This window comes from Vibrio sp. 1078-1 (assembly GCF_033340475.1).
Genome location: NZ_JAWOWM010000003.1, coordinates 230,686 through 288,356 on the forward strand (window position 1 = coordinate 230,686; position 57,671 = coordinate 288,356).

Consider the following 57,671-nt stretch of genomic DNA (forward strand, 5'->3'; position numbering starts at 1 on the left):
TGGCGGTTTGGCTGCGGCTTTTAATGCCCCACTCGCAGGCATTATGTTCGTTGTGGAGGAAATGCGACCTCAGTTTCGCTACTCTTTGATCTCAATTCGCGCAGTGATCATTTCTGCCATTATGGCGAACATAGTGTTTCGCGCCATCAACGGGCAAGACGCCGTTATCACTATGCCGCAATACCAGTCGCCAGAGCTTCAAACCCTATGGCTGTTTTTATTGCTTGGCGCATTGTTTGGCGTGTTTGGCGTGATCTTCAATAAACTGATTACCGTGGCACAAGACAGTTTTGTCGCCATTCACAAAAACGATCGTAAGCGCTACTTGATTGTGGGTTCGCTACTGGGAGGCGTGTTTGGTTTGCTTCTTTTGTACGTACCCCAACTAACTGGTGGTGGTATCGGCCTTATTCCTGACATTACTAACGGTAACTACTCGGTATCTATTTTAGTTTTGCTTTTCTTTGGTCGCGTAATTACAACCCTGCTCTGTTTTGGTTCTGGTGCGCCGGGAGGCATCTTTGCACCTATGCTTGCTCTGGGAACCTTATTTGGCTATGCGTTCGGAGCAAGTGCTGATGTCTTGCTCCCTGCGCTTGATATCGAGCCTGGTGTATTTGCGATTGCGGGCATGGGTGCCCTGTTTGCTGCAACGGTACGTGCACCGATTACTGGTATTCTGTTAGTGATTGAAATGACGAATAACTACTACTTAATCCTGCCATTGATCATTACTTGTTTGGGCGCTGTGATTATTGCTCAATTGTTGGGTGGACAACCTATTTACAGCCAGCTGCTGCATCGTACAATCAAAAACGAAAAGTTACGCCAGCAGGATCTACCGGAGAATCAATCAACATAACATTCTCTTTGTTATCACTTCGCTCCAGACTATCGAAGGGTTTGGAGCGATAAACTCTGCATTTTTACATCTTTTCCCAAATATTCGATACCAAACTCACAAAATTATCATTCTCTGATATTTGCTCACCACCTTTCATGAGAAACCCCTCTCCATACTTGTTAGTATTCGCTACTTAAATAGAGCATTTCATCCAAATCGTCATGTTTCGTTTCATTCAGGCAAAAATCAAATGGAGTAGATTTGAACTGGAGAAGACTTGTGCAGTTTTATAGTGTCCCGCCGTCTCAAGCCGCGTTGGCACTAGGTATGATAGGTTTAGGGCAAGCTTGGGCACTCTATGTTCCTGAGATTGGTGAACCGATACGCCCATTTTTGGCGTCACTCGGCGCACTTTTACTCGCCCCTGTACTCATAAAATATGCCGCTAATCCACGATTATTCATGGTCGACATTCGTCACCCGCTGAGTGGTAGTTTAATGGCACCAATGAGTATGGCGTTACTGATCCTTGCAGATTATCTTGCCGCTGTAGCGCCTATCATCGCTTATCCACTTTGGTTTATGGCGCTTTTGCTGCATTTTACTATGATGGTGCTGTTTTTTAGCTTTCAGCTAATGAACTTCAAAATGTCCAATATCGTACCGAGTTGGTTTCTTTATCCGGTGGGGCTGATCAGTAGTTCACTAGCCGGTTCTCAACTAGGTCACAACTTATTCTCCGAAACGCTAGCGATGATGTGCATCGGCATTTATTTCTTCATGCTGCCACTCGTGTTGTATCGTTTGGTGTTTTTCGGCTCTCTACCAAGGCGAGCAAGACCGACCCTCGCGATTATGGCCGCGCCGGTAAACTTATCATTAGCAGCATACTTGGTGAACTTTCCCTTACCTGATCCGATACTAACAGGCGCATTGGCCGGGATCGCCATCACTATGACTTTATTGATCTACTTATGTTACTTCCGCTTACTTCGCTTGAAGTTTCAACCTTCTATCGCGGCAGTAACCTTTCCTTCCGTGATCAGCGCTATCGCAATGCATCGCTTAACCTCTTTTTTTGCCGAATCGCACCCTCACTGGCACTGGCTACACGACTTTGGTTTTCTAGAGCTCAGTATCGCGACTGTATTGGTTGTTTGGGTATCGGCAGGTTACGTCAAAATGTATTGGCCAGAAATCATGAAGTCATTTTCTAAACAAGCATAAAAAAAGGATGGCGTTTGCCATCCTCTTAGAAACTTGCTTAGTTACCTAGCGTAAACCGTGCAGAAATTCGGCACGTGTTGCTGGATTGCTTTTGAAGATACCACCCAACGCTGTCGTCGTCGTTTCGCTGGTTGCATCCATCACACCGCGAGATTTCACACAGTAGTGTGTTGCGTCAATTGTCACTGCTACATCATCAGACTCAAGCAACGTTTGAAGTGCAACAAGAATCTGCTGAGTCATACGCTCTTGAACTTGTGGACGCTGGGCAAAGAAGCGAACAATACGGTTGATCTTTGATAGGCCAATGATCTTGCCACGTGGAATGTAAGCCACAGCAGCTTTGCCATCGATGGTCACAAGGTGGTGTTCACAAGTGCTGGTCACGGTGATGTCCTTCACGCGAACCATCTCGCTCACGTTCATCTTGTTCTCAATCACTGTGATTTTAGGAAAGTTGGAGTAATCCAGACCAGAGAAGATTTCGTCAACGTACATCTTAGCAATGCGGTGAGGGGTCTCTTCTAGGCTATCGTCGGTAAGGTCAAGTTGAAGTAGACCTAAGATCTCACGCATGTGGTGTTCGATCTTCTCTTTCTTCTCTTCACGACTTACGTTGTTTGGACGCATTGGCGTTTCCAAACCGCGTTGCTCTAGCGCTTCTTTTACTAACTTCGCTGACTCGCTAAGACCTGACATTCCACTTCCTCTTTTGTTACTTCCGCTTCAATACAAACCCAATCAAAATTGCATTCATATTTTTCGCTTTGAGCTGCTCAGTTTCGTGTCTTTACACCAAGTCACATCAAATATAGGTACTGAGCTGATTTTATTGAGCTCCGCGGGCTTTTTACCCCTTTCGGATGGCTGACAAGGATACTCGGATTTTTGAATAATTACACCCATATTTTATAGGTGGACATTCTTACTCGGTCCCCTTTTTATGGTAAAGTTGCCACAAAACAAAAGAACACAGGATTTTCTCAATGGGCTGCTGCGACGCACCTGGCTTGATGCCAATTGAAGAAGCGATGGACAAAATGCTATCGCGAATCAAACCTATCCAAACAACGCTTTCTCTTCCACTTGCTGAAGCACTCGGTTTTGTACTGGCAGAAGACATCCTGTCTCCTATTCACGTACCGCCATTCGATAACTCAGCAATGGATGGCTACGCTATTCGCATTCAAGATCTTGAGTCATCTTCTGTATTGCCTCTGGCAGGTAAATCATTTGCAGGACAACCTTTTGAAGGTGAATGGCCTCAAGGTACCTGTGTTCGCATCATGACTGGCGCAAAAATCCCACAGGGTTGTGATGCCGTTATCATGCAAGAAAACACAGAAGTAACGGATACTGGTATTCAGTTCAACCAAACTGACGTGAAGCCGCAAAACAACATCCGCCCAACAGGTGACGACATCAAACAAGGCGACATCGTACTGGCAAAAGGCGCACGTTTAACACCTCGCGATATTCCGATGATTGCGTCTCTTGGTGTGAGCCATGTGACAGTAGTACGTAAGCCAAAAGTTGCTTTCTTCTCTACTGGTGATGAACTTAAACCACTAGGCGAGCCCCTAGACGAAGGTCAAATCTACGACAGTAACCGTTACGGCATTAAACCGCTTATTGAGAACTTCGGTTGTGAAGCCGTAGATCTTGGCATCATTCCAGATTGCCCAGAGACTCTAAAAGCAACCTTTGAACAAGCGCAAACATTGGCAGATGTGGTTGTGACCTCAGGCGGTGTCAGTGTAGGCGAAGCGGATTACACCAAAGACATCCTTGAAGAACTTGGGGAAATCGGTTTCTGGAAGCTAGCAATCAAGCCGGGTAAACCTTTCGCATTTGGTAAGCTAAGTACAGCTTGGTTCTGTGGTCTGCCAGGTAACCCGGTTTCTGCAGTCCTTACTATGTACGTGCTTGTTCAACCAATGCTGGCAAAACTTGCAGGCCATACCGAATGGAAAGCACCCGAGTCTATTCCAGCAACAACCAAAACCGCCTTTAAGAAAGCGCCAGGTCGTACCGATTACCAACGTGGCATCTATACATTGGAAGATGGCAAGTTTGTGGTTGAAACAACCGGTAACCAAAGCTCTGGTGCATTCCGCTCAATGAGCCTAGCGAACTGTTTTGTTGTATTGGAACGTGAACGCGGCCGAGTTGAAGTGGGCGAAACGGTTCAGATTCAACTATTCAACTCAACCCTTTACTAGGAAGACGTTGTGGATATTCTTTCCGATCAGGAAATGTTGCGTTACAACCGCCAAATCATTCTTCGTCAGTTTGACTTTGAAGGACAAGAAGCACTCAAACAAGCATCGGTATTGATGCTTGGTGCTGGCGGTTTAGGCTGTGCATCGAGCCAATATTTGGCGACGGCTGGTGTCGGTAAAATCACGCTGATTGATGATGATATCGTCGAGCTGTCTAACCTTCAGCGCCAAGTGCTGCACCACGATGCGGATATTGGTCGTAAGAAGGTAGAGTCGGCGGCCGATGCGCTACGCGAGCTTAACCCGCACATTATCGTAGATACCATCGCAAAACGTCTTGATGATACCGCGTTAGAGAGCCTGATTACGGAGCACACTATTGTTGTCGATGCATCAGATAACGTTGATACGCGCAATCAACTTAACCGCCTATGTTTTGCGGCCAAAACACCGCTAGTTTCAGGCGCGGCCATTCGCATGGAAGGCCAAGTGAGTGTGTTTACTTATGATGACCCAGCGCAACCATGTTACCAGTGCTTAAGTGCCCTCTTCGGCAGCGGTGCGTTAAGTTGTGTCGAAGCCGGAGTCATGGCTCCTGTTGTGGGTATTGTTGGCGCAGTACAAGCGATGGAAGCGATTAAAGTGATTGCTGATTACGGCCAACCAAAGAAAGGCAAAATTCTGATTTTGGACGCGCTCAGCATGTCTTGGCGAGAAATGAATCTGATGAAAATGCCCACCTGTCCGGTTTGTAGTTAGTTCTAAACCTCTAATCATTCCCAAAAAGCCCAACTCAATGTTGGGCTTTTTCTCATTTTGACAATCAGATTTACAACCCTTCTTCTTACAAATATTAAATCAATAAAATTCAACAACTTAAAACTTGGCACATTCCTTTCATTGCATATATCACGAACCAATGAGAGGGCGAATTATGAAAAGGACATCACTACTACTTGGGTCTCTAATAGCGAGCGCTTACGCACAAGCGGCGCCATTTGATACGTGCCCAAGCCAAGCATACCTGTTCCAATCAACCCCGGTTCAAATCTATGGCGTCAATTTGGTTACAGGCTCTACGACTCTTTTAGAGGACGACACAGGTTTGGCTTCGGGCATCAACGGTGTAGGCTTTAACTTCACTGACCGTTATATCTACGGCTACGACACCACAAACAAAAAGATTGTTCGTCTTGGTAAAGACTTCCAAGCAGAGACGCTTGATGTTTCGGGCCTTCCTACCGACCACACGTTTTACGTAGGTGACGTTTACAACCACGTCTACTACTTGTACCGCAAAGGCAAAGGACTTTTCTCCATTGACCTTTCTCCGCTCGATTCTGATCCAAATGCGACATTGAGCATCGTGAAAATCAGCTCAACAGCGACAGTGAACCTAACCGACTTTGCATTCCATCCAGGTGATGGCTCCCTTTACGGCATCGACAACAACTCTGGTGTGCTATATCAGTTCAACCCATCAAATGGTAGCGCAACTGCGATAGGTGACACAGGTGAGAAAGGCACATTTGGTGCTGGCTACTTCGATGTAAACGGCAACTACTACGTGTCACGTAACCAAGATGGCAAAATCTATCGCGTTGACCTTTCGGAAGGTAACGCAGCCAATATCGCAGCAGGTATCGTTCCTGCGGTTGAGTTTGTATCCAACGGTCCAAGCTCAAGCCAAAATGACGGTGCACGTTGTGCAAATGCTCCCGTGATTGACGAAGACGAGCCAATTGATTTTGGTGATGCTCCAGACAGCTATCACACCACGCTTGCGTCAAACGGTCCTCGCCACGAAGTGGACGGTGTAACTTGGCTTGGTTCTGTTGCTCCAGATGGTGATGCAGACGGTCAGGCAAACGACAACTCTGTTGGCACCGCTGATGAAGATGGTGTTGGTTTTGTATCCGCACTTGACCCAAGCTTAAGTTCAATTGTGAATGTGACGGCTTCTACTTCTGGCTACCTATCAGCATGGTTTGACTGGAACCGCGATGGTGACTTTGATGATGAAGGCGAACAAGTCTTTACTGACCAATTACTGTCTGCGGGTAATAATCCCCTACCGTTTGTCGTTTCAACCGCTGCAACGGAAGGTTCAAGCTGGAGTCGATTCCGCTTTAGCCAACAAACCGGATTAAACTACGATGGTGGTTCGACATCTGGTGAGGTGGAAGATTACCCAATTACCATCACTGGTAATGGCTACTCAGTGGAATATTTCCCGAGTGCAGAAGATTACGCCACCGTGGCTTATGAAGATAATTGGCCATACACCGCAGACTACGACATGAACGATGTGGTCGTGAAATTCCGCATCACTGAAACCAGTCTTGCTGGTCATGTTGAGAATATCCAGATTACAGGTGACCTAGCGGCCTACGGCGCAAGTTACAAAAATGGCTTCGCAATCCGACTACCGGGTGTATTGAGAAGCTCGATTGAAAACGGATTAACAACGCTATCCTTCAATGGTGTAGAACAAGCATCTAATGGTTTGGAAAGTATTTCTGATGAAGCCATTTTCATCATCAGTGAAGACTTAAGCACACACGCGGCTAGCAGCTGTAGCTACTTCCGTACCGAGTCTGGCTGTGATGATAACGTTTCACTCACCTTTACCTTGAATGTGTACTTCACTGAAGGATCTGACCGTTCAGCCATTCAAGCCATGCCATACGACCCGTTCATCTTCGCAACGCCGGGGACTTACCATGGCGACGGGATTACCTTCCAACCAGGTCGTAAATGGGAAGTTCACTTAGCAGACCAAGCACCAACAGAACAGTTTGATGACCAAAACCTCTTCGGTGTCGGCGTCGATGCAAGTGACCCTGCGCAAGGTGTGTACTTCAAAACAGCAAACAACTTACCTTGGGCACTGTTGATAGTAGAAGATTGGGATTGGCCGCTAGAGCGTGTAGACATGGTCGATGCATACCCTCAATTCCAAACTTGGGCTGAGTCTGGTGGCGAACGAAGCACAGATTGGCACACCGCTCCAACACCTAACAAATGCTACATTCCATAGGGAGATAACATTATGAAAGCACTTATCACAATCATCATGGGATTAGCACTAACAGCTTGTGGCGGTGGCGGCGGAGGTGGTAACAGTACACCACCTTCACCAACCCAAACCACCGTTGCAGAGGAAGACACAACCCAGCAGGAAGAAATAACCGTAGAAGAGACTACCGTAACTGTAGAAAATGCAACCATGCAGGACCTAGTAGTACCGGATGGCTTTAGCTACAACCCAGTGACGGAGGGTACGCTCAATGTAGACATCAGTGGTTTCTCTTCACAACGTGCACACCTAAGCGTGTACAAAGAGTTTGTCGAGAACAGTTCAGGTAACTACGATGCAAAATATCCAAGCAAAGTCGCATCGGTTCCACTCAACAACGGTACAGCAAACGTCGACTTTAATGTTTCTGATAGCCAAGGTAGCCTACTTGTTGAAATTTGGTTCTATGACGGCAGTGACCCAATTCAGAAAGTGATTACTTCTGGAGACAACACTTGGACCATGTAACTAGATAGATTGAAGGCATAGCGAAAGCGACCTTTCATCATAAATCTTCAATCTCAAGCTTAAAAATCGCATCGTTCTTTTGAACATGCGATTTTTTTGTTGTAAAACAGTAAGATTATCCACCTAGCAAACTAAAGACAATGCAAGCACTGATTAGTACTGATGAACTCAATAGCCTTCTCGGCCAACCTAACGTCAAGCTCCTCGACGCTAGTATTGCGTTTCAAATCCCTTCTGAAGGCAAAAAGATTCAAGATAAGTGGATTCCAAATACTTTACGCTTTGATTACGACAATGACTTTTGCTTACCCGGTTCTTCTCTGCCGCATATGATGCCAACAGAAGAAGGCTTCAACCAAAATGCGAAACAACTCGGTTTGAACAACGAAGATTTGATTGTGGTTTACGACAACTCTGGCACTTTAGCCGCGCCAAGAGCTTGGTGGATGTTCAAAGCTATGGGACATGATAATGTTCGAGTCTTAAACGGCGGTCTTCCTGCTTGGATTGAAGCCGGATTTCCTGTCGAAAGTGCCCTATCGCAACCAAGCGAAGAAGGCAACTTTGCGGGCAAGCTCAACCAAAATGCCTTTTTGAGTGCACAAGATGTTCTTGCTCATTCAACCAATAAAAGTGCCAATATCATCGATGCCAGAGCCAAAGCTCGCTTCCTTGGTGAAGTGCCTGAGCCACGAGAAGGTCTACGTAGTGGGCACATTCCAAATTCGGTTTGCTTACCGTTTCAAGAACTCTTGACCAACGGTCACATTAAACCAAATTCAGAGTTGCAACAGATATTTAGCGCACTAACGATAGATAGTGACAATTCGATTATTTTTAGTTGCGGTTCCGGTGTAACCGCATGCATTTTATTACTCGCGGCGTATCAAATTGGTCTGGACAACCTGTCGGTGTACGACGGTTCTTGGACCGAATGGGGTGCAGACCACTCTCTACCTATCGAGTGTTAAGACAAGTGTCTGTTTAACAAAGTATCTTACGTTTATCTAAAGATGATGTGTTCCAATAAACTAAACGCAGCTTCTAAACCAAACTTGTCATTTCGAAATAGAAACTGGCTATGAGTGATTTGTCCCTCCTCATAGCCTGACTACATCAAAAGCCGACTATTTCCGTTAGCGTTCAGATGTCGCGTTACCGTGCATTTGCTCATCTAAGTTGAGCACGGTTAATGCGTTGCTAACGCTCGTGGCGATCACGTCTATCGCTCCAGTTCTTAATGCTCCGAGTAGAGCGAGTGGCTTGCTGTTCTCAGCTGCGATCGCAATAACTTCCGAGATCGGCCGAAACTCTTCAATACCAAGTCCAATTACTCGGTCACTCATTACCGTGTTCGCTACATTACCGTGAATATCAAAGAAGTCATAACCTGCAAAATCCCCTACCACACCTTGTTGAAGTCTCGACTGAACCACTTCATCAGGCGTAAACCAACCTAAGTCGACCATGTAACTGTTTTCGCTCATGTCACCAATACCAACCAAAGCAACATCGGCTTTACGTGCTAGGTCGAGCGTTTGTTTCACGGTTGCATTTTGCATGAAGGCCAACTTCTGTTCTCTATTTTCTGCGTATGCCGGCGCATAAAGGGTTTCAGAGGTCCCCCCATATTTCTTCGCCAACTGACGACAAATATGGTCGGCGTTATACATACCGCCACGCGGGTGAATACCACCAATACCACACACAAATTTACAGTCACGCGGCGTAATAACACCAATATGGTGAGCGACAGACGACACGTTGCGCCCTTGTCCGACCGTCACCACCATGCCGTTTTTGAGCGTGCTAGTGAGATAATTGGACACCAATCCCGATACCTGTAGTCGTTGCGCTTCTTCATTCGGTTGATCAAGAGCAACAAGCGCGCGCTTAACGCCGAATCGCTCGATCAAACGTTGTTCAATCTTGGCGCTGAACACCGGATGGTATTTAACGGTAATTTCAACAATGCCTTCATCACGCGCCTGCTTGAGCATTCGCCCGACCTTTGCGCGTGATATGGCAAATTTTCTCGATATCTCTTCCTGAGTCGCACCGTCTTGATAATACGCGACGGAAATCTCTGTCAACAAATCCGTGTTTTCAATGGAAATATCTTGATTAGAACTGCTCATGGTTTCTCTCGCCCTTTAAGAGGATCGATATTGTATGCAATAAGTGAACATATGCTCATTGACTTAGCATATGTTCTTTATCAATTTAAACGCTACATTTGCTCATCGCAATAACATTTTCTCACTACAATTTTTTACCCTCTTGGACAACGCTCAAGCTTTGAACAATAAGGGCAAACGTTTATTTGGGTTAACCACTAAACACACAGTAAAAAAACGTTGATGAAGTTCACTATAAGTCCATTTCAGCGATTGACTTTCAGCATAGATAGGATAAATATGGACACATCATTTACTCAGCTATCGATCAAATGTTCATAGCATTTGTTCGGTAACGAAATTTTCCGTAGTTGGCTGAGCAGATGTCTCATTAAATGCGATGAGACGGTTAGCTAACTCGCTTGCAAATGCACAAGCTGTGATAACAAAAATCACGCTTAAGCCCATTTAAATAGGATGATCGATTATGAGCAACAAGTTAGAGCAACTTCGTAAACTAACGACTGTAGTAGCAGACACTGGCGAGATTGATGCAATTAAAAAGTATCAGCCAGAAGACGCAACAACTAACCCTTCTCTTATCCTTAAAGCCGCTCAAATCGCAGAGTACGCACCTCTAATCGATGCTTCAATCGAATACGCTAAAGCACAGAGCAACGACAAAGCTCAACAAGTTCAAGATACTTGTGACATGCTTGCAGTAAACATCGGTAAAGAAATCCTAAAAACTATCCCAGGTCGTATCTCTACAGAAGTAGACGCTCGTCTATCTTACGATATGGAAGGCAGCGTAGCGAAAGCTCGTCAACTAGTGAAAATGTACAACGATGCTGGCATCACTAACGACCGTATCCTTATCAAACTGGCTTCAACTTGGGAAGGCATTCGCGCAGCTGAGATCCTAGAAAAAGAAGGCATCAACTGTAACCTAACGCTTCTATTCTCGTTCGCTCAAGCACGTGCTTGTGCAGAAGCGGGTGTATTCCTAATCTCGCCATTCGTTGGTCGTATCATGGACTGGTACAAAGCGAAAGAAGGCCGTGACTTCGAAGCTCAAGAAGATCCAGGCGTACTATCTGTAACTAAGATCTACAACTACTACAAAGAATACGGCTACAAAACTGTAGTTATGGGCGCAAGCTTCCGTAATATCGGTGAGATCTTAGAACTAGCTGGTTGTGACCGTCTAACTATCGCTCCTGCTCTACTTGCAGAACTAGAAGCAGCTGAAGGTGAAGTAGTTGAGAAACTAGTTGATTCTAAAGGCGCAGCTGAGCGTCCAGCACCAATGACTCACGCTGAATTCCTATGGGAACATAACCAAGACCCAATGGCTGTTGAGAAGCTGGCTGAAGGTATCCGCAACTTCGCCGTTGACCAAGGCAAACTAGAAGCGATGATCGAAGCTAAGCTTTAATTGCTTACCAAAAGCGAGTAGCCCGTCTACTCGCTTTTACCATCAGCACTATTTTCAAAAAATTCTATTTGAACTTGTTTCGGCGAGTTCCCTCTATTTAAATCAAATATCGAGAAGTAATCACTATGGATCGTAAACATCTAGCAAATGCAATCCGTGCGCTAAGCATGGATGGTGTTCAACAAGCTAACTCTGGTCACCCAGGTGCACCTATGGGTATGGCTGACATCGCTGAAGTTCTTTGGCGCTCTCATCTAAACCACAACCCATCAAACCCTGAGTGGGCAGACCGCGACCGTTTCGTACTGTCTAACGGCCACGGCTCAATGCTGATTTACTCTCTACTGCACCTTGCAGGTTACGAGTTGTCTATCGACGATCTGAAAAACTTCCGTCAGCTTCACTCTAAAACTCCTGGTCACCCAGAGTACGGTTACGCGCCAGGTATCGAGACCACAACGGGTCCGCTAGGTCAAGGCATCACTAACGCGGTTGGTATGGCTCTAGCTGAAAAAGCGCTAGCAGCGCAATTCAACAAAGAAGGCCACGACATCGTTGACCACTTCACTTACGTGTTCATGGGCGACGGCTGTCTGATGGAAGGTATTTCGCACGAGGCATGTTCTCTTGCAGGTACTCTAGGTCTAGGCAAGCTGATTGCATTCTGGGATGACAACGGCATCTCTATCGACGGTCACGTTGAAGGTTGGTTCTCTGACGACACACCTAAGCGTTTCGAAGCTTACGGTTGGCACGTAATCCCTGCAGTCGATGGTCACGATGCTGACGCAATCAACGCAGCAATTGAAGCGGCGAAAGCGGATCCACGTCCTACACTTATCTGTACTAAGACTATCATCGGTTTTGGTTCACCAAACAAATCTGGTTCACACGATTGTCACGGTGCGCCACTAGGCGCTGAAGAAATTGCAGCAACACGCAAAGAACTAGGTTGGGAGCACGGTCCTTTTGAAATTCCGCAAGAAGTCTACGCAGAATGGTCAGCGAAAGAAACAGGCGCAGCTAAGGAAGCAGCGTGGAACGAGAAATTTGCAGCTTATGAAGCAGCGTACCCTGAGCTGGCAGCTGAATTTAAACGCCGCGTAAACGGTGAGCTTCCTGCACAGTGGGAAGAGAAAGCAAGCCAAATCATTGCTGATCTTCAAGCTAACCCAGCAAACATTGCATCACGTAAAGCGTCTCAAAATGCTCTAGAAGCATTTGGTGCTCTACTACCAGAGTTCATGGGTGGCTCTGCTGACCTAGCACCTTCTAACCTAACAATGTGGTCTGGTTCTAAGTCTCTAGAAGCAAGCGACTTCTCTGGTAACTACATCCACTACGGCGTACGTGAATTCGGTATGACAGCGATCATGAACGGTATCGCGCTACACGGTGGTTTCGTTCCTTACGGCGCAACATTCCTAATGTTCATGGAGTACGCACGTAACGCAATGCGTATGGCTGCGCTGATGAAAATTCAGAACATCCAAGTGTACACGCATGACTCTATCGGTCTTGGCGAAGATGGTCCAACTCACCAACCAGTTGAGCAAATGGCATCGCTACGCCTAACACCAAACATGAGCACATGGCGTCCATGTGACCAAGTTGAGTCCGCTGTAGCTTGGAAACTAGCGATTGAACGTAAAGATGCACCGACAGCACTTATCTTCTCTCGTCAAAACCTTGCGCAACAAGAGCGCACAGCAGAACAAGTAGCAGACATCGCGAAAGGTGCTTACATTCTGAAAGATTGCGAAGGCAAGCCAGAGCTAATCCTTATCGCAACAGGTTCTGAAGTTGAACTAGCAGTAGAAGCAGCAGCACAGCTAACTGCTGAAGGTAAGAAAGTACGCGTTGTTTCAATGCCATCAACAGACGCATTCGACAAACAAGACGCCGCTTACCGTGAAGCTGTACTGCCATCAGACGTAACAGCACGTATCGCAATTGAAGCAGGTATTGCTGACTTCTGGTACAAGTACGTAGGCTTCGACGGTCGCATCATCGGTATGACTTCATTCGGTGAATCTGCACCAGCTGGCGAACTATTCAAAATGTTTGGTTTCACGACTGAAAACGTAGTGAACACAGCAAAAGAGCTACTCGCGTAATTGCAGTAAAAAGATAGTCAGTTTTCTCTATTGCGAATGTGAAAACTGAAAAGCCCCACCAGCAATGGCGGGGCTTTCTTTTATCTGGCTCCTATTCGCATAAACGCAGCCAGGACATAAACATCACAACTTTCGTTACGACTATTTGTCTTCAAATCGAAGTGCGAGCTGATAGAAATCTTGTACTTGGTCTTTCAACTGTCGGCTGTTTTGTTCAACTGAATGTGTTGCTGCCAAGTTTTGTTCTGCGGTCGAAGCGATAGAATGAATGTGCTGGTTTACATCACTAGATAGCTTTAACTGGTTATTCGCCGCTTCTGCTACATCAACCATCAGCCCACTCATGGTTTGCATCATCTGTTCAACTTCAGACAAACGCAACGCGCTTTGTTCTGCTACTTGAGAACAGGCATCGGTTTGCTCTTTGTTTGCCAGAATATCTTTCTGCCAACTTTGAATCGTTGCCAACATAGTGGAGATAGAAGCTTGGATTTGTTCAGTTGCATTGGATGTACGCCCAGAAAGCGCGCGGACCTCATCAGCTACAACAGCAAAACCACGACCTTGCTCCCCTGCTCTTGCCGCTTCAATCGCCGCGTTAAGTGCCAGTAAATTGGTTTGCTCTGCGATCCCACCAATCTCTTCCATCAAATGGTTCACCTTCTGCGCCTGATCACTCAGTTGATACGTCGTTTCCGTCGCTTTTTCAGCTTGAAGGCTTAATTGCGCTAGATTGGTGTGCGTTTGATCAATGGTCTCCTTCGCCATCAAGCATGACTTCAATGTATCATCAATCAACATATGGGCATCATTGGTACTCGAAGAAACCGAATTTGCCGACGACTCCACCTCTTGGGTAGCATCTCGCACACGATGAATATCGGTATTTTGCTGATTTAATGCAGCCGAGACTTCTGCCGTTGTTTGACTGAGCTCTTCGGCGCAATGCTGCAAAGGCAATGCGGAGTCAGTCATTCTTCCTAACACGGTTCGAATTCTTGCGGATAGCATTTTGATATGGAAATCGGCAATCGAAAATGCCGTGTTACCGGAATAGATCAAGCGACTTACGCTGTCATATTGCTTTTGTAACTTTTTAAGTTGCTGAGGTGTATCAATTAACTCTTGGCGGAATAACAGAGCCAGAACACTTGCAGGTAACGCACTTGCAAGCCAAGCCAACGGCCCTTCAACAGACAACGCATATGCGGTTGCAGGTGCGGTTAGTGCACCAAGTAGAATCGCATAGCGAATGGTTTCATTGATTTTCAACGACCAAGTTCGACCAGACTTCTCTGCAGCACGCATGCTTTTGTAGGCTTTTGTCGCAATATCAACCCACTCTCGCTTTGGTTTCACGCGCACTGATTGATACCCAACAACATGGTTGTCTTCGTAGATAGGGGTGACATAAGCATCAACCCAATAGTAACCGCCAGACTTAGTGGCATTCTTAACCATTCCACGCCAGGCTTTACCTTGTTTAAGGCGTGCCCACATGTCACCGAAAGCGGCTTTAGGCATATCATTATGACGAACTATATTGTGGTTCTGACCGACAAGTTCTTCGTGAGTGTATTCAGCAACGCGGCAAAAGGCTTCATTACAATATGTAATAACACCTTGTAAGTTCGTTGTTGAGACGAGTTCCTCAGACTCCCTCACGAGAGTTTCTTGAGCTTTATGAGAAATATTGGCTGACATAGACGAAACTTCTTTAGTTTTTATTGATTTTCGGCAAGATATATACAGGATTTTTATTTTTATTACAAAAAGTTAGATAAAAAGTCTTATCAAATCGACATTTTTATTGTGGGAATTCACATTATCGATAAAAACATAAAGAAGAGATTGTTGATTTGAGCTAATAAACAAACCCGACACGATCGGCCGGGTTATATATTAAGCCTTAATTAAGCGGTTTGTGATTCTGGCTTTTTATTCGTTTTTAACGCAAACATCGCGATAACGAGTAACACAAATGGAAGAACATACAAATTAAGATTCTGCCAACCTACGGTAGACTCAAGCCAACCAGATAGTAATGCGGTGATGGTGACACAACTGAACACGAAGAATTCATTAAACGCTTGAGCCTTGCTTCTGTTTTTCGCTTCATAGCTTTGACTAAACAGCCCGGTTGCTGCGATAAACATAAAGTTCCACCCTATTCCTAACAGGATTAAAGCAAGACTAAAATGCCAGATAGACACTCCATGTATATTAATTCCAATACAAGCAACAAATAGCAATCCACCCGCCAAAATCATATTCTTAGCGCCAAACCGTTCTATCAGACGGCCCGTGACAAACGCAGGTGCAAACATACCCAACACGTGCCATTCGATCACTCCCGCCGCTTTATCAAAATCAAAGCCACAACCAATCATCGCTAAAGGAGTTGCTGTCATTAAAATGTTCATCACCGCGTACGCAACCATTGCCGCGATAACTGCCAGCATGAAATTAGGTCGACGAATAATCAGTCTCAGCTTATCCGCCTTAGCGTGTAGCGCCTGCGTGTGTGCAGGTGGAAAACGAATGGTTTGTAGCACAACCAACGCGGTTATATAAAGCACGACAAGCACAGCAAATGCACTAATGTATAAGCCATCATCTGACCACTGCTGCGAGTACACGGCCAGATTAGGCCCAAGGATCGCCGCTAACACCCCACCCGCCATAGATATCGAAATCGCCCTATGCCTTGCCGACTCTTCACACACTTCAATGGCAGCAAACCTGTATAGAGTACCGAAACCTATACCAACACCAAGCAAAAACGTAGACATGCAGAACAGATAGAAGTTTTGTTGACTTAATGCATACGTCGCTAGACTAGCACCCAAAATGCCAATGACATTACCAAGGCTAAAACCAAGGCGACGCCCTAACTTGCCCATAATTAGCGACGCAGGAATTGTCGCGGCCATCAGTCCCAAAAACTGCAGTGCAACTGGTAATGTGATAAAACTTGATGACGGCGCAAGTGTTTTGCCAATAAGGGCAATAACAGATATGAGTAAAATATTCCCTGTCATTAATAAGGCTTGGCAGAGGGATAGAAGCCATACATTACGATTCAATTCCAAATTCCTTTTGGTTACGACGTATACAGATAACATATAGGAAAGCAGAAACAATAGAAAGATATGAGAGTAATTCTCAACAAAAAGAGCCAGAGGCATAGTACCTCTGGCTCTTCACTATTCGCTTTTAAAAAAGTTTTTCTGTTGAGCTTACTTGTTGCGGCGCGCTTTTACTGCATCAGAAAGCTGACGAAGTACCGTTTCCGTGTCTTCCCAACCAATACATGCATCAGTGATCGACTGACCATAAGTGGCTGCTTTGCCATCCACTAAGTCTTGGCGACCTTCAACTAAATGAGACTCGATCATCACACCAAAAATGGCTTCTTCGCCAGCAGAGATTTGCTCGGATACATCATCAGACACCAGCATTTGACGCTTGAACTGCTTCGAGCTGTTAGCATGGCTAAAATCAATCATCACTTTTTTCGGCAGACCTGCGGTGTCCAGCTCATCTTTAATTTGAGCTACATGTGCTGCACTGTAGTTTGGTTCTTTACCGCCACGTAGAATAATATGGCAGTCTGGATTACCAGCGGTTTCTACGATCGCGGAATGACCGTATTTTGTTACTGAAAGGAAGTGATGGGAAGCGCTTGCAGAACGAATCGCGTCGCTCGCTATTTTAATATTCCCGTCTGTACCGTTTTTGAAACCTACAGGACAAGAAAGACCAGAAGCTAGCTCGCGGTGAACCTGAGATTCTGTCGTACGAGCACCGATAGCGCCCCAACTGATCAAATCCGCCACGTACTGAGGTGTGATCATATCTAAGAATTCACTTGCCGTTGGCAAGCCCATATCGGTTAGATCAAGAAGGAGTTTACGTCCGATACGTAGACCATCATTTAGCTTATAGGTGTCATTTAAGTAAGGGTCATTGATAAGGCCTTTCCAACCAACGGTCGTACGCGGCTTTTCAAAATAAACTCGCATAACAACCTCAAGCTGCTCGCCCAGTTCATCACGTAGTACTTTTAGCTTTTTGCCGTACTCAACCGCGGCAGCCGGATCGTGAATAGAACACGGGCCAACGATCACGAGTAATCGATCGTCTTTTCCTTCAAGAATATTGTGAATGGCGTTACGGCAATCAAAAGTGGTCGAAGAAGCGGTTTCAGTCGCTGGGAACTTCTCTAATACTGCAACAGGTGGCAATAACTCTTTTACTCTATTTATTCTTACATCATCAGTTTGAAACATTACTTCTACTTCCTGGTTTTATTTCCGACCCCATTTTTACCAACTGAACTCATTGCAACATTGTTCACAAAGCGAGCAGCATCAAGGGCTGTGGTCATTTTCTGTCTAGCGTTTAAGTAACTTATCGGCTTAGGCGTAGACTTGCAATCAGTTTTTGCAAATAAATGCAAATAAAAACCACCTGTTAACCACCACGCACAATGTAAAGTAAAGTTTACGAAAAAAAGTTCAAAATAATCATCAATTTTCTTATGCACCAAAAAATCTTTACTACAATGTAAGAAATATCAGAAGTTTGTGAGGTATTTTTGGGTAGTAAATGTTGATCAAGTTCAAATATATTGTTGCTTGATATGAAATGATTAGAATATTAAACTAATTTCTTATAAACGCTGGTTTTTTCTAATTTTTTGATAAAACGAAGTAGAAGTTAATATGCAATCAATACAAGGAAACATTATGAACAAAGTAGCAATTGCAGTAGCAGCAGTGGTAGCTGGTAGTAGCGCGCTTTTAAACTCTGCTCAAGCTGAAATGTACATCGGGGGCAAAGTGGGCATGACTACACTTGACGACGCTTGCTATCTAAATAGCCCTTGTGATGATGAAGCGTTCGGTGCAGGACTACATATCGGTTATGACTTTACCGATATCATTGGGCTAGAGTACGGCGTAGACTTCTTAGGCGACTACAAAGCTAACTCGATGTCAGGGGCTAACACGGTTAATACGATTGACGGCAATCTAACGGCTTTAACACTTGCACCTAAATTCAACTGGCACTTAAACGACTCTTGGAATCTGTTTGCTAAGATCGGTGGTGCTTACATGATGTCTGATGACGAAACAGACTTTGTCCCAACAGGTTCTTTGGGGGCTGAATACTCGATCGATAGAAACTGGAGTGTTCGCGCTGAATACCAACGCTACCAAGACATGTCTGACGACGTGTGGGACGACATGGATGCTAACTTCTTTGGTATCGGTGTTAACTACAAATTTGCAGCAGCTCCAGTTGTTGCAGCAGTTGTAACGGAAGAAGTGATCGAGCCAGATCCAGAACCAGTGATGATGAGCAAGGTGCACAAAGAAGAGTACGGTACAGGTACGTTTGAATTCGATAGTGCTAAGTTAACAGATTCCGTTTCTGAACGTCTGGACAACTTTGTTTCATTCTTGAACGAATATCCTCAAGCTCAAGTAGAGATTACTGGTTACACGGATAGCTCAGGCCCTGCGGCATACAACCAAAAACTGTCTGAGCGTCGTGCTCAATCTGTTGCTGATTACCTAACCGCAGCTGGCATTGGTTCAGATCGTTTGACAGTTAAAGGTATGGGTGAAGAAAACCCAGTTGCTGACAACAGCACTCGCGAAGGTCGTGAGAAAAACCGTCGCGTAGAAGTTGTGGTACCTTCATTTGAATACCAAGAGCTAGTTCAACCAGAATAAGCATCTATGATTCATGATCGATGATGTGGTAAAAATTAATGGGGTGCATTTGCACCCCATTTTGATCTCATATTAAGGGATATTGCCACTATGGTTTTGGGAAAAAGATCAACTCATTATCTTGCACCATAACGCAATCCATACCAGCTGCATGCGCCGCTCGCTTCCCCAACTCAGTATCCTCGAACACAAGACACTGTGACGCCTCCAAGTCGAGTTGTTCCGCGGCCATCAAAAAGGTATCTGGAAAGGGTTTATGGTTCTCTACATCACTTGCGGTTACTACAACATCCAACTTGTCTAATAAACCTGCATGACTTAATAAGCGCATGGCACTTTCTCGTTGGCTGCCAGTACCGACTGCAATTTTCTTATGGCCTAAATATTCCTCTAACACGATGTTCGTGCAAGGAATAACGTCACCATGAAGCTCCATAGCAGCGAATGTTTCCATTTTAAATGTCGCGACAGTTTTAGGATCTAATAAAAGCTCATGCACACGATTTAGTTCCTCAACAATTTTAAAGCTCGGCATCCCTCCCAAACTGTGAAACCATTCCTGGCAAAACGGAAAATCAAAACGCTCAGCAGTTGCTTGCCAAGCTGCCAAGTGGGCTGGCATGGTATCGATTAGAGTACCATCCATATCAAATATGAATCCCTCATAGGGTCTAAAATCAATCGTGCTCATGTCTTTTCTTCTATTTGTGCATCTGTAATGTTAATTTATCAGCTCTTTCAATCGTCCTTACCGGCATTTACTTATCATGCTCAAAATTTCGAACTCCGTCACAATTCAAGAGTGGGAAATTCAATTATCCCCAATTAGAGCTCAAGGAAATGGTGGCCAGAACGTTAACAAGGTAGCGTCCGCTATACACCTGCGCTTTGATATCCGGAATTCCAGCTTACCTGACTTTTACAAAGAGCGATTACTTGCACTTTCTGATAGTCGTATAAGTAAAGATGGCGTGATCATCATCAAAGCGCAACAATTTCGGACACAAGAACAAAATAAGGAAGACGCCCTAAATCGGCTTCAAGCATTGATAAAAGCTGCCGCTTTACAGGAGAAGAAGCGTATTAAAACGAAACCAACCCGCGCTTCTCAACGCCGACGACTTGATACAAAAAACAAGCACGGAGCGAAAAAACAGCAACGTAAAAAAGTGCTGTATTAGTGCATGTCGTTTTCTCGACATGTTAGTTGAACAACGTTTGCTAGCCCTTGGAAATCTCATTGGATTTCTCTTTTTAGTTACTTATTCAGGAAACAACAATATGACTATTAGGCAAAAACTCTACTTCCTCGGAGTTATCGCCATTTTAGGCATCGTGGCCCTTTTGGGTACGTCATCCCATTTTGAAAATAAGAGCAATGACCTTAATCACGCCATCAAACTCGTTGGTGATCTAGAAATACGCTTACTCAACTTACGCAGAAATGAAAAAGATTTCCTACTACGTAGTAATGACAAATATCTAAATAAGTTTGACGCCAATGTTGACAAGTTTATAGACACAGAAAAAGAGCTTGCGAACATACTCAAGAGTAATGAATTACCTTCCAGTCAACAATTTAAGCAAGACTTGCTCGCATACCAAAGGGGCTTTCAGAATCTGGTCAGCGCTTACCAACGATACGGGCTTGATTCAAAGAGTGGGCTTCTCGCTGGTTACGAACAAGCACTATTAGAAGCAAAACAACGTTCAGACCACCAGCAGTTATTGGCATTAGTCCGTTTTGACTCTGCGGTAAAAGCAGGACTATTCAATAGTGACTTGCTTGAGGGGCAATATGCTCCTGAGCTTATCAAAACAGGTAAGCAATTGGCGGCCCAAAAGCAAGTTGTTGGGATTGCTTATGACAAAGGCCTACTCGGTGAAACTCGCGCATTATCCCATGCCGTAGAAGAGCAATTTGAAACCTTTTCCACAGCCCTTAGCTCTGCTGCCGCACAACGTGATGAACAAATGTCGACCATCAAGCAGGTCATTACAGCTCTGATCTTAGTCGTTATTTTCGCATTGATTTGGCAAATTTCACGTTCAATCAATACGCGAGTGAATAGCTTACTTGGCACCATTCGAAGTATCAGCGAAACGAACAACATGGGACTTCGATCTGATTTGAAAGGTCAAGACGAGCTATTTGATATCAGTCATCACCTCAATGACCTATTGGATAAGCTTGAGCATCTAATTAGTAGTACCCAAGAAAAATCGGCGCAACTCACTGCAAGTACCGATAATATGCATCGTGAGTTAGAAGGCGTTATGGAGCAATTCCACACGCAAACTGACCACACAGCATCAATGGCGACGGCAGTTCAGCAAATGGTTGCCACAATAGGTGAAATCTCTGAAAGCACATCAGTTGCGGTAGAAGGCGTACATCAGGCAGCGAATAATGCCGAACAAGGTCGAGGAGTTGTTGAGGCGACGGTAACCAACATCGGTCAACTAACCACGATTTTATCAAACAGCCAGCAGTCGATTGGCTCGCTGAATCAGCATGTAGATAAAATTGGTGGTGCTGTGAACATCATCCAAGAAATTGCAGAGCAAACCAACCTACTAGCTCTCAACGCAGCAATTGAAGCCGCGCGAGCAGGCGAACAAGGCCGCGGGTTTGCAGTTGTCGCCGATGAAGTACGCGCCCTAGCTAGCCGAACTCATCAATCCACAGAGGAAATCACGCGGGTCGTTGCAGACATTCAAACTCAAATGTCTACAGTTGTTGCTGATATTGATCAATGTAACGATCAAGGGCAACAAACACTTAATGCTTCTGAAAAACTGGATTCTAGCCTGCAACAGATCATTACTGACATGCATTCAATTCAAGGTAATTCGGAGCGCATAGCTTCAGCAATTGAAGAACAAGGTATCGTGATGAACCAAGTTAGCGGTTCAATCACCGAGCTAAACGCAATATCTGAGAATAACATGCAATCCGCTCAGGAATGCTTGCATGAAGTGAACTCTGTCTCTGCTCAAGCTCATGATATGGATGAAGCCGTTGCACAATTCAAAACTGCGCTAAAATAACCCTTTTTCAAAATAGAAAGCCCGACGCAACCATTGCTTCGGGCTTTTTTTCAATTGTCACTTCGTGCTTACTGCGCACTTCGGATGTGATTATTCATCATCAAGAGGAACCAGCTTGGTGTTGCCGCCATGAACTTTCTCACGCTGTCTTTGCACCAGAGCGTAGAAGCCTGGGATCAAGAATGTACCTGCTAGAAGCACACACAATAGACCACCAATCAGCGACACGCCGAGTGAGTTTTGACTCACGTGCCCCGCACCAGCGGCAAAGATAAGCGGGAAGATACCCAGGATAAATGACCAAGATGTCATATTCACAGCGCGGAAACGTAACGTGCCTCCTTTAACCGCTGCACTATCGATATCAGCATCTTTTTCTTCACGCTCTTGCTTGGCGAACTCCACAATCAAAATTGCGTTTTTCGCCGCCAAGGCTATGAGCAAGACAAGACCAATTTGGGCATACAAGTTAAGCGGCGTGCCAGTTAGATTCAACGCAAGAAAGGAACCTAACGTTGCTACTGGGACCACCAAAATAATAGCCAGTGGAATACTCCAACTCTCATACTGAGCCACCATAAACAAGTAAATGAATATCAAAGCCAGCGCAAACGCATAAATGGCTTGGTTGCCCGCAAGCACTTCCTGATAAGCCATACCTGTCCATTCATACGTATACCCTTGTGGAAGAACTTCAGCAGCAACGCGTTCCATTGCGGCAATCGCATCACCACTAGAGTAACCCGGAGCTGGTTGGCCTTGAATGATAGCACTGCGGTACATGTTGTAACGCCATGCCACATCAGGCTCAAACACTTGCTCGTAGCTCACTAGCGTACTTAACGGAACCATATCACCGTTCGAAGAACGAACATGGAAACGCTCTAGATCTTCCATGCTGCTACGGTGCTGGCTATCAGCTTGCATGGTTACGCGGAAGTTCTTACCAAACATGGTGAAGTCATTCACATAAAGCGAACCTAAGTTGCCTTGCAAGGTTTGGAAAATAGACGACAGCGAAATACCTAATTGCTGCGCTTTCTCACGATCGATATCAACGTAGTAGTGCGGAACATTCGCGCGGAACGTGCTAAACGTGTAGGCAATTTCAGGCGCTTGGTTAGCCGCTTGGATCATTTCTCCCATGACCATCGACAAATCGGTACGACTTCGCCCTAGCGTGTCTTCAAGCACAAACTCAAAACCAGACGCAGCGCCCATACCAGGAACCGCCGGTGGTCCCATCGCAAAAACAACCGCTTGAGGTAGCTCTGTCGCCGCTCGACCGTTAATACGTGCCGCGATAGCATTAGCAGAGTGCTCTCCTTGCAGCGAGTTACGAGTATCCCAGTCATGCAATTTGATAAATACAGAAGCACCGTTTGATGCTGCGGCGCCTGTCATAAACGAGTAACCGTTCGCAACCGTCACACCATCCACACCTGGTTCTTCACCGATCATTTTCATTAAATCATTGGTGACTTCTTCAGTACGTGATAAAGAGGCTGAATCTGGTAGCTGTACGTTAACCAGCAAAATGCCTTTATCTTCTTGAGGAACAAACGCTGTAGAGGTGGTTTTCGCAAAGAAAGTGACCGCTGCGATAGCAACTATAAAGAACGTCACGAGCAGTAAAGACTTCTTCACCAAGAAACCAGCGATCTGGCCATAACGCGTAGTGATGCGCTCTAAGCCTCGGTTGAAAGCCTGGAACCAGTTAGCGGTATTGCCCCCACCCTGCTTCAATACCAGAGAACAAAGTGCTGGAGACAGCGTCAATGCATTGATGGATGAAATAACAACCGAAATACAGATGGTCAAAGCGAACTGGCGATACATGATACCGGTGATACCTGGCAGCATGGCGACGGGTATGAATACCGCAAGTAGAACCAAGGTCGACGTGATGATTGGTCCCGTTACTTCTTTCATCGCTAGCAACGTCGCTTTACGCGGTGAAATGGTTGGGTCTTTCGCCATGGTAGTATCGACGTTTTCGATAACCAGAATCGCATCGTCCACCACGATACCAATCGCAAGGATCAAGCCAAACAAAGTAACCGTATTAATGGTGAAGCCCGTTGCCTGCATGATGGCAAACGTACCAATCAGAGAAACGGGGATCGCGACAACAGGAATCAACGTTGCACGCGCACTACCCAAGAACAAGTAAGTTACAGCAATCACCAATAGAATCGCTTCAATCAGTGTTTTTACTACCCCTTTGATCGATTCAGATACGAACACGGTTGTATCGTAGCTGGTCTCGTACTCCATTCCCTCTGGGAAGTTTTTGCTCAAGCCTTCAAGGAGCTCCATGACGGCCTGACCACTTTCTAACGCATTCGCATCCGATTGAAGAGACAACGCAACGATTGACGCGTCCTGGCCACGGAACTTACCGTTACCATCGTAGAACTTTTTGCCTAGTTCAACGCGAGCAACATCTTTCAGATAAACCGTAGAGCCATTGGGATTAGCTCGAAGGACTACGTTCTCAAACTCACTCACGCTTTCCAAGCGACCTTTGGTCACAAGGTTAAACTGAACTTCTTGCGGATTGTTGTATGGTGCTGCACCTACACGCCCTGCCGCAACTTGAACGTTCTGTTCAGCCAAAGCGGCGTATACGTCTGACGTGGTTAGCTTAAGGTTGGCCATTTTTTCAGGATCTAACCAAACACGCATTGCGTATTCGCCACCACCAATCACGTTAACTTCACTGATACCTTTCGCACGAGCCAACTGATCTTTTACATTCAAGTTAATGTAGTTAATCAAGAACTGATCATCGTATTTGCCATCAGGTGAATAGAAGTTAAGCACCATCAGCAAGTCAGGTGAACGCTTTTTCACCGTCACACCAACCATGCGAACTTCTTGAGGCAGTTTTGACTCAATCTGTGACACGCGGTTTTGCACGTTAACTTGCGCCATATCTGGATCGGTGCCAACATCGAACGTGACGTTTAGGCTATAAGAGCCATCGTTCGCGCTCTTTGAAGACATGTATATCATATCCTCAACGCCGTTGACTGAGGTCTCTATGGGGTCCGCAATGGCCTGCTCGACAACTTCCGCACTCGCGCCAGTGTAGTAAGCCGAAACGCTTACTGATGGCGGGCTTATCTGTGGATACTCAGCCACTGGCAAAATCGCCAGTGAGATCGCGCCGGCTAGCGTTAATATGATCGAAATAACCAGCGCGAATTTAGGTCTCTGAATAAAGAAACGACTTAACATAGTGCCCCCTACTGCTTATCTTCAGCAGGTGCTTGAAGGCGCACTTCTACACCATTACGCACACGTTGTAGGCCTTGTGTAATAACTGTATCTTCCTGATCGAGCCCTTCTCGAATGATAATGCCTTGTTCAACCTGAGGGCCAAGCTCGACGTTGCGACGCTCTGCTACATTTCCCTCAGCCATCACCATCACAAAGTCACCTTCTAAGTCAGTTTGAACGGCACGTCGTGGAATAACAATAACGTCCTTCGTATTCTTGTCTCTCAAGTTTACTTTGATGTGCTGACCAGGAAGTAGCTTCTGATCTGGGTTTGGAACGAGCGCGCGCATAGCAATCGTACCCGTTTTGGTGTCAATACGATTACCTAAGAAATCAAGCTTACCGAGATGCTCAAAAAACTGTCCATTTTCCAGTTCAAGCTGAACTTCAACGCGGTTTGATTCTGCTGAGCCGTCGCCTTTGACTTGATCCATACCCATGGCTAAACGCTCGCGCTCACTCACACTAAATGAAGTATGCACTGGGTCTAAGCTCACCAATGTCGTCAGCACGCCAGATGATGGAGAAACCAGATCACCCGTACTCACTTTGGTATCACTAATACGTCCGCTAAAAGGTGCTCGGATTTGAGTATAGGAAAGGTTAACTTCAGCAAGCTTAAGTTGAGCATTTGCCGCTTCTAGCTCTGCTCTCGCACCAAGAAGTGCCGCAGTTAAAGCATCAAACTCAGATTGAGAGATACTACCGCGAGGCAACAAGTTTTTACCTCGAGTATGATCTAATTCGGCTTTTTTTAGCGCCGCTTTAGCTTGTGCAAGTGCGGCTTTAGCACTCGCGACTTGGGCTTCAAAAGAAGATGGCTCGATAGAGTAAAGGAGCTGCCCTTTTTCTACCATTTGCCCCTCTTCAAAGTGACGAGCTTTTAAGTAGCCAGAAATCTGCGCGGTAATATTGGTATCTTCTACTGCTTCAATGCGACCGATATAAGACTTGCTCGGTTGGTAGTCGATAACCGTGACATCCTGAGTCACTACGAGAGGCGCTTGACCTTTCGTTTGGGCATTATTAGCTTCCCCGCATCCAGCGAGGATTGCTGTAGCCGCCATTAGTGCGACAAGTGGTTTCTTTTGCATGTATTTACCGTCTTTATAGAACAGGATATTGTTGAATTCCTATCAACCTTACTCCTTGCTGCCACTGAAAACTTCACTGAAAAGCGCCCAAGGTGTTTCTAAATGTAAACATGAGAAACAAAAGGAAAATAAAGTAATTTAGTTAACAGTGGTATTCAATGAGCAATATACATACAACTCAATCATAACTATTTAATATACGCCTTAGGAGATCGCGAATTTTAGCGTGTGCTTGGAAACACTAACGGGAGTATTGTATTCGGGCGTAAAGTGAGATTCAGTGCTCAAGATAAGAACGTTTTGTGGCTAAAAAGGTAAAAAGTGACGCCTTCATACTCAAGACCCCGATTTTGACTATTTTTTTAATATAAATGGGTTATCATTCAATTAATTCAACGCCTTCGACAGAGAGGATGACTATGATTTCTAAATGGGCGAAACGCTTTTACCAGATGGCAGAACTAGTGGCGTCTTGGAGTAAGGACCCATCAACACAAGTCGGTGCCGTTATTACTAAACAGAATCGCATTGTATCTGTTGGATTTAATGGCTATCCGCATGGTGTTTCTGACAGTGTCGACACCGATGAGCGCGAGTTGAAATACCTTAAAACACTGCACGCGGAAGAGAACGCAATTTTGTTCTCAAAACGTGACTTAGACGGATGTGATATTTGGGTAACGCATTTTCCTTGCCCTAACTGCGCGGCAAAGATCATTCAAACAGGGATCTCACACGTACACTGCCCTGAGCAGTCTGAAGACTTTTTATCTCGCTGGGGAGATAAAATCCAAGTCAGTCAAGATATGTTCGACCAAGCGGGTGTGAAAGTCGACTGGTTACCGCTAGAAGACATTGAAATTGAAGACAAAGACGTGCGCTAGTATTCCATCTTAATATTTAAATAGCCCAGAGAGATCTGGGCTATTTTGTTATTAAATCTGCAAGAGGTCTCGACGTAGTCTTTTAACTGTGTTTTTTCGCTGTGAGCTCAGCAATTTTGACAATAACGAGTACTGATTTTTCCATCATTTCAACAGAAATAAACTCATGAATTCCGTGGAAGTTAAAACCACCGGTGAAGATATTCGGGCACGGCAAACCCATAAAAGATAAACGAGCACCATCTGTACCACCACGAATAGGTTTTATAATCGGTTCCACATCACACGCTTCCATCGCTTGCTTTGCCAGCTCAATGATATGAGGGTAAGGCTCAACCATTTCTCTCATATTGTAATAGCTGTCTTTTATTTTTAGCTCTACAGAACCATGGCGTAAACCCGTGTTCATTTCATCGACGAGTTTCTGCATAAAGGCTTTTCGATCCTCAAGTCTTTGACGGTCAAAGTCTCTAATAATGTAACCTAGCTCGCTTCGTGCAACGCCCATTTCTGCCGATTTTAAATGGAAGAACCCTTCGTAACCTTCGGTTGTTTCCGGAGTTTGATCTTGGGGCATTTGAACTTGAAATTTCGCAGCCAAGTTCATCGCATTGACCATTTTGCCTTTTGCGGTACCTGGATGAACGCTAACTCCATGAAAAATTACATCAGCGTTTGCTGCATTAAAGTTTTCGTATTCCAATTCACCTTGCGGGCCACCATCTATAGTGTATGCCCATTTCGCGCCAAATTTTTTAACATCAAACAAATCTGCACCACGACCGATTTCTTCATCCGGAGTAAAGCCGATACAAATGTCGCCGTGTGGAATGTCTGGGTTTTCCAGTAGCAGAGCTACCGCGGAAAGAATCTCTGCGATACCGGCTTTGTTATCCGCGCCAAGTAATGTAGTGCCATCGGTAGTAATAAGATTGTGGCCATGTAGGTGATGTAAATCTGGGTATTGCACGGGAGATAACACTTCATCCCCCAACCCTAATGCAATATCGCCACCCTGGTAATCTTCGATGAATTGCGGCTTTACGTTTTTGCCAGATGCATCCGGCGCGGTATCCATATGGGCAATGAAGCCGATAGGAGGAACCGCATAATCAACATTGGCTGGCAGTTTAGCCATCAAGTAGCCATTTTTATCCAAAGTCACGTCACTTAAACCAAGCTCGATCATCTCTTTTTTAAGTAACTCAGCAAACACAAGCTGACCAGGTGAACTTGGGCAAAGCGTCACATGTGGATTGGATTGGGTATCAAACGTGACGTATCGAAGAAATCTTTCAACTAAATGTTTCATATTTATTCTCATTGTTTTGTACGATGAGGCCTTATCACGCATTGATAAGCTGACGTTGCCTCATCAAACCTCACGCTATGTTACGCTCTTAGCTCAATAAGAATTTGCTTTGAATCATTTTTTGATAAGAAAGGCTTTTGCGCTTTGCTTTCGCTCATTGAGGTATGAATTTAATCTAAAAGTTCCTCAGCCAGTACTCGCCACTCTTTAACCTTTTCACGAAAATGACGCCATTGCTTATCGGTCATCGAACGAGAAACATCTAATGTCAGTTGATCAACCAATGCAAAGTTAGAATCAATATTCAGAGAAAGCTGCTCACTATAATAACTCTCTGGCTCGAACAAGAGTCGCATAAATATATCTTGATAAGTCACAACATTAGATTTGTTGTCGAACAAGTATTCGAGCTCTTGATATACCGTGGCTCGATAATCTCTCCATAAAGGGCTGTTTAAAATAACTTGCTGAGAAAATCTTTGAGCTAATTGACGCTGATTTCCTGATAGATTCCCCAGCCATTCTTCCATCCACTCTTCAGTGTTATCCAGAATAATTTCACGCACTTCGTCTTCTGTCTTATCGGCATATTTTGCGTTTCGCTCTTGATAATGTTCTTGTACATTACTCAAAAACTCGCGTTCTTGCTCTTTCGTTAATTGCAAACTTAACGCAAAAAGATCTGGTGCTGCTTTGCTTACCACTCTATCGTAATGCGCTCGCATTCTATCTCGATTTTGTTGTAAGTAATTTAAGGTGATATCGCTCGCTTTTAATCTCTCAAGGTCTTTTAAATGTTCGATATATAATGGTAACTCCTCTTTCTTGTGCCAGTCTGCCAACAATAATAAGCGCTCTTCCACCAGGACTTCTTGTTCCCCTTGCAACGAGACATAGTCCTCTAAGTAATCGAGCACGAACCAATCGATATTGCTGTATAAAAACTTTTTCGCACAACCGGCAAGCAGAAATACGAAACAAAATAGAAGGCCATAACGAAGCGCCTTATTAGGTACATCCTTTAATTTAGTCACTTATTCGTATTCCCTTTTCTGTTGATTAAGTTCTATACTCAACCTGTATCACTTAGTATTGCGGCAAACTTACACCAGTGTGACAAATATTGATTGCCACCTTAATAATATATAGAGTTTGAAATTAACTTTTTGATCACAGCTATCCGCAAAAAAGTGAGTTAGAGCGCAATTATCGGCTAAAAAACGTACCGAACGACGCTCCCTATAACGGCATATAATTTGCATGGATGTTTTTTGGATGGTTTATGGAGGCGAAGTATGGCAGCCGCTGAGCAACTTGATACCAGTGTAGAATATGAGATTCGATATTTTGAACAGGGGAAAATGCACTGCATGAGAGTCATTGCTGAAAGCAAAAAAGTGGCTTATCAGTACTATTTGGAGTGTGGTAAGCACAACAGTGACTTGTACTCTATTCGCCCAGACAAGTAAAAAAACCGCCTGTTAGGCGGTTTTTTTACTTGTCAGAATCAATATAACTATTTGATTTTATTTATCATTACAGATTCAAATCCAACAATGTTATTTGATGTCGCCAAAGCGCTCAAGATAAAGGACGGTTGCTGCAGTACGAGAAGGAACTTGAAGCTTTTTAAGTAAACTCTTCATATGTACTTTAACCGTAGACTCAGAGATAAAAAGACGATCGGCAATTTGCTTGTTGCGGAAACCTCTTGCCACCTCTCTTAAGATCTGAGATTCACGATCGGTCAGTGTATCAAACACGTCCTCTTGCTCTGAGCGTTCACTCAAATACTTAGAAACTTCTTGGCTGTATGCCTTGTCCCCTTGATGCGCTTGTTTTAGCAACTCAACCAACTCATCAGGCTCAGTGTCTTTCAATAAATAGCCATCGGCACCACTTCGAACTATTGCTTCTATATCTGCTGGGCTATCTGAAACGGTTAGAATGACAATTCTGGCTTCACAGCCATCTGCACGCAGTGCTTGCAAAGTATCAAGGCCAGACATGCCTTTCATATTAAGATCAAGAAGTACAAGATCCAGTTCCAGCTCATGCGCTTTCGCTACTGCATCCGCGCCATTACTTGCTTCTGCAATAACCTCAAACTCAGGCTCAAAGCTTAAAAGCTGGTGGATACCTCTTCGCATGAGTGGATGATCATCCACCAGCATTACTTTACACACTGTCACTGTTTACTTCCTTACTATGTTGGAATTCTAATTTTACGGTACAACCTTTGTTTATCGATGCTTCGATGTGAAGATCGGCATGCAGTCTAGCGGCCCGCTCTTGCATGATACTCATACCGTAATGATTTAATTTTTCGTCTTGATGTTCAAAGCCTATTCCATCGTCGCTAACGGTTACTGTGACTTTTCCATCATTATCGAGACATTGAATGTGAATATTATCTGCTTGCGCATGTTTGATAGCATTAATTGCCGCTTCTCTTATCAACTGTAGTAAATGAACCTGCTGATGTGCGTCCAGTTCAGTTGATGAAAGTCTATTTTTTAGCGTAATGTCCGCAGCAGTTTGTTCACTGAGCGTTTCAACCATGTCTTGCAATGCTTGGCCAAAACTGCCCTCTTTAATCGTAAGACGAAACGTCGTCAGTAATTCGCGTAACTGCGTATAAGCCGCAGATAAGCCCGTATCTAGCTCAGCAATAACTTGATTAGCCTGCGCGATCGCCTTTTCGTCAGGCAAGTTCTTTACGCTTCTCTTTAACAAAGCGACCTGAATTTTTAAGTAAGAGAGTGCTTGAGCCAATGAATCATGCAACTCCCGAGCAATAGTGGCTCGCTCTTCCATCAGCAGAATTTGTTCTGCTTGGCGCTGCGCCCGATTGTAATACACGGCGCGTGATAAAATCTGCACGAAGTTGTCAATAAGAGCCTCGTTCGGACAAGGTAACCCTGCTTTCCAATATAAATAGCCCAAGTGCTCACCATCTAGCATCAGGGCTTTACCGTGGCAATCTTCATCACAATCTTGGCAGCATTCTTCTCCTTCCATCAATATCCAGCTCGGTTCTCCCAGCTGCTCGATTTCAAGTTTGACCGCTTTAATGCCCTCAAGACTGACGATATGCTGCAAAATCGCCTGGAAATTGTCTTGATTAATACGCGACGCCGTGAGTTCTTTTGACGAGTCATACAGCACCTCTAAAGACTGGTTGGCATGCTGCAATTTACGTGTTTTCTCATCAACCGCTTGTTCTAATCCTCGGTACAACTTACCAAGGTCTGTCGCCATCCGGTTAAAGGTTCGAGTCAGTATTCCCATTTCATTGTCGCTAGATACATTGAGCGATATATTGAATGAGCGATTTTTAATTTGCTCGCTAGCAAAAACTAAGGCACGCAGAGGCCGAACAACTTCGAGGCGCACAAAATGAACGACAAACATACTGACACAAAGGATGCCACCCAACCCTAACCCGCCGATCCAGGCTAAGTTAATCAGTTTTTGCTCCGAAAAGCTTTGCAGCTTAAATACAAACTCATCGATTTGTTCAACAAAACCGGCCACTAGGAGTTGATATTCTGCCGGGTTGTCTCCTCTCAGCACCGCCTTGAGTTCATGCCATCTGATAATAAGACGGTAGTAATCGTGAGTGATGTCTTCAGGCACAGACCAATGCTGAAGCGCTTTCATTGAAGGTGAATATATCGAATGTTCAAATGCGTCAATATGTGAAGAATAGTCAACAGATTTAACCTGAATATCATTCGCCAGACGGTAGCTTTGCATTCGCATCGAGCCAGCAACATTGACGGCTTCAGCATCGTTCAAACTGGACGCTAACGTAAAAATCGCAAAACCAGTCGTAGCGACTGAGAGCAGCAAAATAAGAAGCATCGCGGACGCAATCGTGCGCGTCACTGACTTTTTCACATTTTTAAACAATCTGAGTTCCTCGCCCATTAACAATCCTATTTGTACGTGCAATGAACCCATTACCTTTCAACTTTATCAATATGTGATCACCTGCGACGGAATTTATTGATCCAAAACAATATTGCATACCATTTACCCCCTAAGAGGTATTTATACAAATATGTCAAAAACTACAATTTCGTTAGTTTAAATGACAGTTTATTAATGAAAATTGTGGACTATGCTTAGTTTGGGTTCCAAGTTTCGAGGTGACTAAGTGGTAGACCTTTCCAGAAGAAGACTCTTTGCAAGAAAAGCGCACCCCGACAACGCCGTACGTTTGCCTTGGTTAACTAAACCGCAACAGTTTACGGACGATTGCACTCGCTGCGGTAAATGCATTGAGGCCTGTGAAACAAAGATTATAACCAAAAGTGATGGCGGATTCCCCTCGGTCGATTTTTCCATCGATGAATGCACATTTTGCTATCAATGTGCAAACGCCTGTCCTGAGCCCCTTTTCTTGCCAAAAACAGAACAACCTTGGCAAGCAAAAGCAAGTATCAACGATAACTGCTTAGCAAAACAAAATGTCGAATGCCGAAGCTGTGGGGATATGTGCGACCCGATGGCAATTCAGTTCAAATTAGAACTGGGGAAAGTAGCACAACCCAATTTAGACCTTGATGAGTGTAACGGCTGCGGCGCCTGTGTTTCAGTGTGCCCGACTTCATCCATCAATGTGAGCAATATAACAGCCTAAGCCGAATGTCGTTGGCCAAAGGCAATAAAAATAAATGAGAGAGCTATATGTCACTAAATGAAGTGCATATTTCAAGTTTGGTAGTACATGTGCTGCCGGAACATTTGGACGAAATCAAACAAAAGATAGAAGCACACGAAAATGCGGAAATCTATGGTGACAGTCCTGAAGGCAAGATTATCGTCGTACTTGAAACTGAGAACCAAGGTTTCATCACAGACACTATCGATGCCATTAACAATTTACCGAACGTCTTAAGCACGGTATTGGTTTATCACCAAATCGAAACTGGGCTTGAAGAAACGGATGAAGAAGACACTGGAACACAACATTCCCAAATCGAGGGTGAAGTATGAAAATGACAAGACGTGCGTTTGTGAAAGCAAACGCGGCTGCATCAGCTGCTGCTGTCGCAGGTGTGACACTACCAGCATCTGCAGCCAACCTGATTGCAAGCTCTGATCAAACCAAAATCACATGGGACAAAGCACCTTGTCGTTTCTGTGGTACAGGCTGTTCTGTTCTTGTTGGCACTCAAAACGGCAAAGTGGTAGCAACACAGGGTGACCCAGAAGCACCAGTAAACAAAGGTCTGAACTGCATCAAAGGTTACTTCCTTTCTAAGATCATGTACGGTCAAGACCGTCTAACTCAACCGATGCTACGAATGAAAGATGGCAAATTCCACAAAGATGGTGAATTTACACCTATCTCTTGGGATGACGCTTTCGACATCATGGCTGAGAAATGGAAAGCTTCCCTCGAGAAAAAAGGCCCAACAAGCGTAGGTATGTTTGGCTCAGGCCAATGGACAGTAATGGAAGGCTACGCTGCATCAAAGTTAATGAAAGCAGGCTTCCGATCAAACAACATTGATCCAAACGCTCGCCACTGTATGGCTTCTGCCGTTGTAGGTTTCATGCGCGCATTCGGTATCGATGAGCCAATGGGTTGTTACGATGACTTTGAGAACGCAGACGCTTTCGTTCTTTGGGGCTCAAACATGGCAGAGATGCACCCGGTTCTATGGACTCGCATTACTGACCGCCGCCTAAGCCACCCTCACGTTAAAGTGAACGTGCTTTCTACTTACTACCATCGTTCATTTGAGTTGGCAGACCACGGCTACATTTTCAATCCTCAGTCTGACCTTGCAATTGCTAACTTCATCGCAAACTACATCATCGAAAACGATGCAGTAAACTGGGACTTCGTGAACAAACACACGAACTTCACTCAAGCAGACACTGACATCGGCTACGGTCTACGTGACGATGATCCGCTACAAAAAGCAGCGAAGAACCCGAACTCTGGCAAACTCACTTCTATCTCATTCGAAGAGTACAAGAAATCAGTAGCGCCATACACAGTAGAGAAAGCATCTGAAATCTCTGGTGTTGAGAAAGAGAAGCTTATCGAGCTTGCGAAGCAATACGCGGATCCAAACACGAAAGTGATGTCTCTATGGACAATGGGCATGAACCAGCATACTCGTGGTGTATGGATGAATAACTTGGTTTACAACATCCACCTACTAACCGGTAAGATCTCGACTCCGGGGAACAGCCCATTCTCACTAACGGGCCAACCATCAGCATGTGGTACCGCTCGTGAGGTTGGTACGTTTGCTCACCGCCTACCAGCGGACATGGTGGTTGCTAACCCTAAACACCGTAAGATTGCAGAAGACATCTGGAAACTGCCAGAAGGTACGATTCCACCAAAACCTGGCTTCCACGCCGTATTGCAAGACCGTATGCTGAATGACGGCGTTCTGAACTGTTACTGGGTTCAATGTAACAACAACATGCAAGCCGGTCCAAACATCAACACAGAACGTCTTCCAGGTTACCGCAACCCAGAAAACTTCATCGTTGTGTCTGACCCATACCCGACAGCAACAGCACAAGCAGCAGACCTTATTCTTCCTACCGCAATGTGGATTGAAAAAGAAGGTGCTTACGGTAACGCAGAGCGTCGTACCCAAGCTTGGTACCAACAAGTGGGTACAGTCGGTCAAGCAAAATCGGACCTTTGGCAACTAATGGAGTTCTCGAAACGCTTCAAAATGGAAGAAGTATGGCCTGAAGAGCTTCTAGCGAAAGCGCCTCAATACCGTGGTAAAACAATGTACGACGTACTTTACCGCAATGGTAACGTCGACAAATTCCCTATCGAAGAAGCTCGTGAACTGAATGACGATGCTCACCACTTCGGTTTCTATGTTCAAAAAGGTCTGTTTGAGGAATATGCAACATTTGGCCGTGGTCACGGGCATGATTTGGCTCCATACGACCGCTACCACCAAGTACGTGGTCTACGTTGGCCTGTTGTTGATGGTAAGGAAACACAGTGGCGCTTTAAAGAAGGTTCAGACCCATACGCGAAAGAAGGCTCTGGTTGGGACTTCTACGGCAATGCTGACGGCAAAGCGAAGATCATTTCCGCGCCATACGAAGCGCCACCAGAAGTACCGAACGATGAATTTGATATGTGGTTATGTACTGGTCGTGTTCTTGAACATTGGCACACAGGCACCATGACTCGTCGTGTACCTGAATTATACAAAGCAGTACCAGACGCAGTGTGTTACATGCACCCAGAAGACGCAAAAGCACGCAATGTTCGTCGTGGTGAAGAAGTACTCATGGCAAACAAACGCGGTGAAGTACGCGTTCGTGTTGAAACTCGCGGTCGTAACCGTCCGCCAAAAGGTTTGGTATTCGTACCGTTCTTTGATGCACGTATTTTGATTAACAAGCTTATCCTAGATGCGACTGATCCACTGTCTAAACAGACAGACTTTAAGAAGTGCCCAGTCAAAATCACTAAGATTGCTTAACCTTCAGATACTGAATGCTACGGCCGTCATTATGGCGGCCTAATAAAGAATTTAAGCCATAAAGGCGGAGATGAAATGATGAAAAAATTACTTGTCGCAGTTTTATCTGTAGGTGCGTTAGTGACAGGCATTGCGCAAGCTGAGTTGGATAATCCAGGTGGTATTGGAGGTCTAGAATCTTTACGTGGAATGTCTCAATTGGAAGATACGCGTCCAGCAGACGAGTTCAAAGACTTCCCTAAAGATCAAATTGTTGAAGACAGCTATGTTTATCAACCACCGTTGATCCCACACAGCATTCGTCACTACGAAATTTCGTTAAATGCTAACAAGTGTCTTGCATGCCATAGCTGGAAAAATGCAAAAGAGTCAGGTGCGACTAAAATTAGCGTAACGCACTATGTAAACAGAGAAGATGCGGTACTGGCAGATATGTCTCCTCGTCGTTACTTCTGTTTGCAATGTCACGTTCCACAAACGGATGCAAAACCACTAGTGGAAAACGAGTTTAAGGCAGTCGATTCGCTTCAGTAATTGAAACGCGAGTACTAAGAGGTTACTTATGAAAATACTTAAAGCGTTTTGGAAGAGACTGTCGAGCCCGAGTAAAGCTGCCGCTGGTGTGGTTTTATTTCTAGGCTTCGCTGGTGGCCTTCTATTTTGGGGCGCATTCAACACAGGTATGGAAGCAACCAACACAGAAGAATTCTGTTCTGGCTGTCACGCGCCGATCGTTGCTGAAATTCAAGAAACAATTCACTACTCCAACCGTTCTGGTGTTCGTGCGATTTGTTCAGACTGTCACGTTCCTCATGAATGGACGGATAAGATCGTTCGTAAAGTACAGGCATCTAAAGAGCTATTTGCACACTTCGTAACGAAGACGATCGATACGCCAGAGAAGTTCCAAGAGCGTCGTGGACACCTCGCAGAACGAGAGTGGGCACGTATGAAAAAGAATGACTCTCTTGAATGTCGTAACTGTCATGAGTTTGATTTCATGGATTACTCTCAGCAAGGATCACGTGCGGCAGAACAACACTCCACCGCTCTAGCTTCAGGCGAGAAAACATGTGTAGACTGTCACAAAGGTATTGCGCACAAACTACCAGACATGAGCGGCGTTGAAGGCTGGCACTAAGGAGACTTACCATGAGTACATTAGAATCTGTAATTTGGCATATCCTTGGCTACAGTGCTATGCCAGTGATTATTCTTTCCGGCTTTGTGGCGGTAGCAGCAATCTCTCTCTGGCTGCTGTCATTTGGTAAGGATAAAGAGGTGTAACGTAACACATCTCTACTCGTCAACTAGCCTATTTGTTGACACTGAGCGCCGAGCAAATGCTCGGCGCTTTTTATTTATTACTCAATGGTACTTGCCAACAATAAACAAGCAATCATACATAAAAAAAGCGACCATAAAGGCCGCTAAGATTTACTGCTATAGGGAGTTGTTTAAGATTCTTTTACTGGCAGAACCTGTTTGACGTATTGTCCTGGCGCCTCATCAATAACCGGATGGTTTTCTGAGCCAATAGGGAAAGGCTCAACTTGCTCTTTAGGGTTGAATTGGAGTAACCACTCGTTCCAGTGTGTCCACCACGATCCCTCTTTGTGTTCCGCGTTATTCAACCACTCATCAGCAGAGTCATCCAAATTATCGTTCAACCAATAACCATACTTATTTTTAGCTGGAGGGTTCACGATGCCCGCAATATGACCAGACTCACCGAGGACAAACGTTTTGTTACCACCCGTGTTCAGCGCACCACGGTAAGTTCCCTGCCATAACGCAATGTGGTCTTCTTTCGTTGACACAAAATAGCTAGGAATTTTGATCTTATTGAGATCAATCCATACTCCACCAATTTTGACGCCTTTATCTTGCACCAGCTTGTTCTCTAAATAGAGCTCGCGAAGCAAGAAATTGTGAGATGCAGCGCTGACGTTGGTGCTATCGCTATTCCAGTACAACAAGTCGAAATCAACCGGACTGTTACCCTTCAAGTAATTGTCGACGTAGTAGTTCCAGTACAAGCTGTTTTCACGCAGTAAACTAAACGTCACGCTTAAGGAACGGCCGTCCATATACCCTTTTGCGTTATTTTGCGCTTCAATTGCACTAACAATGGTGTCATTGATATACGCGCCGACTTCACCTGGTTGAGAGAAGTCGAGCAACGTGGTGAAGAAAGTGGCAGACTTAATGCGCTTCTTCATACGTTTTGCAGCGTAGTACGCAACCGTGCTTGCTAAAACAGTACCACCAATACAGTAACCAGCGGCATTGATTTGCTCTTGTCCTGTTATATCTTCAATTGCAGCGACGGCTTTCACTACGCCTTCTGTCACGTAGTCACCAAACTCTATGTGCGCTTGTGCCTTGCCTGGATTGCGCCAAGACATCATAAATACACTGTGCCCCTGCTCTAACAACCATCGAACCATTGAGTTCTTTGCCGTTAAATCAAGGATGTAGTATTTATTGATGAAAGGTGGGACGATGAGCAGCGGCGTCGCATTCACTTTCTCTGTTAGAGGTCGATATTGAATCAACTCAAACAATTCGTTTTGAAAAACCACATTGCCCTGTGTCGTCGCAACGTCATCTCCCACGCGGAATGCATTGTTATTCGTCATACGAATTTTTAAAATGTCTGCGCTCGACTCAACGTCTTCTTTCAACTGCTCTAAGCCTGCCAGTAAGTTTTGACCGTTTTGCTCAAGTGTCAGCTTCAAAAGCTCTGGGTTAGTGGCGATGAAGTTGGAAGGAGAAAGGGCGTTAATGGCTTGGCGAGAGAAAAAAATAATACGTTCTTTCGTCTTTTCATCTAAGCCTTCCAAAGACTCGATGGTGTCCAGATAGGTCTTACTAAATAAAAGGTAGGATTGTTTGATGAAGCTATACATGGCTTCATTTTGCCACGCTTCGTTTGAGAAACGCTTATCCCCTTTTTCAGCTTCGACGATTTGTGCTTGGTTCCCTGCCAATGCAACATTCTGCCAAATTTGCAGCTGCTGTTCCCACCACTGTGCTTGCAGCTTTAAAATCGCAGCAGGCTGATTCGCAGCTTGTTCGAACAGTTTGGCAGTATCCTCAAAGTTCACTTCTTGCATGGCCTTGTTTAAAGGAGAGTTCACGACTGCCTTGTTCACTTCGAAATCATGCCACCACTGATGATTGGTTTCCTGAAGCTTCACAAGATAGTCCGAAAAGAAGTGTTGAAACATAGTCTTACTCCTATATTCGGAAAAAACAACGCCGCCCAAATCTAGGGGCGGCGAGAATCGGACAAATTACGCTGGAGTAACAGTCTTTAGATTTTCCGAAGTCATTTTCTCAACGTCTTCTTTGAACTCTTTTGCAATCGCTTGAAGCTTGTTGCTGTCATCCATCATTTGTTGAGAAAGTTTAGTAAGTACGCTTAGTTGCTGACTGTTGAAAGCAGTCAATGACGTTACGTCTTTGATTTCTGTCGCTGCTTTCATCTGGTTTAGACCCACTTCACTGTATGTGCGAATGGCGTTCAATTGAAGCTCGGTCAACACTTCTACGTTTTTTGTCACTAGCTTGTTGAACTTCAAGTAAGGTTCTAGATTTTTTTCAGTTTGATCGCTAAATGTTTTGAAGAAATCTGTGTACATGGTTTGTCTCCTAGAGAAAGAATTAAAAATGTCCTTTTAAATAATTACTTAACTGTCTTTACAACCACAGCCGTGCCCATGCCGCCGCCCACACAAAGTGAAGCAACGCCATATTGACTATTTTGCTTATGAAGCTCGTGAACCAGCGTGACTAAGATTCGGTTTCCAGATGCACCAAGCGGGTGTCCTAGCGCGATAGCACCACCGTTAAAGTTCGCTTTATCTTGAATCGCGTTAACTGGAACTTGGTTTGTTTCCGCCAACTGATGAATCACGCCAAGTGCTTGCGCTGCAAATGCTTCGTTTAACTCGTAAACGTCGATGTCGTGTACACTGAGTTCCGCTTTTGCGAGTGCTTTATTGACGGACTCAACAGGACCTAGGCCCATGATCTTCGGATCAAGACCCGATTGCGCGTAGCTTACGATCTCAACAAGCGGCGTTAATCCATGCGCTTTAACTGCGCTTTCAGACGCCACGATAATCGCACTCGCGCCATCGTTAATACCTGATGCATTACCCGCAGTCACAGTGCCTTCGCGGTCAAAAGCAGGACGTAGCTTGATTAAGGCTTCCATTGTCGCGTTCGCTTTTGGGTATTCATCCGTATCAAACATCACGGTTTCACGGCGTTGCTTTACTTCCACTGGCACAATTTCGTCTTGAAATTTGCCAGCTTCGATAGCGGCTACCGCTTTCTGTTGGCTAGACAGCGCGTATTCGTCTTGCTGCTGGCGAGTTAAGCCGATTTGTTTTGCTACGTTTTCTGCCGTCACACCCATGTGATATTGGTTGTAAACATCGGTTAAACCGTCCGCTACGAGCAGATCTTTTAGCTCCAGATTGCCCATTTTGTTGCCATCACGAATACTGCTTGGTGCGGCAAACGGAATCTGAGACATGACTTCAACACCCGCTGCAACAACGATCTCAGCATCGCCACTACGGATATGGGACACGGCATCCATGACCGTTTTCATGCCACTACCGCAAACCATGTTTACGCCATATGCAGGAACAGATTCAGGAACCCCCGCAAACAGTGCCGCTTGGCGGCCAACACCCATTCCTTGACCTGCACCAACAACGTTGCCAACAATCACTTCGTCAACCTTGTCGCCGGGCAACTTTGCCGCTTCCAACGCGCCTTTAATCGCTACTGCTGCCAGATCGCCAGCAGAAGTATTTTTCAGGCTGCCACCAAAAGCACCAATTGGAGTACGCTTCGCCGCTACGATAAATACTTTTTCCATCATCTTCTCTCCTTAGTGCATGTATAGGCCGCCGTTCACCGACAAAGTCTCTCCGGTGATGTAGGCGCCCGCATCGCTGACCAAGAAGCTCACTGATGCTGCAATTTCTTCTGGTGTCGCAAGACGTTTCATTGGAATTTGGTTCGTGATGGATTCCAGCACTTCTGGCTTCATTTGCTCAACCATTGGCGTACCCGTGTAACCCGGAGCGATAACATTAACTGTCACACCCGAGCGAGCACCTTCGTATGCTAAGGCTTTAGAGAAACCGATCATCCCAGCTTTCGCCGCCGAGTAGTTTGCTTGACCAAACTGCCCTTTAAGACCATTGACTGAAGAGATATTGATGACACGACCACCGCCTTTTTCGCACATTGCAGCAAAGAGGGGTTGCGTAACGTTGAATAAACTATTGAGGTTGGTATTGATGACATCATTCCAAGCTTGCGCAGTCATCTTTTTAAACACGCCATCACGTGTGATTCCTGCGTTGTTGACAACAACATCAATGGTTCCTTCATCCCCAAGCAATTGCGCCAATTTCTCTGCACACTCTGTCGTGTTTGTTACATCCAACTCAAAAAGGCGAACCTGATCTTTGGTAAACCCTTTGCTGTTGAACCACTCCAGCGCACATTCGTAGTTACCTGTGAAATATGTAGCGATTACACGGTAACCGTCATTGACTAATTGAGAGGAAATAGCAGAACCAATTCCGCCTTTTGATCCAGTGATCAAAGCGACTTTCTTCATTGAAGACTCCATTCTTAACGGCATTTTAAAAGCAAACTTAATACACTGATGAAATAGTTCACCAACTGACGTGTTTATTTATTCTTTTGACAACCAATCCCGTGCTGCCTTTATTTTAAGTTAACCTAGAAATATTACATTTCAAATAAAAAACTCACCCAATTGCATAAGATTGATTTAGATCTCATTACCCGTGAAATGTTATAAAATGGTTAATTTTACATAAGTCATTGTTTTAAATCACACTTCCACAAAAGCCACTCCAACAGAAATAGAAACATAATTATTAAATATCATGAACTTACATACAGAATGGTAGACGTTACATTGTGTCATGATTTAAGATCTGAATTTTAAGCCTATATGATTACAACAAACTTGAGATTAGAATAATAATTCAATTATCAGTAAAAATAATTATCAAACATATCATTTAATTACTGCATTTAATGACAATTTAGTTATCAACTCGATTATTTTAATACAGTGAGAATTAATAACGATAAAATATAAGAAATTAAATATATTCAATCTAAAAATGATATAAGAGCTTGTCTCATACTGGTGCATTACGCACTATTATGACGCATAGATTAAAATATAATTTCATTTTAAATTTATATATTCGAAGAACATCAACTAGCTACTAGTGAAAGTAATCGCTCGCTTTGTAGTAGCATCCTTTTCCACTTTGCACTATCTTTGTGGCTTCTCTTTAATCACTAAATCATCAACAGATATGAATCTTGCATTGCTCAGTATGTTCATCCCTACTTTCTTTTTTGTCTCAATCACGCCTGGTATGTGCATGACTCTCGCCCTAACGTTAGGTATGAGTATCGGTTATCGTCGCACGTTATGGATGATGATAGGAGAACTTCTCGGTGTCGCGCTGGTGTCAGTCTCTGCGGTGTTAGGTATCGCTGCGATTATGCTCAATTATCCTTGGATGTTTATCGCGTTAAAGTTCATTGGTGGCGGTTATTTACTCTATCTTGGAATTGAAATGTGGCGGTCGCGAGGGAAACTTGCGATTAATGTCGACAACTTAGAAACACCAAAGAGTGACAATATCGCACTTATCATGCAAGGCTTCGTTACCGCAATCGCAAACCCAAAAGGCTGGGCATTTATGATTTCTCTTTTACCGCCTTTTATAGACCAAAACGCAGCACTTGCACCGCAACTGATCATACTTGTCTCCATTATTTTACTGTTTGAGTTCATTTGCATGTCTCTGTACGCTACTGGTGGTAAAGGGTTGAAACACGTATTAGGTCAGTCTAAGAATGTACGCCTAATGAACCGTATCGCAGGCACTTTAATGATGGGAGTTGGTGTCTGGTTGCTACTAAGCTAAGGCAAACTGGAAACAATGAAAAATATTCTGAATAAAATCGCTAAAGTCATGGGTGAAGTATTGGACTTTCAAGCCCGAGTTTGGGTTGTGAACGTCTATAGCGGTGAGCATAAAGGCGAGTCTTATGTCGTTAATGAAGATGCTTTCTCTGTACCTCTTCAGTGGATGAAGAAGAAAGGCTACCAAGAGTCGATGTTGAATAAAGTCGAAGCAATGAAGCGCTCACAAGTCTTAGAGTTCGATTTGGGACTTGAGAAACATCGTCTGATGCGCGTGAAATAAGCACAAAAAAGCGCCACTCAAGATGAGTGGCGCAAGCACTTTTACCTTAAAAATAATGCTACGGCGCTGCGTCAATCTCAACTGGAAGATAATGTTTCGGCTCCAGTTTCAACCACTCCGGCAGCACAGTACCAATCGAAATCGAAGACCATGTACCCGACAGAACGCCAATAAACATGGCGGTTGAGAAACCAGCCAAAGGCGCTCCTCCCATAATCCATAATGCACCAACAGTGATCAATGTCGTACCAGATGTCACCATAGTGCGTGAAAACGTCGCGATAACAGCTTGGTCATTGATGTCTTCTGTTTTCCAACTCTGTTTCGCAATCAACAGCTCACGGATTCGGTCTGCAATGATGATCGAGTCATTCAATGAGTAACCTAAAATTGCTAACACCGCTGCAAAAACGGTTAAGTTGAACTCCATTTGAGTAATTGCAAAGAAACCAAGCACTAAGATCACATCATGGGCCAAAGCAAATAGTGAACCACTCGCTAAACGCCATTCAAAACGGAAACACAAGTAACCGAGAATACTCAACACACAAATCAACAATGCTAAGCCACCTTGTTCAAACAAGTCTTGGCCAACTTGAGCGCCAACTATACTGTTGCTGACAACATCAACTTGGTGAGAGATTGGCTTCAACACCTCTTCTACACTTGGCAACGTTTGTCCATCTTCCGGCGCAGAGTAACGAATCACCCAACGGCCATCTTCACCAGAGCGTGTCACTGACGCAGATTCACCAAGCTTTGGTTGCAGAACGTCAAGCAGATCATGGTTAGTTAGCTGCTTATCTACCTTTACTTCTGTCACCATACCGCCAGTGAAGTCCAAACCTAGGTTCAACCCTTTAAAGCCTAGAGCGACGATCGCGATCACCGTTAAAATGATGGAAACTAGCGTAGTAAAGTAGCGAATTTTACGAATATTTTGTTTTAGCATTTCGACCATGATTAAACCCTCACATCACGACGGGCATCGCGGCCCCAAATTAAATTGATCATTGCTCGAGAGGCAAATACGCCTGTAAACATACTGGTTAACAAACCTAATCCGAGTGTTAAGGCAAAGCCTTGGATTGGGCCATTACCGATGGCGTACAAAATCACGGCGGTGATCATGGTAGTAATGTTGGCATCAAGGATGGTCGAGAATGCGCTGTCAAAGCCAAGGTCAATCGCTTGAGCGAAGCTGCGACCTTCACACATTTTGTCCTTAATACGTTCGAAAATAATAACGTTGGTGTCCACTGCCATACCGACGGTTAACACTAAACCGGCAATACCCGGAAGCGTTAGAACCGCTCCTGGTAACAAGGCGATTAAGCCAAGCAAACAAAGCATGTTGGCACAAAGCGCCACGTTTGCTACCCAACCTAAGCGGCGGTACCAAAGTGCCATAAAGGTCAGTGTTAAACCCATACCTAAAGCCAGTGCTGCAAAACCGTTTTCAATGTTTTCTGCACCCAGAGAAGCACCGATTGTTCGCTCTTCCACAATAGTAACCGGCGCAGTTAGTGAACCCGCTCGAAGTAATAGCGCTAACTGCTGTGCATCGTCCATGCTACCTGCACCAGTAATACGGAACTGGCTACCAAGTTGAGATTGAATAGTTGCGACGCTGATAACGCGCTCACTACGCTCAGTTACACCGCGATCGTTTGTTTTGTACTCTCGGTAAACGGTCGCCATTGGCTTGCCGATGTGAGTTGCTGAGAAGTCACTCATTTTCTTACCACCAGCGTGGTCAAGAGAAATATTTACCTCTGACATGCCCATTTTGTCGACACCAGCACGAGCGTTCACGATGTGCTCGCCCGTTAGAACTGGTCGTTTTGCCAAAATCACAGTACGACCGTCATTATCTTGAAGAACAAGATCTTGGCTGCTGTGTGCTTGGCTCGCATCTTTCACTTCATAAAACGCCAAGCTTGCTGTTGCACCAATAACGTTTTTCGCTTGAGCAGGATCTTGTACACCAGGGAGCTCAATTCGAATGCTCTCTTTACCTTGGCGTTGCACTAGTGCCTCTGTGATACCAAGTTCTTCAATACGACCACGCATGATCTTCAGGTTTTGTTGAAGAGTCGACGATTGAAATTCTTGGATATTTTGTTCACTCGGTTCAAGCACAAAGCCACGAGATGAACTTTTTGAAATCCAGCCCGGGTAGTTTTGACGCAAAAACTTGTTCACTTCCGACAATGCTTGCTCGCTGTCACTGTTTACCGTAATTCGGTTGCCACTTTCTGCTCGAACTTGCACACCACGAACACGTTGATCACGTAGGTTCGCTTTGATTTCATCAATCAATGCATCACGTTGTTCTTCAAACGCTTTATTCACATCAACATTCAACAGAAACTGAACGCCACCACGAAGGTCAAGACCGAGCTTAATTGGGCTAAAGCCCATCTCATTCAACCATTCTGGCGCAACCGATACGTATGAGAAAGTGATGCTGTCGTCTTTATTTAGCTCTTTGTTTAACAACGCACGAGCTTTACTTTGCGCATCTTCACCATCGAATACAATGGTTGTTTTGCCGTCTTTTTCGATGATTTTGTCGGCTGAAATATGGTTGGTTTTTAGCAGTTGATTCAGATGAACAACCGACATTTCACTGTTGTTTTGATCCGCAAACGTCAACTGGATAGAAGGCTGTTCGCCAAACCAAGTTGGTATAGCACTTAGGGTTAAAATAATGACTGTCGTGATTAATACGACATATTTCCAAGCTGAGTAGTGATTCATCAGCTTTCTGTTCTTTTGCTGCTTTGGCGTTTTTTTCATGTAAACATCATCCCTTCACAATGAAGTGAAGCTTTTAATAACAAGGCTTAACACACGACAGATGCTCCCAGAATAAATTCAGGGTATGAAATGCTCAGAACGCTCACGTCCTGTCGAATACAATCGTCGTGTTAAGAGTGCACAATGGTGCAAATAGATGGTGTTTAGGCAGAAAACTGACTATTGAGTGCGACGTACATGGCATTGGTCTCTTTCCAACCAGAAATGCGATGATCGCTTGTGAAATGATAAAATGTGGACTGGTTGTGACGCCAGTTAATGTCCATCAAGCTGTATGCGTAACCCGCATCAGCATAAAACGGAGTAGTGAGATCGCCGACAAAATCTACGTGCTCGTCATCAAGCCCTTCCCGTAAGTAAGACGTCCAGCGCTGAGAGTTAAACAAAGCAACGGAATCGAGACTTGCATGGCCTTCAGATACTGGAGATTGAGAGCTTTCTTCTGAAACTTCAGAAAAATCGACGGAAGAGTTTGGCGATACACTTACGGCTACAAAAGGTTGTAGCTTAGAAAAGTGCGGTACGTGAGCCTTGTGGTCGATTTGCGCAGCAGATACATGCACTGGTAGCAATACCATTGCAAATAGCAGCAAAATCAACTTTCTAAGGTAAATCCAAGGCATAGGAACTCACTAAAAACACAAAGAGCCAAGTTAGGTCACTTGACTCGTTGATAGTATTCCTATTGATTATGGTTCACAACTAAAAAGTTATAAATCTCTGATTTCAGGTTTGCATCGTTATTGCATTTATCAAAACGTCTTTAGAAAACTAGTGTAATTGGTGGTGAGTTATCGATAAAAAATATCGCCCTTATCAACATCTAAGTAGATCTTGTTCTCTTGCTCCAAACCGCCACAATAGATGAAGTAAACGTTGCGCTTTTTGAACGTCACAGAACGAACCCAGCCTCCGAGCTCCTCAAAATCACTCGGATCACAGGTTTCATCGTCTAACAATTGCTGTGTTTTCTTACGGAAAATATCCAAGTGAACTTTTAAATCATCCGACTTCTGTAGGTATTCATCCAATATCTCTAAGCGCTCTTGCTCTTTAATAACTGGCTCTGCATCAGATAACCCTTCAGCATTCAACCATTCGGCTTTTTCTTCTCCACCCTCTTCATAGACAAGATAGCCGGAGATTCGGTACCACCCATCTACTTTTTCTAACACCGATACTTTTTCTCCCTTATAGAGCGTATCGACAACTAAAGCATTAGGGTTAGGCTTATTGTAAACATTGACACGACGCTCAATAACGTAGTACTCGGTAACTTCCGGGGGAACGGCTTCTAAATCCAGAATCGGTTTGGATGTTTCTTTTTGCAGTGACGATTGCTCGACTTGTGTAGTCTTTGGTGCTTCAGGTTCATCTTTCTGCATAAAGAAGAAATAGTATCCAGCCCCCGCTCCGCCGAGCAACAGCATGACAATCAATGCGACGAGAATTTTCTTCATGCCCTTTTCCTTTTCATTCTTTATTCTTATCCCACCAGCAGCACGCATGTCGTAGAAATTTGGGTATATACTCAAAAGAGCAGGTCAACTAACGCGAGCAATAATGATCAACAGACTCAATTGGATACTACTATTTCTTCTGTTCCCGATAACGGGGCACGCCAATATTCAATGTAACCCATCGTCGTGGAATGACAATCTTACCCAATTCAATCGTTTAGAGTCCAATTACAATCAGCATGTTGAGGTATTCAATACACTTTTGACCGAACATAAACAGCGTCAGTTATTGTCCGAAACCTTTTCACTGCATGAGCTCGTGCTACTTTGGCGTGCCAAGTCGAACCAAAATGTGTTCAAAGCGCAATTAAAAGCATCGATTCAATACAAAGAAGAGCTCACAACTAAAGCGAATCAGCTGCTTAAATTGAGCACACAATCCCAATGGTCAGCAAATGGGTGGGAGATACTGGCCCAGAAGTGCCGAGAGTCAAACAAAACAGCCAATCAAATAACTGCGGAATGGTATAACACCAACGCTTTGGAACTTGCTGAAGATTACAAGCGCCTCTCTTCACAATATCAAACTCTGTCACAAGTCTATGATAAAGAAGCCCGAGCGCTTCAATACGCTCAAGATGTTTCGAAGTAAAAACAGAGCCAGTTTTGAATAGACGATGTTGGTTTTTCACTCCAATATTGGACGTTATTCGTGCTTTTTATCTTTCCTTAGTCGTGAATGATATCAAATGTAAATAATGGGATTGTTCCCTTTGACAAACTTGACTAAACCATGACCAAGACAATCAATTTATAGAGACATGCGTCACATTAATGCTTTACTTATGGACATTTTTTGGTTAGTTTAGCCATTAATAAAATTTAATAAAAAGTCACATTTGGCTGGAGATGATGCTACAAACATGGTTATCAATCGATTAAGTAACAGGGAATGTCCTAATGCTACCAAAGCCAAGTTTTTGTCAGTAGTTAGGCACGTAAAAGAGTTCGGTTCAATCAGTGATTTGGATCTGTGTAAAATCTTCGGAGAAACAATATGGAGTGATGGGAGGGAATACCATTCAGCCGCGTTCTCATTCAAGGTTGATAGATACACAGGTAACTGTGAAATCTCACAATACAAAAACCAATAAGGCTTAAGAATTTATTAAGCGGAGTCAGGAAACGGACTCCGCTTTTTTGATCATGGCAATCGTAAAGTCGTGCTCGGAGTATCCCTCAATCAATCGTGTATTCGGACACAGCAATCGACAATAGCGAAAGACACCTTCTTTATTGTGCGACGCTAACATTTTCATGCTGGGTAGTTTGGATTCATCCAACAAGTTAAACACACAACCTTTCTCTGTCGCTCGGTACATTTTATCAATCATTTCAATGGTATGATTTGGGTTGGTGGATTGATAGTTCAATGATCCGGAAGCAAAAACAAAATCGCAACGAGGCAATACCAACGTTGAAAAGTCGCCACATATAAACTTACTTTGCGTGCGAAAATCTCGTTTTCTGGCTTCAGAGATAAACTGTTTTTGCTGATCAATGCCAATATAGCTTTGAGGAAGCCCCCCCGTAAGTTCGATAAACGCTAACAAGTCTCCGTAGCCGCACCCAATATCTAAAATACTTGAACCGTCTAACGTTAACCCTCGGCACAACGCCTCAAAACGGCTGATCTGACTATACTTATCTGCCCATCCCAGAGTTCGGGCTCTGTCTTTACCAAACTGTCTATATCGCTTTCGATGATAGTGAGCAATCTTAAGTCTATCGAAAAATTTCATCTTTCTTATGCATAAATCGGCAAACTGCCATTTCCTTTCACTTGTCTAATCGCCAGGTGGGTATGAATATCTTTCACATTTTCTAATCGCTGTAACTTTCTAGTAAATGTTTCATAGCCAACGAGGTCTTTGCTGACCACCTCTAACAGGTAATCATAGGCCCCTGATACGACATGGCATGAGATCACTTCATCCATCTCAACAACGGCATGTTCAAACTCATCAATCGAAGAAGCTTGGTGGTTATTTAAACTCACTTCAACAAATACAGTCATCGCGATGCCTACAGTGTCTCTGGACACAATAGCTCGATAACCACTAATTACACCTTCCTGCTCCAAACGCTTAATGCGCCTTGCACAAGGTGATGCCGATAGCCCTACTTGGTCAGCAAGTTCTGCAGTTGTCAGAGTGGCATCCTTCTGCATTAGGTTGATAAGTTGCCTGTCAATTTTATCCATTTATTCTTCCGTGCCTTTAATCACTAATAATTAACATTTATACGCAATTTATCACCAACATCAAGCCTAATTACGTCAAACTTTGCCTCCCTTTGGCAAGAGTTTTATTCAACAATTAACACATCATTTACAAATGGACATGTCGATAATGATCTTGGGATACGCAGCTATATTAACGACCTTACTGCTTTGGTCTGGTTTCTTTATTTCTTTAAAAGGGGGCGCAATTTCTGCCTTGCAGCCAGCCGATATCGCGTTAGTTCGCTTTCTCATCCCAAGTATAATTTTATTACCATTTGTGATTAAGCATAAACAGTCGCTGCGCGTAGTGCCTAAACGCTACCTGGTTGGTGTTGTGGTTGGAAGCGGCCTTCCCTATCTTCTGGTCGTCGGAACGGCTATGCATTTCGCTCCCGTGGCGCACGGCAGTGCATTAGTACCTGGCACTTTGCCATTGTTTGTTTCTGCTATCGCGGTACTTTGTTATCAACAGTCGCTGAGTGCTCACCGCTTAATCGGGCTTTCTACGGTGCTGTTAGGGATTTTCGTATTCCTTCTTTCTAATAGCGGCGCAGAGTACAACTGGTCTCAATTACAAGGGCATATCCTGTTTCTAACTGGCAGCATCATGTGGGCTGCTTTCACCATCAGCGCTCGTGTCGCCAATCTTAATGCACACGTCTGTGCAGGATTCGTTGCAATCGCGTCTTTGGCTCTGCTCATTATCGCCGTTGGTTTCGGGTGGGTAGACAGTTATTTGGTGGTAACACCGTTCAGCCAGTGGCCATGGGAGGAGTTATTTGGCCACGCGATGCTACAAGGTGTTGGCGCAGGTTTAATCGCTTCTTTCACTTTCATTTATGCAATTAGGATCATCGGTGCCGAAGCCAGCGCTGCTTTTGGTTCATTAACTCCAGTCGTCGCGACACTTCTTGCCGTTCCAATTTTTGGTGAACAACCAGATTCTCTCACTTGGTTAGCGCTGATGTTGGTCACATGCGGCAGTATTGTGGCAAGCCAAATCTTTATGAAAGGTGGAATGAGCCAAACTTATCGCCCACCACTTCACAGATAGCGATGATTTTACAAAAACTTATGCCTTACTATCTTGAATAACAAAATGGCGTTTTGATAGCCTCAGCTCAACTAATAATTAAAACGCCAATGTGATGCCAGCCACTCATACTAAAGATGAACTGCATAGGTTTCTCAAACCGGGAATGAAACTTTCTACTAATTTCGAATTTGGGCCTAAGGATCAATATACGTATTCCACCACCTATCTGGGGATGAAAGAAAATGCTTATTTGATTCTTGATATACCAATGCGTTTGCTTGAAGAGCAAGTGATGAGAAAACTCCCCAACGCCGATGTCATCGTGCGTGGTGTATCAGATACGGAGTTAGGCCATGTCATTGCGTTTAAGTCCAGCGTACTGACGACGACCGTTCGACCATCCCCCCTTTTGTTTATCCGCATTCCAGGAACATTTGCAACCAAACCAGTTCGGGAACATGAGCGTTACAAGTTGCAAATGGACTGTAACGTTATTCATGCAGGGAATGTCTACGACGGTAGCCTTATCGATTTCTCTCTAGCAGGTGTTGGTATATCAACCTTGATTGAGCCCGAATTCAACGTGGGTGAGAGTGTTACCATCGAATGCCCGTTAAGCCACTATATCGGAGAAGAAAATCGATGTGTCATTGCCAACATTAAGAAATTGGTGAAGGGATGGGTAGTTGGAATTAAGTTTGCCAGTCCCATTGCGATGACTCACGAACTAAAAACAGAGTTACTGGAGCAATCCTTTCTAACCAGTAACGTCTGAAATTACTGCTCGCTAAAGCGCGTCGCCTCAAAGCTGTTGAGTATTCTGTGAACCGTATAGGTCACAAGCAGCGTCGCAACAATAGCAAACAAAATACTGCTCACGCGATACAGCGCACTGAACATTAAGTCACCATCCGGAGTAAGATATTGGCCGAACAAAATGCCTAATGTGGTTAAGCCGCCAAATCCGGCTCCCGAACCGCTAGACTCTTTCACGTGCATATAGCTGAACATCATCGCACCAATCCAAAGCAATGGGACGATAAACAATAAGGTATCCGACCAATCGTATAATACAAGTTGTCCGACAATACCAAAGGTCACCCCCATCAAGGTCCCCATTGCTCTTTTTCGCGCATACCCTAAAGCACCGTTCCAATGCATAGGAAACAATAAAAGTAAGGTTGTCGCCTGAGCAGACATAGAGTCACTGAGGTCAAATAGCTGGAATACAAGGAAAGACATTGTAGCGATACTCGCCCCCATAATGGCTTCATGACGCATTCGATGACTCTGTTTAGGCTGCGACGGTTTCGCTGGTGGCTGACGAGGTTCCGCATCGGGAATCAAAAATGTCACCACATAAGCAACGATCACTGAAATAACATTCGCTTGCAGGTTGCTAAATATTAGGTCATTTAAGTCAGTGGTTGGATAACTCGCAAAGTGCAGCATGATGCTTAAGCTCAGTACGCTGTTCGCTCCAAATAAGAATAAGCTCCCTTTTGACATACAGGCGAATTTATACAGGAACAACCCGAATGCAATGATTGTCATCATGCCTGGGTGCCCACCAAATAACCCACCAAGCACACCAACTTCTAATCCACACACAACCGCTGAAAAAATCAGTTGTCGTGCGGCATGTAGACTCATGACTGGCACCATTCCAAGTAACAGCATCGGGGTTACAGTAAAGAATACGCCATAGTTCCAACCAAATACTTTACATAAAGTGAAACCAATGGTCGCACCAGTTGCAATGCGCAAACACTGACGGAAGTCGTTTTCCGACATGGGGTGGTCCCATAACTTCATATCGCCTCCTCGTTAATAAATATAATGAAGAAGACTCAAGAATTGGATCTGGCACCTCGCTAACCAACCAGATAACGAGTTTTCTGGCAACAACTGCACGGTTGCTCGTGCCCCTGCTGGAAATGCGCGCTGCTGAGGTTCATCGATAGCTAAATGTAAACGTAAGCGCTGCGCATCTCTCACCCAACGGTTTGAGTCAGTTGGTGTTGCTAAGCGACCATCCGCATCGAATTGACCCGAGCTGACCCCGGCATCCACACTCGTAATACGAGCTTCAAATACATCACCAGGTAAGCTATCAAAAGCCACTAACGCACGGCTGTTCTGATTAAAGTGTCGTAAACTCTTTTCACGAAAGTCGGCAATGATATCCACGTCATCGGAGACTAAAGCGACAAGAGGTGTACCAGCTGCCGCATAGGCCCCCGTCTCCAGCTGCAAGTTAGCGACAACGCCATCATGTTCCGCCGAGACTTGAGTGTAAGACAGATTAAGTTCCGCTTGTTTTAGCTGGTTTTGCGCCACGCGGATATTCACATTCGTCGCGCCTAAATCACCGCGGTTTACTTCCAACTCTTTTAAACGAGCACGTGCGGCCAGTAAGTTCGCTTTAGCTGCCGTTGCACTGCTCTGTGCGTCATCGCGCTGCTGTTGCGAAGTACCATTACGGTGAAACAGAGTATTAAGACGTTTTGCTTCGCGAACTTTTTGTTCCGCCACGATTTTGCTCGCTTCAACGTCTGCTTTTGCCGCAGCAATAGAAGCATCAAGTTGTTCGTTGTTTTGAATCACACGCTCAAGGTTAAGTTGAGCCTTTTCTACGGCGAGCTGATAAGGCTGGGGATCAATCTGAAATAGTAGATCGCCTTGGCTTATTTCTTGGTTGTTGGCAACATAAAGATGCGTAATCTGCCCACTCACACGGGGGGCCACTTTAGTTACCACACGCGTTGCCATTGCCTGAGGCGTCAACGGCATGGCGAGATCTGCAACTAGAAAATAGGCAAAGACAAGGACAAACGCGACGCAAGAATATTTGATCCAACGTGCGAATTTTTGATCTGGAGTCATAGGCGTTTACTTCTCTTTTAATTCGGTTTTCTGACTTATTCGCTAAGTGAATCAAGCGCATTGTGAGCAATCTGATCAAGAATCAATGAAAGCTGCTGAAGTTCCTGGTCGTTGATGTCCGTTAGGAGCTTGCTTCGAACTTGAAGAATTCGAGCCTCCATTTGCTTTAGTAGGGTTTTCCCCTCTTCTGTGAGGCTAACAATACGTGCTCGCTTATCGTGTTCACAGCAATGGCGAGTGATCAGAGATTGCTCTTCTAATAATTTTAATGTTCGCATCAACGACGCTAACTCGATCTCAAGCGCTTCAGCCAAATGCTTCTGACTGATGTTGTCACCCATTCGATAAAGCTTCCATAACGCAGTCCAACGCGGATACGTTAGGTTTAAAGGCTCTAACTCGCGATCTGCAACCATTTTCCATAAACGAGCAACACGAGATAATTTTTCAGCCAGAGAAAGGTCTCGCAAACTGTTGATGTCTTGAATCATAAGATCTACTCAATTACTTAGCGTGCTAAGCAATATAAAATAGTTAGCACGCTAAGTAAATATCTTTTTGTGATTGAAATCACGTTGGGTGTGTCAGTGAAGGGGCAGAAATCTAAGTAATACAACACTATGTTTGAATTTGAAATGCTGCGATGTACACAACAAACGTCGAGACCAATAAAGTCTGAAAAGTCTGAAAAGTCTGATTTGTATAAGAGTAAAAGGGTCAGATACAAAAAAGCACAACCCACAGTCATGGTGTTGTGCTTTTCAGATAATGAATAATTGGGTTATCCCGTAGTGAGCCAATTATTCATGTTCGCTCGACTAAGAACCGCTGCTTAAAATCCACAAATGCTTCATGGAGCGCATTTTCTTTAATCGGCTTGAGAAGCACGTAATTCGCACCCGATTCCATAAAGGCGTCACTGGTTTCTTTCGCGGTGTCAGCAGTACACGCATAAATTGGCGTGCCTAGTTTTAGCTTTTGTCGGATCTCTTTGGTCGTTTCAATTCCACCAAGATGCGGAAGTTGGTTGTCCATCAGTATCAAATCGTAAGTATGATCTTTTAAGAATTCCATTGCTTCTAACCCATCTTTCGCCCAATCAACCTGCATTTTGTACTTGTTACAAAACGCTTTTAGAATGAATGCGTTAGTATGGTTATCCTCTACCAACAACACTTTGAGACTCTCTGCAAATAGTTCACCTGGCTTAACTCGCAAACTCGAATCAAGAGGGGTGAGTACTCGCTCACGATCTTTCACTGGCATTGTAATGACAAAAGTCGTTCCTAAGCCTTTCTGACTGCGGACTTGAACATCACCTTCCAGCATGTCGACAAGGCTCTTCACAATGGTCAGCCCTAAGCCACTGCCGCCGTATTCTCGAGTCGTTGTTGCTTCTTCTTGAACAAAAGGTTCGAACATTTGGTCGAGTTTGTCAGACTCGATGCCGATACCTGTATCCGTAATTTCCACGACCAGCACGCTATTGTCAGCGCCATAGAACTGCTCCAGTTCCGCATGCAAGCGCACGCTACCCGAGGGCGTAAACTTCACAGAATTACTGACTAGGTTGAATAAAATTTGGTTCAGACGAACTTGGTCAGTAAAGATTTCAACATTGGGATCTATTTTGTTTTCAATGACAAGGTTGACGCCTTTACTTTCACAAATAGGACGATAAATGTTTTCTAACGTTCGAATTGTATCAGTGAAAGAAAACGGGTGCTTTTGGATATTAAACTTACCCTGCTCAATTTTCGAAAAGTCCAAAATATCATTCAAAACAGCAAGTAAGTGCTCACCACTATGCCGAAGTACGTCAATTTGGTTATTCTGCTCTTCTGTTTCCACAGAGTCTTTTAGCAATTGAGCAACCCCTAAAATTCCATTGATTGGCGTTCGGATCTCATGGCTCATTTTAGCCAGAAAGTCGGCACGGGCTTGAGCAGATTTTTCCGCTTCTTTGCGCGCCAAGTTACTCTGTTTTTCCGCCTCAATAAGTGTGGTTATATCCTGACCTTGAACAATAATACCGCTAATATCTCCATCAACTCGAATCGGCGATAAGTTCCAGCGATATACTTTGTCTCCAATTGGCACATTAACGCCTGTCAACGTAGCTCCCTGAGCCGCCATGCGAAGGTGTGGCATCAACTTTTCTTTGAAACCTTTGAACACTGGGTGCATGGTTTCAACATCGTTTTCCATGACTAACTCTTTGCGTGCTGCCGGATTGATTTGGACAAGCACACCCGATTCAGACCACACCATAATAGGAGATAACGCAAAGTTAAACAGGTCGCGGAAAGAGCGCTTTTGTGCTTCAAGCTCTTCAAAAGTGTTTTCTAGTGTCGAACCAATATGATCGAATTCCTCAATATCTGACCCCTCAAAACGCTCAAATCCTTTTTCTTCACGAGCCGAGCGGGTATATGCCATCAGGGATCCTAACTCTTCAACTACTCGATTCTCGATCCATTCTTTAGTCATCAGCGCAATCATGACCATACCGATAACTGAGGCTAGCATTGCTAGCAGGTGTTGGATTTGCAATGTCACCACGCTCTGATTGTCTTGCACAGTAAGCAAGCACAAGTCAGTCTCGGCGGCATTTACCTCAATAGGGGTTTTGATGATCAATAATTGGTCAAGCTTGTGCTGGGACTCTCGTCGTTTGAGTACGTCAAATATTTGATAAGCCTCATCTCCTACTAATGAGCTTGCCAATGGTGTGTTGTTAGCGACCAACACAACATTGTCGACGTTGCCTTCATTTTTTAACCTTTCCATCAACCCAAAGTTATTATCTAAAACAACAACATTGTAAGAGTACCCCATCACTTCACCGGTTTTAGGTTGTAAAACGGGTACGCGACGAAGTAACAGATGGCGAGTTCCCATCGGGGTCTGTGAGGGTAGATAATACCAGTTGTTGCTAAAGGTCACCTGACTGGCAAGTCGGCTAAGTATCAGATTGTTGATGCCATAGAAATGCGCGTTACCATCGTCCCAAATAATACCTTGATGATCGGTTAGGAAACGAAACTCTGGTGTATGGGAAGGATCACTCTGGTCAATACTCATGAAAAAGTAATTGAGTGCCTCTTCATCACGTTCTGTATAAAAATCCAATACAACATCACCTTTCGAATTGCTGTTGTGATGAATCTGAATCGCTGCAAAATGGCTATCAAAAATGTTCAGGATCAGGGCAGAGGTCTGCTGCTTGGTTCGGTCGACTTCCTGCCAAATAATCTGCTTCGAGAAGTAATAACTCTGAACAAAGATGCCTAGAATGATCGGAGCAAGTACGAGAATAATTATTTTGGTAATAAGCGTCGACAGTGAGCGACGCTTTCTTGTTTTTGATGTAGTTGTCATCAATTATCTGAGTATCTAAATGCACGTTTTCTTAATGCTTCAATTCTTTCTGGAGAGTCCGATTTGGTAACGACTTCAAAATCACCAGAGTAAACGGTGGGAACTGGCTTTCCTTCTAAATCCCACTTAATGGC

General features: G+C 44.5%; 53 protein-coding genes (2 of these 53 only partly in view). 25 read left to right on the forward strand and 28 right to left on the reverse strand.

The window, feature by feature from the left end; all coding sequences use genetic code 11:
- Window positions 1-862: the 3' portion of a H(+)/Cl(-) exchange transporter ClcA gene (gene clcA, locus R7190_RS08035; RefSeq protein WP_186585438.1), read on the forward strand. Its footprint begins 542 nt before the window's first position; the window shows 862 of its 1,404 coding nt (coding positions 543-1,404); its start codon lies off the left edge, out of view; its stop codon occupies window positions 860-862.
- A 261-nt stretch (window positions 863-1,123) separates the two neighbouring features.
- A complete protein-coding gene (locus R7190_RS08040) occupies window positions 1,124-2,071 on the forward strand; it encodes a TDT family transporter (protein ID WP_005373475.1) in 948 nt (315 codons plus the stop codon).
- Between the two features lie 45 nt (window positions 2,072-2,116).
- On the opposite strand, the gene folE is transcribed toward R7190_RS08040, so the two are convergent.
- Window positions 2,117-2,770 carry a GTP cyclohydrolase I FolE gene (gene folE, locus R7190_RS08045; protein WP_005373478.1) on the reverse strand — a complete coding sequence of 218 codons (654 nt, stop codon included), beginning with the start codon at window positions 2,768-2,770 and terminating at the stop codon, window positions 2,117-2,119.
- Window positions 2,771-3,057: 287 nt separating this feature from the next.
- Between folE and moeA the strand changes: the two genes are divergently transcribed.
- From moeA to R7190_RS08070, 5 genes are all read left to right on the forward strand, one after another.
- Entirely contained in the window at window positions 3,058-4,293 is a 1,236-nt protein-coding gene (gene moeA / locus R7190_RS08050) for a molybdopterin molybdotransferase MoeA (protein WP_045412151.1), read from the forward strand.
- A gap of 9 nt (window positions 4,294-4,302) precedes the next feature.
- On the forward strand, window positions 4,303-5,052 hold the full coding sequence (gene moeB / locus R7190_RS08055; RefSeq protein ID WP_186585440.1) for a molybdopterin-synthase adenylyltransferase MoeB: 750 nt from the start codon (window positions 4,303-4,305) through the stop codon (window positions 5,050-5,052).
- A gap of 175 nt (window positions 5,053-5,227) precedes the next feature.
- Window positions 5,228-7,333 (forward strand): LruC domain-containing protein, encoded by a 2,106-nt coding sequence (locus tag R7190_RS08060; protein WP_186585441.1) that lies wholly within the window; start codon window positions 5,228-5,230, stop codon window positions 7,331-7,333.
- 12 nt (window positions 7,334-7,345) lie between these two features.
- Window positions 7,346-7,840, forward strand: a complete 495-nt coding sequence (locus R7190_RS08065) for a hypothetical protein (protein ID WP_054701851.1) — start codon at window positions 7,346-7,348, stop codon at window positions 7,838-7,840.
- A gap of 140 nt (window positions 7,841-7,980) precedes the next feature.
- Entirely contained in the window at window positions 7,981-8,811 is an 831-nt protein-coding gene (locus R7190_RS08070) for a sulfurtransferase (RefSeq protein ID WP_054701847.1), read from the forward strand.
- A 165-nt stretch (window positions 8,812-8,976) separates the two neighbouring features.
- Here the strand turns inward: R7190_RS08070 and R7190_RS08075 are convergent, their stop codons facing one another.
- Entirely contained in the window at window positions 8,977-9,978 is a 1,002-nt protein-coding gene (locus R7190_RS08075) for a sugar-binding transcriptional regulator (protein WP_005387670.1), read from the reverse strand.
- Window positions 9,979-10,444: 466 nt separating this feature from the next.
- Between R7190_RS08075 and tal the strand changes: the two genes are divergently transcribed.
- Both tal and tkt read left to right on the forward strand, forming a co-directional pair.
- Window positions 10,445-11,395, forward strand: coding sequence for a transaldolase (tal, locus tag R7190_RS08080; protein WP_005373488.1), 951 nt, complete (start codon window positions 10,445-10,447; stop codon window positions 11,393-11,395).
- A gap of 125 nt (window positions 11,396-11,520) precedes the next feature.
- Window positions 11,521-13,512, forward strand: coding sequence for a transketolase (tkt, locus tag R7190_RS08085; protein WP_042522667.1), 1,992 nt, complete (start codon window positions 11,521-11,523; stop codon window positions 13,510-13,512).
- Window positions 13,513-13,653: 141 nt separating this feature from the next.
- On the opposite strand, the gene R7190_RS08090 is transcribed toward tkt, so the two are convergent.
- The 4 genes from R7190_RS08090 to R7190_RS08105 all read right to left on the reverse strand — a co-directional run bounded on the left by R7190_RS08090 (window position 13,654) and on the right by R7190_RS08105 (window position 18,061).
- Window positions 13,654-15,216 (reverse strand): methyl-accepting chemotaxis protein, encoded by a 1,563-nt coding sequence (locus R7190_RS08090; protein ID WP_005389027.1) that lies wholly within the window; start codon window positions 15,214-15,216, stop codon window positions 13,654-13,656.
- 209 nt (window positions 15,217-15,425) lie between these two features.
- Window positions 15,426-16,598 (reverse strand): MFS transporter, encoded by a 1,173-nt coding sequence (locus R7190_RS08095; RefSeq protein ID WP_021035943.1) that lies wholly within the window; start codon window positions 16,596-16,598, stop codon window positions 15,426-15,428.
- 153 nt (window positions 16,599-16,751) lie between these two features.
- Window positions 16,752-17,804: a 3-deoxy-7-phosphoheptulonate synthase AroG gene (aroG, locus tag R7190_RS08100; protein WP_017635200.1), complete on the reverse strand. Its 1,053-nt coding sequence runs from the start codon at window positions 17,802-17,804 to the stop codon at window positions 16,752-16,754.
- A gap of 5 nt (window positions 17,805-17,809) precedes the next feature.
- Window positions 17,810-18,061, reverse strand: coding sequence for a hypothetical protein (locus R7190_RS08105; protein WP_017819898.1), 252 nt, complete (start codon window positions 18,059-18,061; stop codon window positions 17,810-17,812).
- 202 nt (window positions 18,062-18,263) lie between these two features.
- Here R7190_RS08105 and R7190_RS08110 point away from each other — a divergent pair, with 202 nt between their 5' ends.
- On the forward strand, window positions 18,264-19,256 hold the full coding sequence (locus tag R7190_RS08110) for an OmpA family protein (protein WP_017635198.1): 993 nt from the start codon (window positions 18,264-18,266) through the stop codon (window positions 19,254-19,256).
- 88 nt (window positions 19,257-19,344) lie between these two features.
- On the opposite strand, the gene R7190_RS08115 is transcribed toward R7190_RS08110, so the two are convergent.
- Window positions 19,345-19,947, reverse strand: coding sequence for a beta-phosphoglucomutase family hydrolase (locus R7190_RS08115; protein ID WP_031778829.1), 603 nt, complete (start codon window positions 19,945-19,947; stop codon window positions 19,345-19,347).
- A gap of 76 nt (window positions 19,948-20,023) precedes the next feature.
- Between R7190_RS08115 and arfB the strand changes: the two genes are divergently transcribed.
- Both arfB and R7190_RS08125 read left to right on the forward strand, forming a co-directional pair.
- Window positions 20,024-20,437, forward strand: a complete 414-nt coding sequence (gene arfB, locus R7190_RS08120; protein ID WP_005389036.1) for an alternative ribosome rescue aminoacyl-tRNA hydrolase ArfB — start codon at window positions 20,024-20,026, stop codon at window positions 20,435-20,437.
- A 100-nt stretch (window positions 20,438-20,537) separates the two neighbouring features.
- Entirely contained in the window at window positions 20,538-22,307 is a 1,770-nt protein-coding gene (locus R7190_RS08125; protein ID WP_005373505.1) for a methyl-accepting chemotaxis protein, read from the forward strand.
- A gap of 90 nt (window positions 22,308-22,397) precedes the next feature.
- Here the strand turns inward: R7190_RS08125 and vmeZ are convergent, their stop codons facing one another.
- Window positions 22,398-25,550 (reverse strand): multidrug efflux RND transporter permease subunit VmeZ, encoded by a 3,153-nt coding sequence (gene vmeZ, locus R7190_RS08130; RefSeq protein WP_017635194.1) that lies wholly within the window; start codon window positions 25,548-25,550, stop codon window positions 22,398-22,400.
- 8 nt (window positions 25,551-25,558) lie between these two features.
- Window positions 25,559-26,686 (reverse strand): multidrug efflux RND transporter periplasmic adaptor subunit VmeY, encoded by a 1,128-nt coding sequence (gene vmeY, locus R7190_RS08135; protein WP_054574704.1) that lies wholly within the window; start codon window positions 26,684-26,686, stop codon window positions 25,559-25,561.
- A gap of 419 nt (window positions 26,687-27,105) precedes the next feature.
- Here vmeY and R7190_RS08140 point away from each other — a divergent pair, with 419 nt between their 5' ends.
- Entirely contained in the window at window positions 27,106-27,570 is a 465-nt protein-coding gene (locus tag R7190_RS08140) for a dCMP deaminase family protein (RefSeq protein WP_005373515.1), read from the forward strand.
- A gap of 82 nt (window positions 27,571-27,652) precedes the next feature.
- On the opposite strand, the gene pepT is transcribed toward R7190_RS08140, so the two are convergent.
- On the reverse strand, window positions 27,653-28,882 hold the full coding sequence (gene pepT, locus R7190_RS08145; protein ID WP_186585442.1) for a peptidase T: 1,230 nt from the start codon (window positions 28,880-28,882) through the stop codon (window positions 27,653-27,655).
- A gap of 170 nt (window positions 28,883-29,052) precedes the next feature.
- Window positions 29,053-29,916 carry a DUF6279 family lipoprotein gene (locus R7190_RS08150; protein ID WP_186585443.1) on the reverse strand — a complete coding sequence of 288 codons (864 nt, stop codon included), beginning with the start codon at window positions 29,914-29,916 and terminating at the stop codon, window positions 29,053-29,055.
- 261 nt (window positions 29,917-30,177) lie between these two features.
- Here R7190_RS08150 and R7190_RS08155 point away from each other — a divergent pair, with 261 nt between their 5' ends.
- The gene (locus R7190_RS08155; RefSeq protein WP_005373524.1) at window positions 30,178-30,351 is read left to right on the forward strand and encodes a hypothetical protein; all 174 of its coding nucleotides are present in this window, start codon (window positions 30,178-30,180) and stop codon (window positions 30,349-30,351) included.
- Window positions 30,352-30,441: 90 nt separating this feature from the next.
- Here R7190_RS08155 and R7190_RS08160 read toward each other — a convergent pair whose 3' ends face one another.
- Together R7190_RS08160 and narQ are read right to left on the reverse strand one after the other, a co-directional pair.
- Window positions 30,442-31,056: a response regulator gene (locus R7190_RS08160; protein ID WP_031777156.1), complete on the reverse strand. Its 615-nt coding sequence runs from the start codon at window positions 31,054-31,056 to the stop codon at window positions 30,442-30,444.
- Between the two features lie 4 nt (window positions 31,057-31,060).
- Window positions 31,061-32,797 carry a nitrate/nitrite two-component system sensor histidine kinase NarQ gene (narQ, locus tag R7190_RS08165; RefSeq protein WP_025767926.1) on the reverse strand — a complete coding sequence of 579 codons (1,737 nt, stop codon included), beginning with the start codon at window positions 32,795-32,797 and terminating at the stop codon, window positions 31,061-31,063.
- A 247-nt stretch (window positions 32,798-33,044) separates the two neighbouring features.
- On the opposite strand from narQ, the gene napF reads away from it, so the two are divergent.
- The 6 genes from napF (at window position 33,045) to R7190_RS08195 (ending at window position 37,659) form a co-directional block, all read left to right on the forward strand.
- Window positions 33,045-33,530 carry a ferredoxin-type protein NapF gene (napF, locus tag R7190_RS08170; RefSeq protein WP_082240183.1) on the forward strand — a complete coding sequence of 162 codons (486 nt, stop codon included), beginning with the start codon at window positions 33,045-33,047 and terminating at the stop codon, window positions 33,528-33,530.
- 47 nt (window positions 33,531-33,577) lie between these two features.
- Window positions 33,578-33,886, forward strand: a complete 309-nt coding sequence (locus R7190_RS08175; RefSeq protein ID WP_005373535.1) for a chaperone NapD — start codon at window positions 33,578-33,580, stop codon at window positions 33,884-33,886.
- Window positions 33,883-36,372, forward strand: coding sequence for a periplasmic nitrate reductase subunit alpha (gene napA, locus R7190_RS08180; protein ID WP_005389060.1), 2,490 nt, complete (start codon window positions 33,883-33,885; stop codon window positions 36,370-36,372). The genes R7190_RS08175 and napA overlap by 4 nt, the downstream gene beginning before the upstream one ends.
- Window positions 36,373-36,450: 78 nt before the next feature.
- Window positions 36,451-36,906 (forward strand): nitrate reductase cytochrome c-type subunit, encoded by a 456-nt coding sequence (locus R7190_RS08185; protein ID WP_005389061.1) that lies wholly within the window; start codon window positions 36,451-36,453, stop codon window positions 36,904-36,906.
- 28 nt (window positions 36,907-36,934) lie between these two features.
- Window positions 36,935-37,513, forward strand: coding sequence for a NapC/NirT family cytochrome c (locus tag R7190_RS08190; RefSeq protein ID WP_005373542.1), 579 nt, complete (start codon window positions 36,935-36,937; stop codon window positions 37,511-37,513).
- An 11-nt stretch (window positions 37,514-37,524) separates the two neighbouring features.
- Window positions 37,525-37,659, forward strand: a complete 135-nt coding sequence (locus R7190_RS08195) for a TIGR02808 family protein (protein ID WP_005373546.1) — start codon at window positions 37,525-37,527, stop codon at window positions 37,657-37,659.
- Between the two features lie 170 nt (window positions 37,660-37,829).
- Here the strand turns inward: R7190_RS08195 and phaC are convergent, their stop codons facing one another.
- The 4 genes from phaC to R7190_RS08215 form a co-directional block, all read right to left on the reverse strand.
- Window positions 37,830-39,605: a class I poly(R)-hydroxyalkanoic acid synthase gene (gene phaC, locus R7190_RS08200; RefSeq protein WP_017819891.1), complete on the reverse strand. Its 1,776-nt coding sequence runs from the start codon at window positions 39,603-39,605 to the stop codon at window positions 37,830-37,832.
- A 66-nt stretch (window positions 39,606-39,671) separates the two neighbouring features.
- Entirely contained in the window at window positions 39,672-40,019 is a 348-nt protein-coding gene (locus tag R7190_RS08205) for a phasin family protein (RefSeq protein ID WP_005373550.1), read from the reverse strand.
- Between the two features lie 44 nt (window positions 40,020-40,063).
- Entirely contained in the window at window positions 40,064-41,272 is a 1,209-nt protein-coding gene (locus R7190_RS08210; protein ID WP_186585610.1) for an acetyl-CoA C-acetyltransferase, read from the reverse strand.
- 12 nt (window positions 41,273-41,284) lie between these two features.
- Window positions 41,285-42,025 carry an SDR family oxidoreductase gene (locus tag R7190_RS08215; protein ID WP_186585444.1) on the reverse strand — a complete coding sequence of 247 codons (741 nt, stop codon included), beginning with the start codon at window positions 42,023-42,025 and terminating at the stop codon, window positions 41,285-41,287.
- A 739-nt stretch (window positions 42,026-42,764) separates the two neighbouring features.
- On the opposite strand from R7190_RS08215, the gene R7190_RS08220 reads away from it, so the two are divergent.
- Window positions 42,765-43,385 (forward strand): LysE family translocator, encoded by a 621-nt coding sequence (locus tag R7190_RS08220; protein ID WP_186585445.1) that lies wholly within the window; start codon window positions 42,765-42,767, stop codon window positions 43,383-43,385.
- Window positions 43,386-43,400: 15 nt separating this feature from the next.
- A complete protein-coding gene (locus tag R7190_RS08225; RefSeq protein WP_186585446.1) occupies window positions 43,401-43,667 on the forward strand; it encodes a hypothetical protein in 267 nt (88 codons plus the stop codon).
- Window positions 43,668-43,725: 58 nt separating this feature from the next.
- On the opposite strand, the gene secF is transcribed toward R7190_RS08225, so the two are convergent.
- From secF to R7190_RS08245, 4 genes are all read right to left on the reverse strand, one after another.
- Complete coding sequence (gene secF / locus R7190_RS08230; RefSeq protein WP_005373567.1) at window positions 43,726-44,628, reverse strand: protein translocase subunit SecF; 903 nt, start codon at window positions 44,626-44,628, stop codon at window positions 43,726-43,728.
- A 2-nt stretch (window positions 44,629-44,630) separates the two neighbouring features.
- On the reverse strand, window positions 44,631-46,469 hold the full coding sequence (secD, locus tag R7190_RS08235) for a protein translocase subunit SecD (RefSeq protein ID WP_186585447.1): 1,839 nt from the start codon (window positions 46,467-46,469) through the stop codon (window positions 44,631-44,633).
- Between the two features lie 164 nt (window positions 46,470-46,633).
- The gene (locus tag R7190_RS08240) at window positions 46,634-47,113 is read right to left on the reverse strand and encodes a hypothetical protein (protein ID WP_005373572.1); all 480 of its coding nucleotides are present in this window, start codon (window positions 47,111-47,113) and stop codon (window positions 46,634-46,636) included.
- A 168-nt stretch (window positions 47,114-47,281) separates the two neighbouring features.
- Window positions 47,282-47,950, reverse strand: coding sequence for an SH3 domain-containing protein (locus tag R7190_RS08245; protein WP_138940091.1), 669 nt, complete (start codon window positions 47,948-47,950; stop codon window positions 47,282-47,284).
- 103 nt (window positions 47,951-48,053) lie between these two features.
- On the opposite strand from R7190_RS08245, the gene R7190_RS08250 reads away from it, so the two are divergent.
- Window positions 48,054-48,602: a hypothetical protein gene (locus R7190_RS08250; protein WP_017635183.1), complete on the forward strand. Its 549-nt coding sequence runs from the start codon at window positions 48,054-48,056 to the stop codon at window positions 48,600-48,602.
- A gap of 526 nt (window positions 48,603-49,128) precedes the next feature.
- Here the strand turns inward: R7190_RS08250 and R7190_RS08260 are convergent.
- Window positions 49,129-49,752 carry a class I SAM-dependent methyltransferase gene (locus tag R7190_RS08260; RefSeq protein WP_005373579.1) on the reverse strand — a complete coding sequence of 208 codons (624 nt, stop codon included), beginning with the start codon at window positions 49,750-49,752 and terminating at the stop codon, window positions 49,129-49,131.
- A gap of 5 nt (window positions 49,753-49,757) precedes the next feature.
- The gene (locus tag R7190_RS08265) at window positions 49,758-50,213 is read right to left on the reverse strand and encodes an Lrp/AsnC family transcriptional regulator (protein WP_186585449.1); all 456 of its coding nucleotides are present in this window, start codon (window positions 50,211-50,213) and stop codon (window positions 49,758-49,760) included.
- A 148-nt stretch (window positions 50,214-50,361) separates the two neighbouring features.
- Here R7190_RS08265 and R7190_RS08270 point away from each other — a divergent pair, with 148 nt between their 5' ends.
- Window positions 50,362-51,288: a DMT family transporter gene (locus R7190_RS08270; RefSeq protein ID WP_017635181.1), complete on the forward strand. Its 927-nt coding sequence runs from the start codon at window positions 50,362-50,364 to the stop codon at window positions 51,286-51,288.
- Between the two features lie 94 nt (window positions 51,289-51,382).
- Window positions 51,383-52,045: a flagellar brake protein gene (locus R7190_RS08275; RefSeq protein ID WP_064369362.1), complete on the forward strand. Its 663-nt coding sequence runs from the start codon at window positions 51,383-51,385 to the stop codon at window positions 52,043-52,045.
- 2 nt (window positions 52,046-52,047) lie between these two features.
- On the opposite strand, the gene R7190_RS08280 is transcribed toward R7190_RS08275, so the two are convergent.
- From R7190_RS08280 to R7190_RS08300, 5 genes are all read right to left on the reverse strand, one after another.
- On the reverse strand, window positions 52,048-53,085 hold the full coding sequence (locus R7190_RS08280; RefSeq protein WP_186585451.1) for a DUF2955 domain-containing protein: 1,038 nt from the start codon (window positions 53,083-53,085) through the stop codon (window positions 52,048-52,050).
- Between the two features lie 12 nt (window positions 53,086-53,097).
- Window positions 53,098-54,156 (reverse strand): HlyD family secretion protein, encoded by a 1,059-nt coding sequence (locus R7190_RS08285; protein ID WP_017635178.1) that lies wholly within the window; start codon window positions 54,154-54,156, stop codon window positions 53,098-53,100.
- Between the two features lie 35 nt (window positions 54,157-54,191).
- Window positions 54,192-54,647: a transcriptional regulator SlyA gene (gene slyA / locus R7190_RS08290; protein WP_005373589.1), complete on the reverse strand. Its 456-nt coding sequence runs from the start codon at window positions 54,645-54,647 to the stop codon at window positions 54,192-54,194.
- A 313-nt stretch (window positions 54,648-54,960) separates the two neighbouring features.
- Entirely contained in the window at window positions 54,961-57,537 is a 2,577-nt protein-coding gene (gene luxQ, locus R7190_RS08295; RefSeq protein WP_186585453.1) for a quorum-sensing autoinducer 2 sensor kinase/phosphatase LuxQ, read from the reverse strand.
- Window positions 57,537-57,671, reverse strand: the 3' end of a protein-coding gene (locus R7190_RS08300) for an autoinducer 2-binding periplasmic protein LuxP (protein ID WP_318137537.1). The gene runs 963 nt beyond the window's last position; the window shows 135 of its 1,098 coding nt (coding positions 964-1,098); its start codon lies off the right edge, out of view; its stop codon occupies window positions 57,537-57,539. Before R7190_RS08300 ends, luxQ begins: the two co-directional genes overlap by 1 nt.

Excerpts from the sequence above, each read along its gene's own strand:
- folE (WP_005373478.1), bottom strand. The coding sequence starts at position 2,770 with ATGTCAGGTCTTAGCGAGTCAGCGAAGTTAGTAAAAGAAGCGCTAGAG.
- moeA (WP_045412151.1), top strand. The coding sequence starts at position 3,058 with ATGGGCTGCTGCGACGCACCTGGCTTGATGCCAATTGAAGAAGCGATG.
- R7190_RS08060 (WP_186585441.1), top strand. The coding sequence starts at position 5,228 with ATGAAAAGGACATCACTACTACTTGGGTCTCTAATAGCGAGCGCTTAC.
- R7190_RS08065 (WP_054701851.1), top strand. The coding sequence starts at position 7,346 with ATGAAAGCACTTATCACAATCATCATGGGATTAGCACTAACAGCTTGT.
- R7190_RS08070 (WP_054701847.1), top strand. The coding sequence starts at position 7,981 with ATGCAAGCACTGATTAGTACTGATGAACTCAATAGCCTTCTCGGCCAA.
- R7190_RS08075 (WP_005387670.1), bottom strand. The coding sequence starts at position 9,978 with ATGAGCAGTTCTAATCAAGATATTTCCATTGAAAACACGGATTTGTTG.
- tal (WP_005373488.1), top strand. The coding sequence starts at position 10,445 with ATGAGCAACAAGTTAGAGCAACTTCGTAAACTAACGACTGTAGTAGCA.
- tkt (WP_042522667.1), top strand. The coding sequence starts at position 11,521 with ATGGATCGTAAACATCTAGCAAATGCAATCCGTGCGCTAAGCATGGAT.
- R7190_RS08090 (WP_005389027.1), bottom strand. The coding sequence starts at position 15,216 with ATGTCAGCCAATATTTCTCATAAAGCTCAAGAAACTCTCGTGAGGGAG.
- aroG (WP_017635200.1), bottom strand. The coding sequence starts at position 17,804 with ATGTTTCAAACTGATGATGTAAGAATAAATAGAGTAAAAGAGTTATTG.
- R7190_RS08110 (WP_017635198.1), top strand. The coding sequence starts at position 18,264 with ATGAACAAAGTAGCAATTGCAGTAGCAGCAGTGGTAGCTGGTAGTAGC.
- R7190_RS08115 (WP_031778829.1), bottom strand. The coding sequence starts at position 19,947 with ATGAGCACGATTGATTTTAGACCCTATGAGGGATTCATATTTGATATG.
- arfB (WP_005389036.1), top strand. The coding sequence starts at position 20,024 with ATGCTCAAAATTTCGAACTCCGTCACAATTCAAGAGTGGGAAATTCAA.
- R7190_RS08125 (WP_005373505.1), top strand. The coding sequence starts at position 20,538 with ATGACTATTAGGCAAAAACTCTACTTCCTCGGAGTTATCGCCATTTTA.
- vmeZ (WP_017635194.1), bottom strand. The coding sequence starts at position 25,550 with ATGTTAAGTCGTTTCTTTATTCAGAGACCTAAATTCGCGCTGGTTATT.
- vmeY (WP_054574704.1), bottom strand. The coding sequence starts at position 26,686 with ATGCAAAAGAAACCACTTGTCGCACTAATGGCGGCTACAGCAATCCTC.
- R7190_RS08140 (WP_005373515.1), top strand. The coding sequence starts at position 27,106 with ATGATTTCTAAATGGGCGAAACGCTTTTACCAGATGGCAGAACTAGTG.
- pepT (WP_186585442.1), bottom strand. The coding sequence starts at position 28,882 with ATGAAACATTTAGTTGAAAGATTTCTTCGATACGTCACGTTTGATACC.
- R7190_RS08155 (WP_005373524.1), top strand. The coding sequence starts at position 30,178 with ATGGCAGCCGCTGAGCAACTTGATACCAGTGTAGAATATGAGATTCGA.
- R7190_RS08160 (WP_031777156.1), bottom strand. The coding sequence starts at position 31,056 with ATGCTGGTGGATGATCATCCACTCATGCGAAGAGGTATCCACCAGCTT.
- R7190_RS08175 (WP_005373535.1), top strand. The coding sequence starts at position 33,578 with ATGTCACTAAATGAAGTGCATATTTCAAGTTTGGTAGTACATGTGCTG.
- napA (WP_005389060.1), top strand. The coding sequence starts at position 33,883 with ATGAAAATGACAAGACGTGCGTTTGTGAAAGCAAACGCGGCTGCATCA.
- R7190_RS08185 (WP_005389061.1), top strand. The coding sequence starts at position 36,451 with ATGAAAAAATTACTTGTCGCAGTTTTATCTGTAGGTGCGTTAGTGACA.
- R7190_RS08190 (WP_005373542.1), top strand. The coding sequence starts at position 36,935 with ATGAAAATACTTAAAGCGTTTTGGAAGAGACTGTCGAGCCCGAGTAAA.
- R7190_RS08195 (WP_005373546.1), top strand. The coding sequence starts at position 37,525 with ATGAGTACATTAGAATCTGTAATTTGGCATATCCTTGGCTACAGTGCT.
- phaC (WP_017819891.1), bottom strand. The coding sequence starts at position 39,605 with ATGTTTCAACACTTCTTTTCGGACTATCTTGTGAAGCTTCAGGAAACC.
- R7190_RS08205 (WP_005373550.1), bottom strand. The coding sequence starts at position 40,019 with ATGTACACAGATTTCTTCAAAACATTTAGCGATCAAACTGAAAAAAAT.
- R7190_RS08210 (WP_186585610.1), bottom strand. The coding sequence starts at position 41,272 with ATGGAAAAAGTATTTATCGTAGCGGCGAAGCGTACTCCAATTGGTGCT.
- R7190_RS08215 (WP_186585444.1), bottom strand. The coding sequence starts at position 42,025 with ATGAAGAAAGTCGCTTTGATCACTGGATCAAAAGGCGGAATTGGTTCT.
- R7190_RS08220 (WP_186585445.1), top strand. The coding sequence starts at position 42,765 with ATGAATCTTGCATTGCTCAGTATGTTCATCCCTACTTTCTTTTTTGTC.
- R7190_RS08225 (WP_186585446.1), top strand. The coding sequence starts at position 43,401 with ATGAAAAATATTCTGAATAAAATCGCTAAAGTCATGGGTGAAGTATTG.
- secF (WP_005373567.1), bottom strand. The coding sequence starts at position 44,628 with ATGGTCGAAATGCTAAAACAAAATATTCGTAAAATTCGCTACTTTACT.
- secD (WP_186585447.1), bottom strand. The coding sequence starts at position 46,469 with ATGAAAAAAACGCCAAAGCAGCAAAAGAACAGAAAGCTGATGAATCAC.
- R7190_RS08240 (WP_005373572.1), bottom strand. The coding sequence starts at position 47,113 with ATGCCTTGGATTTACCTTAGAAAGTTGATTTTGCTGCTATTTGCAATG.
- R7190_RS08245 (WP_138940091.1), bottom strand. The coding sequence starts at position 47,950 with ATGAAGAAAATTCTCGTCGCATTGATTGTCATGCTGTTGCTCGGCGGA.
- R7190_RS08250 (WP_017635183.1), top strand. The coding sequence starts at position 48,054 with ATGATCAACAGACTCAATTGGATACTACTATTTCTTCTGTTCCCGATA.
- R7190_RS08260 (WP_005373579.1), bottom strand. The coding sequence starts at position 49,752 with ATGAAATTTTTCGATAGACTTAAGATTGCTCACTATCATCGAAAGCGA.
- R7190_RS08265 (WP_186585449.1), bottom strand. The coding sequence starts at position 50,213 with ATGGATAAAATTGACAGGCAACTTATCAACCTAATGCAGAAGGATGCC.
- R7190_RS08270 (WP_017635181.1), top strand. The coding sequence starts at position 50,362 with ATGATCTTGGGATACGCAGCTATATTAACGACCTTACTGCTTTGGTCT.
- R7190_RS08275 (WP_064369362.1), top strand. The coding sequence starts at position 51,383 with ATGCCAGCCACTCATACTAAAGATGAACTGCATAGGTTTCTCAAACCG.
- R7190_RS08280 (WP_186585451.1), bottom strand. The coding sequence starts at position 53,085 with ATGAAGTTATGGGACCACCCCATGTCGGAAAACGACTTCCGTCAGTGT.
- R7190_RS08285 (WP_017635178.1), bottom strand. The coding sequence starts at position 54,156 with ATGACTCCAGATCAAAAATTCGCACGTTGGATCAAATATTCTTGCGTC.
- slyA (WP_005373589.1), bottom strand. The coding sequence starts at position 54,647 with ATGATTCAAGACATCAACAGTTTGCGAGACCTTTCTCTGGCTGAAAAA.
- luxQ (WP_186585453.1), bottom strand. The coding sequence starts at position 57,537 with ATGACAACTACATCAAAAACAAGAAAGCGTCGCTCACTGTCGACGCTT.